The sequence below is a fragment of the Parapontixanthobacter aurantiacus genome (assembly GCF_009827635.1).
GTDB classification, from domain to species: Bacteria; Pseudomonadota; Alphaproteobacteria; order Sphingomonadales; family Sphingomonadaceae; genus Parapontixanthobacter; species Parapontixanthobacter aurantiacus.
This window is the reverse complement of sequence record NZ_WTYW01000001.1, coordinates 1,606,524-1,661,104: the sequence shown is the minus strand read 5'-3', so window position 1 is coordinate 1,661,104 and position 54,581 is coordinate 1,606,524. Positions and strand designations below refer to the sequence as shown.

Here is a 54,581-nt window from a genome sequence, read left to right as displayed (position 1 = left end):
GGGTGAGACTCGTTCGGCGAAGCGATTAATCACAAAGGGGCTCAAGCGTGATCCTACGGAACCATCGCTTCACGTGCTGCTCCAAGGGATAGAAGGCGATGCAAAGGCCGATCTCGGTCCAGCGAGTTTTGGTTATGTCACCCGAAGCGGCGATACCATGATCGAATTGGCCGAGCGCTTCTTAGGGAACCGCTTAAAGTCGTATCAGCTTGCGAAATACAACGGCATTGACGTGCCGTCGGCTCTCCAAGCGGGAACAGAATTGCGGATACCAGGCCAGGCTCGCCAGGTCGAAGCTTCTACGCGCCAGTATCAGCCACGTCGTACAGATCCATCACCGCCCCCTGCGCGAAAGCGAGCAGAGGTGTCCGAGCCCGTCAAAGCGGAGAAGGCTAAGCCCGAGCACAAAGTCGGTGATCCAGCGGCTGCCGGGCGTGCTCGCTCTGCAGGATTAGTCGCACTGAACCAAGGCGAGGTAGCGCGTGCGCTTACTTTGCTTCGTCGGGCGGCAGCTCTTGAGCCCAGCAATGCCGCGATCGCAGCCGACCTCCGCCGAGCTGAGCTGATCGCGGCGACCGTAAGGGCTCGGAAGTAATCGGTTAATAAGACTTCGACGTTAGGAATAGCTGGTGTGATGATGGGGCTACTGAATTTATAGAAAGCACACCGAATGATTAAAGAGCTCGGTCGCTATAGAATAGAGGACAAGCTGGGCGAAGGCGCAATGGCGGATGTCTATCGCGCGCAAGACCCGGAGATCGGACGCACGGTTGCGATCAAGGTCCTCAAAAGAGAATTCGCCAGCGATACGCATATCAACGCTCGCTTCCTGCAGGAGGCTCGGGCGGCGGGTGCTCTAAGCCACTCAAACATCGCTACCATTTACGACGTTGGCGAGGCGAACGGGATCGCTTATATTGCGATGGAGTTGATCGAAGGGCAACCGCTTGATCGATGGATCGCAGTTCATGGACGAATGCCCTATGAAAAGACCCTGCGTTTGGCATTACAGCTGGCGCAAGCCCTCGCTTATGCTCATGCTATGGGGATCGTACATCGGGATGTGAAACCGGCAAATATTTTGCTGTCGCATAACGGGAACACCCTTAAACTTCTCGATTTTGGAGTGGCACGGATCGCTGAGGCAGATCCCTGCGCGCTAGAAAAAACTCAGGTTGGGCAGCTGATCGGTACGCCCCGTTACATGAGCCCTGAACAAGCGCTCGGCCTAACGGTAGATGCTCGATCGGACCTGTTCTCATTGGGTGCGGTTATTTACGAGATGATGACCGGTCGACCGGCCTTCCCCGGAAGCGAACTGGCAGCGCTAGCCATTCAAATTTCACAGGGCAAGGTTGCACCGATTGGTGAGGTAGCTGCCGACTGCCCCAAGGGGCTTCGGAGCATTATTGATAGGCTTCTCGCGAAAAAGCCCGAGAACCGGTTTGCTGATGGCGCCGCGCTTGTAACCGCGCTCGAGCGAGAGTTAGACGACGAACGCGAAGCGGGTTCGACGCCATTGAAATTGTCTCTGCGATTCAGGTTTTCCATCGCCTTGGCATTATTCACTGCCATAGTGCTGGCTGCGAGCGTGTCCGTTATCCTACAACGACAACAACAGACGCTTGAAACTATAGCGGCCGTTTCTGGAAATAGCATTGCAAGGTTTGTTACCGGCAACGCGGCCGTGGAAATTGTCGAGAACGCTGGTCTTCCCCCTGAGCAACAGGATTGGACTGCGCTTCAGGCCTTCGTGACATCCGCCGCACATGACGAAGATATACAAGGAATCGTTATTGCTGACGCGGAGGGCATCGTTCGCGCATCGAACAATCCGCAGCTCATCGATCAGCGCTATCAACCACCATCGGCTGAAACGACCGTCATGGAGCAAAACAACCGCCGCGTAACGAACGCTTTAGATGCAGATAGTGGCGGACTGCGCTTCGTTCATCCCGTCGATTATGCGGGCGTCCGCTTCGGAACATTAGACCTCGTTCTTAAGCGCGATGCCTTAGACGCCGCTCTTGCGGCATCGAAGACCTTGCTTGCGACCCTTTCCACCGCCATCATGGCGGTTGTTCTTCTCATCGGGTATTTTAGCGGTGCCATGGTAGCGCGACCCTTGCGACGCTTATGTAAGGCTCTTGATGAATTAGCGTCGGGCGATCTGACGACGCGCATTTCGCATCGACGGCGAGATGAGGTGGGCGACGCTTTCGATGCTTTAAACCGGGCAGCAGCATCGCTCGATCAATCCGCGGTAACACCGTCAACAACATCAGAAACTTCGGTACTAGCTACGCGAATTGCCGCTTAGGAGCGACGCGATGTACATGCTTCAGCTTTTTCATGCCGATGATGCAGCTCAACCGATCGATGCACGTCTTTTGGCTTCGGGAAATCTCTCGATTGGACGCGATGCCAAAGCGGACTGGAATATTCCTGATCCAGATTGCGAAGTGTCTCGCTACCATTGCCAATTATGCGTCACTGAAGAGGGCGTATCATTATTCGTGACGGGATCAAATGGTGTTTTTGATGATTACGGCGGAACCCGCTATCCGGAAGAGGAAGAGCTACTTCTGTCGCTACCTGCTTCATTGCGACTTGGGAGTTTCCTCATAATTGTAGCCCCAGCACCCCTTGCGAATTCGCCGAATGCTTCAGGGGATCGGACAATGGTTTTGACCCCCCCGTTGGGTCAATCGCTCTCCGTCCCCAGCGAGTGGGAGGAACCTTTAGCGCCTTCCGCGCCTGGAAGCGGCACGTTGCTAGAGGCTTTTTGCGAAGGCGCGCAATTAGATCCATCGTTGCTCTCTAGCGAAGATCCATCTGAGATCATGCGGCGAGCAGGGGGCCTATATCGACAAATGGTGCTGGGCATCGGCGATTTAATGGCTGAACGCGATACTGCCCGGCAGCGTTATCAAATCAACCGTACAACTATTTCTTGCGAAAATAATAATCCATTCAAATGGGCTCCGTCGCAGCGCTTGGCGATTGATCTATTACTCGCCGAAACGACAGGTTTTATGTCCGGCCCAGCTGCGTTGCGGTCGTCGTTCCGCGACGTAAAGTTACATCTGATGGCTACGTTTGCGGGTCTCCAGGGAAGCCTCCGTGCGGCAATCGAACATCTGAATCCAAACTCCCTTGATGGTTCTGATAATTGTCGAAAGCGCTTTTTCGCAACGCGTTCGTCTGCAATATTGGCGGAACTTTGCAAGCGTCACGCTTCGCTTCGCTTGGAGATCGATGAAGGACGTTCGGGCGAGCTGGATCGAGCCTTTGTCCTCGCTTATGATGATGCTGGTGATGCGGCGGTGGCCGAACAATGCGACTAAGCAATTTTCTTCGACAGCGGAAAGTGGCGCGTCCAACATCCGCGTTGAATATTCGCTGTACCAGTCGCAGTCATGTCGGCCGATTACGTGTCGTGAACGAAGACCGTATTCTCGATCGTACCGACGCTAGCATCTGGGCCGTGGCAGATGGAATGGGCGGTCATGCTAACGGTAGTCTTGCTGCAGAAACCGTTATCGCGCATCTTGCACGTTTAGAAACGCGAAGTGAACCCGTAGATGTTTCGCGCACTATTGAGTGCGCGAACACTGCAATACTGCGACAAGCTGGTGGGACTAGCGGAACAACCATTGTCGTTTTGAGGATATCTAATGACAAGGCGCAGATTTGGTGGGCAGGAGATAGTCGCGCCTATTTGATCCGAAATCGTCGTTTGAACCTATTAACGCGAGATCACAGCCTCGTACAAGAATTGGTCGATGTAGGTGAGATCGCTGCTCATAAGGCTGCCCACCATCCGCGAGCCAATATCATCACACGGGCTTTGGGCGTCAGAGACCAAGTTGAATTAGAGAAACGACAGCTTGGCATTTTCCCCGGCGATATTCTGCTTCTCTGCTCGGATGGACTTTCTCGTTCTTTGGCAGCAAATGACATGCAACACGATGAATCGATCGAAGCGCGCGCAGATAGATTATTGGAAAATGCCCTCAAGCGCGACGGGCGGGATAATATTTCTCTCGTATTGGTGGAGGCTTATCCATCTGCTTTTTGTTGAATACACTCATTAAAGTCAGCGGATATATACCAGGTTTAACGTAACCGAAGATGGTCTAGTCCGATATCTATAGATTTAGGTCTAACTCGACTATTTCTTATTGAACTGTAGAAAGTTGCTTTCGAAAACTTTTCGATCGATCGGTTCGCAAAACTCAATACCGGCCTTTTTGGTTTCCACCCAACGTATTTCAGCCCAGCGCAGTTCATCTTGGAGTGCCTCGACAAGTACCTTGACGCCGACCATCTGTTCATTGAATTCCGCGTCATCAATTAGGGCGCCGGTCTCCGAAATGTTTCGGATACGTACTGTCTGAGGCTCCTCATGAACAACTAGCTTTCCCGACCGAAGCAAGCTGGCTCGCCGGCTACGGCTACGCTTTGGGCCGATAGGGCGAACGATTCTTGAACCGGTCGCCAAGGCGGGCAAAAGCTGGTTTATCGGCGCGCCACGTCCATACACGTAGCCTTGAATATGACTGCACCCTAGGCTCCGGATCAGTTCGATTTCATCTTGATGCTCCACACCTTCGGCTGTCGTTTCCATTCCCAAAGTCCGTGAAAGTGAGACAATGGCCTCGATGATAGCGGAATTTCTGCTTTTTGGGTCGATGGCCCCTTTAACGAAGCTCTGGTCGATCTTGATCTTATCGAATGGCGCGTTTTTAAGATAGGCAAGGCTGGAATATCCAGTTCCGAAATCGTCGAGGGCTAGTCGCACGCCAAGCGACTTAAGCGCTGCGAAAGTTTTTCTCGAAGCATCTTCGTCGTTGAGGAAAACACTTTCTGTTATCTCAAGCTCGAGCCGATCGGGCGAAATTTGGCTTTCGGCTAATGCGTTGGTCAGTATCGTTAACAAATCAGGGTTTGAAAACTGGATCGGAGAAACGTTGACAGCGACTCTCAAATCTTCGGGAAAACGGGCCAAATCCATGGTCGCTGTTCGTAGAACCCATTGCCCGATTTGTTGAATTAGCCCGCTCTCCTCGGCTATGGGAATGAACTCACCCGGACTGACGGCCCCTCTGGTAGGATGCTCCCATCGCAAGAGCGCCTCGAAGCCCACAAGCTTTTCTGTAATCGTATTGACGATTGGTTGGTAAATGAGACCGAGTTGGTCGGCATTCAACGCCAGCCTAAGATCATCTTCTAACTCTTTCCGCCATTTAGCCCGCGCAAGCATTTGCTCTTCGTAGAACCTATAAGTTGCCCGTCCACCGTCCTTGGCAGCATACAATGCGATATCGGCATTGCGGATCAACGTTTCGGCTTTCGGATCGGATTCATCAGCGACCGAGATGCCAATGGAACAACTTACGGTAGCTGCGCATCCGTTAAGCAAATAGGGCTCCGAGACTTTTTCTATAATTTTACTAGCCAACTCGCTTAGTATTGTTCGGTCATCACAAGCAGGGACCAGGACTTCGAATTCATCTCCACCTAGGCGGCCAACGATCCCCGCTTGACCGACTGCCTTTAAAAGACGTCGGCTGACTTGGACCAGGAGGGCATCTCCGGCGGGGTGCCCGAGGGTGTCATTGACCGCTTTAAAGCCATCAAGATCGAGAAGCAGGATCGACGGGGTTGATCCTCCATTCGAGCTGGCCTCGAGCAATGCGTTCAGAGTATCCTGCATTCGTTGACGGTTCGCGAGTTCCGTCAGACTATCTGTTAACGCCAGACGCTTGATCGTTGCCTCTTGCTTCCGGCTTTTAGTTAGGTCCGTTCCCGAACCGATAAACCCCCGATACTGTCCGAAATCGTCGACCCACGGTCGGCCGGACATAGACCACCAGCTCTCGCTTAAGCCCTTTTGGCCACGAACAGGATAACCGGCGAACGGAGTGCGAGAAACAAGATGAAACTGTAGGGATCGGGCATGCTCGTATTCGCTTTGATCGAGCTTAAAGACATTTGCTAGAGGCTCGCCGATTGTGCGGATGCCAAAAGCCTCGATCTGCTCAGACACGCTTTCTGATAAATAAGTAAGTCGACCTTCAGAATCGGTTTCCCAAAACCAACGATCCTCGAACTTTTCGGCGTAAGTCATAAGCCGACTTGCGCGTTCAACGTCGTCGCTTGCGCTCGCCGGGCTTTGGCAGGTGCTTTCGCTGTGTTTCCTTGACCAGAATGCAAGGCGAGTTGGGCGAGCGATCATCCATTTCATTTAGATATGATTGTTTACCAAGCCCTTAACCTTCTCTCTACTCAGCGATGATATTTTTTGACCCAGTATTTTCCGTGATCTGCAATGTCTGATCAAGCGACGGTAGAATATTCAGCAGCACACCAAGCGCATAGCATCGTGTTTAATCAGAAACGCACTATCGAACCTGTTGATATTAAGAAAAATAGGAACTTTTATAAGATATAGCCTAACTACTTTTATTAACTCAGTTCACCTTTATTTATCGATCGAAATTTTTGCAGGAAGTTTATCCTTCTTCGCTAACGAGGGAAGGAAAAGTAGTATGATGGCATATCAAATCCCTGTCTGTCTAATAAGAATTCAAATTGGGCCAAGTATAGGCCACCGAGGGAAATCTACCAAGGAGTATTGCGGATTCATATGAATAATAATGGCTTCACACCAATAATATTATAGACAATATATCGATTCGGAGCGTTAGTTAGGGCCAGGGTTAGGAAAGCAGCGCTGTCCAACAAGAATGAGAGAAGCGCACTAGTGAGCCCGAAAATTGGAACTCATTAAATTTAGGATTCTGCTAATGAAAACCAACCAAACCGATGCGGGGTTAAGCAAAGATCTCGCCGCGCTGGAGGATTTGTCGCTAGAGCAGCTTAGGGTGAAATGGGCAACTCTGACTTGTCGGCAAATTCCACGCATTAGCGCCGTAATGTTACGCATGGCGATCGCTCGGGAGTTGCAGATCCATGCCTTTGGGGGACTGTCTCAGCAAGCTGAAGATACACTCGACCGCTTGGCTCAGAGTAAATTGGATAAGCGCAATACTACAGCGGACGTCCAGTTAAGGCGGGAATGGAACGGTAATGCATATATAGTAACGATCGATAATTCCGGAACAATTCATTGGAACGGCCAGCGGTGGCATTCTCTAAGCGCCGTTGCGCGTCAAATAACCGGGACGAGATGGTCGGGTCCGGCTTTCTTTGGCCTAAGGCAGAAGGGAGCGTTGGATGGGCAATGATCCATCCGGCAAGGTTCGCTGCGCGATCTACACTCGAAAATCTTCTGAAGATGGGCTCGCTCAGGATTTCAATTCGCTCGATGCGCAGCGCGAAGCTTGCGCCGCCTATGTAGCCAGCCAAGCGTCGGAAGGCTGGGAGCTGCTATCGGCGCATTACGATGATGGCGGGGTTTCGGGCGGAACGCTTGAACGGCCGAGTTTGCAACGTCTGCTATCCGATGTCGCAAAAAACCGGATTGATATCGTCGTCGTATACAAGGTCGATCGGCTGACCCGATCATTATTAGACTTCGCAAAACTCGTCGAAATTTTTGACGCAGCAAATGTGAGTTTTGTCTCAGTAACACAGGCATTTAACACTACCTCTTCCATGGGAAGATTGACCCTGAATATGCTTTTGTCTTTTGCCCAGTTTGAGCGAGAAATCACAGCCGAAAGGATTAGGGATAAGATAGCAGCAAGTAAGGCCAAAGGAATGTGGATGGGTGGGATAGCGCCTTTGGGGTATGAGCCAGATGGAAATAACAGTCTCCGGATTGTTGAGGGCCACGCAAGACTGATCCGCGATATCTATCGGCGTTATCTTTCGCTTAAAGCTGTGCGACTAGTTTTCGACGAACTTTCCGCCGAAGGCGTCACCGCACCGCTTCGAATTAAAAAGGACGGTGGTACAATCGGTGGCCGAAGTTTTACTCGCGGACAATTGTACCAAATTCTCAAAAATCCGATCTATTGCGGCAAGATACGTCATAAGAAGGCCATCTATGAAGGACGGCATCAGGCAATAATCGATTCTGATGTATGGAATAATGTTCAATCAATACTTGCAGAAAATACACGGGGGCAGAGCGCTAATCGCAAGGCGTCATCGCGCTTTCTAGGGGGATTATTGTTTGATGAGAGCGGCGAACCATGGATCCCAGTTCATACCTCTAAACCCAATAGTAGGAGATATCGTTCTGTTGAAAAGAGATTTTACTACTACGTTAAAAGGTCTGTACATTTTCAAAAAACGGGTCAGCGAAAAAGTGGCAAGATGCCGTCGCGTCTTCCAGCTGATGAACTTGAACAGTTGGTTAAAAAAACTGTCTCCCAGTTCTTGTCAGATCCAATCGCCGTTCTCAGCGAAGTTGGATTGCCGTTAGACTGTACCTCGATCGAGCGAGTTCGACAATCAAGCGAAGTGCTTTGCAACAGTCTTTCAAACCCAGAGCATTACAAGCTTATAAGGCGGGTAATCATCCATCTCGAACATCTTGAGATAATTCTTTCGCTCTCGGTTTTGAGCCTGCTTATTGGACTTGGAACAAATTGTAATGGTCGAACGACGACATCTCTTACAAATGACATGCGTCTTGTCCGTAACAGTAACTCCCTAAGGCTTATCGATAAACGCGGCGAAGTTATGGTCTCCAAAGTCGATCCGGTTCTTCTCAACCTTCTCGCCCAAGCTCGTGTTTGGTGGCGCCAATTAGAGAAGGGACAAATGGATATTGCTACATTAGCGCGGAAAGAAAAGGTTACCGCTTCCTACATCACTAGAGTTGTCCGATTGTCTTTTCTCTCGCCAAAAATCATCGAAAAAATGCTGAAGGGAGAACAGCCGTCGCAAATGAATGGTGTGACCATCCTGGCGAAAGGAGCGATCCCCATGTCATGGAACGATCAGGAGGCAATCCATTCGATAGCGTAGGCGGCATCGTAAAGATGGAAACTATGCTTACCTGAAACAAGCGCGACTAATCGGAGGTAGGAATATATCGGGTCGATCAGACAAAGTCTGGAGCATCCTGTGCGTTTGCGCGGCGGCTCACGAAAATTAACCTCAAATGGGTCGCCGGTTCGGACATAGCATAGCCGGATGTCGTTCGCATGATAAAATCTAAGCTACGATCAACCGGAACGATCCTCACAATTCATAACGTTTTAGAAAAGCAAAAACCCTGCATATCGTGCGGCTTGCTAGGAATTAGTGGCCTATCTGCCGTTACTTTAGACGTCTATCCACCCCCATCGGGCGCGCCCATTCCGTGTTCCTCCGGGGCGCGGGGCGCTCGGCCTCCAGACGACGCGCGAAATACCGCTGAAAATCATCAAGCGCCATACTGGTGCTGTCCACTTGATCATCATGTCGGGTGTTCGGAAAGCCGAGCAATTCGTGCTGATAAACGGCCAACCAATCCGCCTCCCTAGGAAGCAAAACTTGTCCAGTCTCGAACATTACTGCGCGCGATTGCATGCGCGCGATCTTATCATAGCGCGGCTTGTAGACTTTCGGCTTACAAAATTTGGAGGTCCGTCGCAGAGACTGCACCACCGCACGACCAAGATCGCCATCCTCTACGATCGTAAGGTCGGCAGCGAATTGTCGATGCGTTTCTTCTACGAGCTTGATCAGCTCAGGACTTTCTTCTTTCACTCGGATAACGTCGATAAGGTAGACATGGGCTTGGTTGAGTCCCCAGACCGTACCAACCGACCAATCGCTATTTTCGCCGAGCGTTGATGCCGTATCCCAACTTACGAGGGTTCGCTCGTATTCCGCAGGTTCTTCTTCATAATAACGCAACCATTGCCGGCGGATGACCACGCCATCGTCCGGAACGGGGGATTGCTGGTACTGTGCGGAGAAGGCAAGACCGCCCATGATTCCCTTCTGTCGATCAAGCTCTTCCAGTCCCATCCGCGACGGCTGAATAACCTGCCCTTTTTTACGACGGTGTACGTCGCCGCTCGCCAGGCACCAGCGCTCGTTCTCGGGCGCAATCGCGGGTATCACAAGATGCTCGTATTGCTCTTGCGTCATCATATGGCCGGCGAGGTCTTCTTCATGCAAGCGCTGCATAACACAGATAATGACGCTTTTTTTCGGATGATTGAGCCGGGTAGAAATGACATTATCCCAAGACGCCTGAACTTTTTTTCTCTCTACTTCGGAAAAAATCTCCTGACCCTTGTTAGGATCATCGAGAAGGATGTAGTCGCCCCCGCGACCCAGAACACTCCCTTCGACGGAGGTCGCGAGGCGATAACCGCCTTCAGTCGTCTGCCATTCGGTCAAGCGATTATGCGCAACACCTTGGCATTTGGGAAACGAACGCTGAAACCAGGGGGACCGCACGATGCGAGCGAACTGGCTCGCTTGCGCTTTTGCTACATCATGGCTGTAAGTCACGCAAATGATCCGACGAGTTGGATCGTGCCCTAAAATCCAAGCAGCGAACGCGATCGAAACGATGATCGTCTTCATATGGCGCGGCGGTAGATTGATGATTAAACGCTTACATGCGCCTTCCTCTACAGCCTTCAGTCGATCGGCAATGGCTTGGATATGCCAATTTTCTTCATATTCCGTCCCTGGCTCGATCTCGGCCATCACTCGACGCAAGAAGATGAGAAAATCCAAATTGGTCATCGCATCCCAAATCGCTGCGGGAATCGAAACAGCTTCAGACAATTTATTCACGACCTCGGTTTCCCGTGACGCGCCAGGAAAGCGATTACTTCATCTCGCGAAACTACCTCGACCTCGTCTTGAGCACTGGTGGTTTCGGCGGGCAAAAACTTAAGAAGCGCATTGAGCATGCGGGGATCACCCTTAAGCGAATCATTGACCATTCGCTTCGCCAACACTTCGCGCTTGGAAAGCTTGATTGTTACTCCATTTTCTTCGACCTGCATTTCGCTGTCGAGTTCAGCTTCAATCCGTTTTACGAAAGAACGATCTTTCTTCGGGCGGCCTTTAGGATTCCCCGATTGGCCAGGCTTGAAACGAGTTGCCTTAGGAGGATACCCGGGTCCCACTTTCGGTTCAGTCGGCGTTTCGTTAGATTTACCGGGAATCATGATGGTCTTGGACGGTCTAGCCATTACGCCGTCTCCCCGTCTTCGATATGGGTCTCAGGTTTGGGGCTCCCCCATTCATCAATAGGTGCTTCGAGTTCAATGCCGCGCGTTTTCGCAACGTTACTCCATGCTTCACCGTTCGCGGCCAGGACCGCCTTCTTTCCCGTAGCATTCTGCCAACGCAGGATAGTGCGATCACAGTAGATCGGTTCAATTTCGATAAGTCGAGCGCGGCGCCCTACCTTTTCAGCCGCGATAAGAGTGGACCCAGACCCTCCGAATGCGTCGAGAATGACTCCTCCGCGGCGCGAACAATCGCGGATCGCATCTGCAATAAGGTCAATCGGCTTGACCGTCGGATGCATGGCAAGCTCAGCATCGCGATTAGCATGAAAGGTGTTGTTGCCGCGATAGGACCACACATTGGTGCGATAGCGCCCGGTTTCTCCAAGCCCGAACGTGTTGATGTGCTTTCCGCTTCCAACCTTCCAAACAAAAATCAATTCGTGTTGCGAGCGATAAAAGGCCCCCATGCCCCCCTTTCCTTTATCCCAAACGACCACATTCTTAAGTTCGGAATAAGCGGCCTTGCCAGCGGCGAGCATTTCACTCATGTGCCGCCAATCCATGCACTGGTAGTGGATGGCTCCATTTGCGCTGTATTCTGCCATGAGATTGAACGCGCTTTCAAGGAAATTAGCGAATTCCTCAGGGCTCATTTCACCAGAGGCAAAACTGAACTCGTCGTGGATCGTCTTGCCTTTCCCGGAAATCGATTTCATCGGCAAATTGAAGGGCGGATCGCAGAAAACCATCTGCGCCTTTTCACCTCCAGGAAGCAGCACCGAATAGCTCGTACGATCGAGGGCGCTTCCGCAAAGCAAACGATGCTCTCCCAAATGCCACAAATCTCCGGCTTTTGCGACCGGTTGGTGATGCTGAGAATCGAACCGGTCCTCCTCCTCCTCCTCTCGATGTTGCGGTTTGATAAGCAAGTCGTCGATCTCGCTTATCGCGAAACCGGTCAGCTCCAAGTTGATATCGACATTAAGCGAAAGTTCGCCCAGCTCGATGCTGAGAATGTCTTGATCCCACTCACCCAGTTCGCCAATCTTGTTTTCAGCAATCGCAAAGAGGCGCAGCTGTTCCTTGGTTAAATGCGAAGCGCGTATGATAGGAATACGCTCGAGTTGCAGCTCTTTTGCCGCCAGCCAACGTGCGTGGCCGCAAACGATACGATTATCCCGATCTATCAGCACCGGACCGATGAAGCCGAACTCGCTTATCGAGCTGCGGAGCGCGGCCATTTGCCGGGGCGAGTTTTTCCTAAGACGGCGCTGCGGCGGTTTGAGATCGCTGGGCGAAACACTATCGATCTTCAGTGCAAGCTCATTGTGCGGATCATTGGTCAAGACTTGAGATCGACTCGATTGCTCGCTGGGTTCGCAACGGGAAGGTGAACGGGTTCGGTGGCGAACGGTGGCCTTATTCTTCATCATTAATTCCTTCGCCCGGCAACAAGACGCCCCTCTTTCAGAAGGGCTCAATCAAGCTTTCGATTGTCTTGCTGCTTCGAGGGTCGGACATGACCGAAGATGCTGCTGACGCCGTGCGGGACAATATCAACGACGTCGAGGAATATATAAGCGGACCAGTAAGAGTTGGTCAAACTATTTTTTCGATCAAGTCATTGATAAATTTGACGAAAGATGTGCGTGTAGTGTCGAAGCCTTAGTATTGCAGTCCTGTTTCCAGATAATCCCTTCCCTGTTAAAAGCCGTTAGCAGCTAGCGATGCGCCGCCAATCTCAGCAGAGCCGGGGCGGATCCTTCAAACCTAGGAATTTTTTTGACAGGTTTCCCTGTTTAGGGACCGATAACAGGGAGCGCTTCCCTGTTAGGGACGTGCGAAAAGTTCACTTCTAGCCCGGCGAACATTCCAAGAGAATGCACGCAAGGGAGACGGCGAGCTGCCTATCTCATATTCTTCGTGGTACGGCTTTCTCGTTGAAGAAGCGCGGTTTTGCGCCCTAGTACCGAGATATTCTCTGATGGAACCCAACGAGCCAGACTAAGTGGCGGAGCGGGAGGGATTCGAACCCTCGATACGGGGTTACCGTATACACACTTTCCAGGCGTGCGCCTTCGACCACTCGGCCACCGCTCCGCATTCGTCCTGCCTGGCAAGGAGAAGCGCCTGTAGCGGCAGGCACGGGGCAAGGCAAGCGCGGCAAGCCAGACATTTGCGAGCAAACTGCCTGAGCAACATTGCGCAAACCCCGCCGAACCCCTAGCGAAAGGCTGCGATGAAGCGAAGGATCGGCATTGCGCCCACCGCGGCGGAGATGGAAACGCTGGCGCTCGAGGCGCTCGGCAATCTGCCCGAGGAAATGAAGGCGATGCTGCGCGGCGTCATCGTACAGGTGCAGGATTTCGCGGACGAGGAAACGCTCGCCGCCGTCGATCTCGACGAACCGTTCGAACTGACCGGTATCTACGAGGGGCGCCCGCTCACCGAAAAGACGATCGAGGCGAGCGGCGAACTGCCCGACCGCATCCGCCTGTTCCGCCGCCCGATCCTCGACGAGTGGGCAGCGCGCGGCGACGAAACGCTCGAACATCTGGTGGCGCATGTCCTCATTCACGAAGTCGGTCATCATTTCGGTCTGAGCGATGACGATATGCATGCCCTCGAAGATGCGGCGGGCTGAGCGGCTTGTCTTTACGGCGCGTCATGGCAAAGTGAGCGCCATGAAGAAGCCTTATCTCGCAGTCATGGCGCTGGCTGCCTTCGCCATTCCGGCCATCGCGCAGGACGCGCCCGCTCCGTCCCCGAACGAGATCGTCGATCAGGCGAGCACGGACGACTGGGTCGCGATCGCTCCGGAAGACCTGCTGGTCATGACCTTGGCCCCGGCAGCGGACGGTACGGAACGCAAGGTCGTGATCCAGCTAATGCCTGCGCCTTTCAGTCAGGGCTGGGTGGAAAACATTCGCCTGCTGGCGCGAAGCGGCTGGTACGATGACATCAGCGTCAACCGCGTACAAGACAACTACGTCGTCCAGTGGGGCGATCCGAATTACGACAACCCGGAGGCGACCGGCGAGGCGAAGCCACTGCCGGAGGGGCTGCGGATGATGGGGAAAGGGGATTACACGGCGCGCGTGCCGGTTGGCCTGATTTCTCCGGACATAGAAGCTGACTTCAGTCCTACTACCAGAGAAGGTTGGCCGACCCCTATCCTGCGAGACGCCTATGCGAGTTCCGCAACATTCGAGAGCGGCTGGCCGTTTGCCTTTCGTCAGTATCCCGACAAGTCGGACCGATGGCCCGTGCATTGCTACGGCATGGTCGGGGTCGGGCGTGGCTACTCGCCGGACACAGGGTCGGGCGCAGAGCTTTACACCGTGATCGGCCATGCACCGCGCCATCTCGACCGTAACATTGCGCTGGTCGGGCGGGTGATCGAAGGGATCGAGCATCTTTCGAGCCTGCCGCGCGGGACGGGCAATCTTGGCTTCTATGAAAGCGCCGAGGAGCGGGTGCCCATCCAGACCATCCGCGTCGCCAGTGATCTGCCACCGGCCGAACAACCCTCGTTCGAATATCTCTCGACAGAGAGCGAGACCTTCGCTCGATATGCCGAAGCGCGCGCCAATCGACGCGATCCCTTCTTCATCGCGCCGGCAGGTGGCGCCGACATCTGCAATATCCCGGTGCCGGTCAGACGAGACGCTGACTAAAGCCGTTGCATCAGTTCGATGCGGTTGCCGAACGGGTCCTCTATATCGCCCCGTTCGTAACCCTCGAGCGGTTTGCCGGGAGTAAAACCGACGCCTTCCTTGCCCAGGCGCGCGACGAACATCGACAGATCGTCGACCAGCAGCGCGGGATGCGCCTTTCGTGCCGCAACGAATTCATCCTCGACGCCCAGATGAATATGCGCGTCGCCGCCCTCGAACCAGCAGCCTCCGTTCGATTGCAGATGTGCAGGTTTTTCGACCTCCTGCATTCCGAGCAGGTCGCGATAGAACCGGCGCGCGCGTACCTCACCGCCGCGCGGCATGGCGAGTTGTACGTGGTCAAGGCCGACGATGCCCATCAGATCCTCTCCGCTTGGGTGACCGCATCACTAGCCCGTAGCGCGCTGAGGATTCGTGTCAGATGCGCGAGATCCTGCACTTCGAGGTCCACCTCCCAGGAGGCGAAGGGCGCGTCCTCCTGCACGAGCGCGATGCTCTTCACATTCACGTGGTTCTTCGCAAGGATGCCGGTCATTTCGGCCAGCGCGCCCATCCTGTCGTAAAGCGTTATGCGAAGCCGACCGACCGCGCCCGCGCTTCGCGACCCCCAGGACAGGTCGAGCCAGTCGTCGTCGATCCCGTTGGCGAGGGTGATGCAGTCGATCGCGTGAACCTCGACACCGGAATCGCGTTTCCTGATACCTACGATCCGGTCTCCCGGAACGGGGTGGCAGCATTCGGCAAGGTGAAAGCCGACGCCCGCCGTCAGACCGCGAATTGAGATTGCCTTGCCCTGCTGCGCCCAGTCGTCGTTCGGTGCAAGGTCCGCCGTCGAGCCCGGGACGAGCGCTTCCATCACTTCGCGATCGGTGATCTTCGCCGCGCCGATAGCGTACATCAGCGCGTCCTCGTCTTCGAGGCCGAGCCGTTCGACTGCCCCAGCGCGTGCCTTCTTGCCGATTTTCGACGGAATACGCTCGACGATTTCGTCGAACAGCTTGCTGCCGAGCTCGCTTACTTCCTCGCGTTCCTTCGCGCGCACCGCCCGGCGAATGGCCGCACGCGCCTTGCCCGTGACGACAAAGCCGAGCCAGGACAATTGCGGTTCCGCGTCCTCGGCCTTGATGATTTCGACGACATCGCCGTTCTGTAACTGCGTGCGCAAGGGCATGTGGCGGGCGTTGATCTTCGCGCCGACCATTTGCGCCCCCAGATCGGTGTGCACGGCAAAGGCGAAATCGACCGGCGTCGCGCCCTTGGGAAGCTGGAACAGGGCGCCTTTGGGCGTGAAGGCGAAGATTCGGTCCTGATAGATGGCGAGCCGCGTATGCTCCATCAGTTCCTCGGGATCGTGGCTCGCATCGACGATTTCGATGAGATCGCGTAACCAGCCGACCTGTCCGTCGGGCCGGTCGCCCTGCTTGTAGGCCCAGTGCGCCGCCAGCCCGAATTCGTTTCGGCGATGCATCACGCGGGTGCGGATCTGGACCTCCACACGCATTGAGTTCTCGTAAATCAGCGAGGTGTGAAGCGAGCGATAGCCGTTGTTCTTAGGCGTCGAGATGTAGTCCTTGAACCGACCGGGGATGAACTGCCACACGGTATGCAGGACGCCCAGAGCTGCGTAGCAATCGGCCTCGTTTTCGGTGATGACGCGAAACGCCATAATATCGGTGATCTGTTCGAAGGTGACGTGGCGCTCGGCCATCTTCTTCCAGATGGAATAGGGGTGCTTCTCCCGGCCGGAGACTTCGACCTTCAGCCCTGCCTCCGAAAGAGCCTGCTTGATCGCCAGTGCGATCGCATCGACCTGCCCGGTATCGCTTTCACGTATTTGCTGGAGGCGCTGGGTTATCGTTTCGTATGCTTCGGCCTCGATATAGCGGAAGGCGAGCATCTGCATCTCGCGCATATATTCGTACATGCCGACCCGTTCGGCGAGAGGCGCATAGATCTCGATCGTTTCACGCGCGATCCGGGCGCGTTTCTCGGGGCTCTTGATGAAATGCAGCGTGCGCATGTTGTGCAGCCGGTCGGCCAGCTTGACGAGCAGGACGCGGATGTCCTCGCTCATCGCGAGCAGGAACTTGCGCAGGTTCTCCGCCGCGCGCTCGTCCTCTGGCATGGTTTCGATCTTCGAAAGCTTGGTCACCCCGTCGACGAGGCGCGCGACCTCTCCGCCGAAATTCGCCTCGATATCCTCGATAGTGGCGAGCGTATCCTCGACCGTATCGTGAAGCAGGGCAGTGACGATCGTTTCCTGATCGAGCTTCAGGTCGGTCATCAGTCCGGCGACCTCGACCGGATGCGAAAAGTAGGGATCGCCGCTCGCGCGTTTCTGGCTGCCGTGCTTTTGCACGGTATAGACATAGGCGCGGTTCAGCATCGCCTCGTCGGCGTCGGGGTCGTAAGCCTTGACCCGTTCGACCAGTTCGTATTGCCGTAACATCTTCTCTCAAGGTTGATGGCTTTTACGCGAAGGGCAAGGGGTTTGTGCGTTCCGGCAGGCACGACGATAGCAATTTCTTGACATGCCGCACGAAGGGAACGAGGCGCAGCGCGATGAGGGGGCAGGGAACATTCGCGAACCGGCACGGCAAGCTGATCGGCCAGTTGCTGCGCTTCGCCGTTTCGACCGGATTCAGCGCGGCGATGTCGTTCCTCCTGCCGATCGTCCTGCACGAGTTCTTTGCCGTTCCCGAAAGGATCGCAGTCGCGATCGGTTTCGCCACCGCCTATCTCGGCAACATGGTGCTGATGCGGGTGTTCGTCTTCAAGAGCCGCAACGACTGGAGACGCGACATCGCAGCTTATATCGTGACGAACGGCGCGTTTCGCCTTGCCGAATACGGGGCCTTCATCGCGCTGCTGGAGTATAGCGGGCTGACCTACGTGCCAGTCCTGCTCATCGTTCTCGCCGCCTCCGCCACCATCAAGTTCTTCGCCTATCGCTGGCTTTTTGCGGAAAGATAAGGGGTGTCGCGAAGAGGCCCTTTACCATACCGCAACGCTCACGCGGTAGGTGGACGGTCATCGCGGTGCCGCGCGAAGATGGGCGCGCTTCCGAACCCATCTCGCCTCCTTCCCTGCCCAACCCAATTCCATCGAAACGGATTATTCAATGTCTGACAGCGTCGATCTGACAATCATCGTTCCCGCCTATAACGAGGAAGGCTCGATCGAGGATACGGTGAAGGAACTGCATCCCATTGCGCAGGAAGCGCAGGGGCAGTTGATGGTGGTGAACGACGGGTCGAGCGACCGGACGGCAGAGATCCTCGAGCTACTGGTGAAATATTACCCGCGGCTGCGCGTTCTCCATCACGAATACAACCAGGGTTATGGCGCGGCGCTGAAGACCGGATTACAGGCGGCAAAGACCGAACTCATCGCGATTACCGATGCCGACGGAACCTATCCAAATGACCGCCTGCTCGAACTCGCCCGCGCCTGCCGCGACAAGGACATGGTGGTTGGCTCGCGCACCGGACCGGGGGTTGTCTATTCGAAGGTGCGCGCCGTGCCGAAGATCTTCCTGAAGCGCTGGGTGTCCTGGATCGCGGGCCGGACCGTGCCCGACATCAATTCCGGACTGCGGGTGTTCAGGGCGGAGACGGCACGCAAGTTTCTCGGCATCTATCCCAACGGGTTCAGCTTCACCATCACCATCACGCTCGCCATGCTGACGACGCGGCGGCAGGTGCAGTTCATTCCGATCAGCTACGCTGCACGCGTAGGCCAGTCGAAGATCAAACCGGTGCGCGACACGCTGCGCTTTCTTAATATCATCATGCGGACCGGAACCTATTTCGCTCCGATCCGGGCGTTCCTGCCGCTCGTGGCAATCCTGTTTTTGGCGGCGACGGTCAGTTTGGGCTTCGACATATGGAACGGCGACCTGACCGAGAAGACGCTGCTACTCTACCTTTTCAGCTTCAATACGGGGATGTTCACGCTGCTTGCCGACATGATCGACAAGCGCTCCCAGAACTGAAGGTTCAGGCGGTCAGCGCACCGTTGATCGTCGCGTGCTTGCGCTGCCGCGCGGCGACAAGGGTTACCGCAGCGAGGGGCACCAGAATGGCGAGCCGCATCTGATAGCGGTCGGTCGGGCTCGACAACGCGCCGCAGATCACCGCGTTTGCCAACCATCCTCCGAGCAACAGGATCGTCACCTGCCAGGCTCCGCGCGCTATCGTTTCCCGCCCCTGCCAGACCCGATAGCAGATTGCGGCCATTAAGCCGAAGCTTACGAGCACCACTGCCAGCGTGCTCCAGCCAATGAAGGCGACCGGCATCGCCTTCTTCGCTGCGAGAGTCGACCTGATGCCCTCGCCGATTTCTGACGGATATTTCTCGGATATTTCGTTGATATGGAAATCGGGATAATTGAACGCGACCAGATCGTAGCTGCCGATCAGGATTGCCGTGCCCCTGATCGCATCGCCGATGACACCGAACGGGTCGTCGGCCAGCACGTGCAGGAAGAACGGCTTGTCTTCCGCCGACAGACGCTGCTGTTCCGCGAGTTGCGCCGTCCAGAAGACAGCCTTGCCGGGCCGCTCGTCCCAAAGCATTTCGTCGCTTTCCAGCGGAAGCTTGTCGAGATGCGCGCACAACGCCCAGCGGTCCGCATCCTGCGAACAGGTCTTGCGAAGATAGGCGCTGCCCGAACCGTCGGCTACGAGCCGGGCCGAAAGAAACGGGGGCGAGACCGGCTTTCGATCGAGCGCTTTCTCGATACCCCAATCGAACATCGTTCCTGCAAGCACGGCAATGATGAGGACAGGTGCAGCTCGCAGCAGCGGCTTCCATGCGGAGCGCAGGGGCCAGTGGATGATCGCAGCCAGGAGGCCAGTCGTGACCGTCAGCAGAAGCAGCGTGGTATGAAACGTCGCAAGAATGCCCGAGGCTATCAGAAGGACGGCTTTCTCGCCGGTCGACAGTCGCGACCAAAACACGAGCAGGACACTGAGAAGAAGGACTATAATTCCTGAATAAACGTCCGGCATCAGCATCGCGGTGTAATAGGGAAGCGGCGTGACAAGGGCGAGAAGGACGAGGCTGCCGAAGAACAAGCCACGCTTTTCGAGTGCCCCCGTCTCGCGGAACAGCAGATGCAAGGCGAAGACGAGCAATCCGGCAACGATAAGCGACTGCAGGAACACCGCCGCCCACGGCCCGAGAAACCGCATGGGAAGGTATAGCTGGAACCCGTAATAGATCGAACGCCCGGATATGACGGGCTGCGTCGGCACGACGCGCGACTTCGCGGAGCCGGTAGCGGAAGCCTCGTTCTGCGCAGTGGTATCAGCGTCGTCAGCGACAACGGGTTCTGCGGGCTCGATCGCAAGCCGGTCGGACCATTCCGATGGCGAGCCGGTCAGCCACACTGTCGCCGCGTCCGCCCCGCGAATATATGTGCTGGTATCCGGAAACCAGAACGGTCCGCAATTGAGATAAGCCGGCCAGAGCAGGACGATCGACAGCAGCATCGTCGCAAGAGCAAGACCGCGCGGGCTATGGGCGTTTGTCTTGTCCAAGTTCGACCTTTTCGCGCCGCTGACGGCGGCTTCGTAGTTGGCTGCGTTCCGAGCGAATTGCAGTATCTCGCGCCAATTCACGCGCCAAGACGATTAACCATGGCGTTCGCGTTAAGTCCGCTCACCGTGTCATATCTGCACAGTTCGAACGGCGGTCGGAGAGTTCAGCTCAGTTCCAAGTCGCGATCGGGGGCAAGCTCATCAGGATCGCATCGATGTTGCCCCCGGTCTTCAGTCCGAAAAGCGTTCCCCGGTCATAGACGAGATTGAATTCCGCGTAACGACCCCGCCATTCGTACTGCCTTTGCCGATCTTCATCGTCGAAGGCGCTCTCCATCCGACGTCTCACGATCTGCGGGAAGATCTGCAGGAATGTCCGTCCGACATCCCGCGTGAAGGCGAAGTTCCGCTCGAAGGACGGATCGTCGTCACATTCGAGATGATCGTAGAATATTCCTCCCACGCCGCGATGACATTGGCGGTGCGGAATGTAGAAATATTCATCCGCCCATTTCGAGAAACGCTCGTAATAGGTCGGGTTGTGCGCCGCGCATGCCGCGCGAAAGGCCGCATGGAAATCCGCCGTATCCTCGTTGTAGGGTATCGGGGGATTGAGGTCTGCACCTCCGCCGAACCACGCCTTGCCGGTGGTCAGGAACCTCGTGTTCATGTGGACGGCAGGGACGTGCGGGTTCGCCATATGCGCGACAAGACTGATGCCGGTCGCCGTGAAGCCCGGATTTTCTGCGCTCGCCCCGTTAACGCTGGCAGCGAATTCCGGCGCGAAGTTGCCGTGCACGGTCGAAACGTTGACGCCGACCTTCTCGAACACCTTGCCTTTCATGACGCCGCGGACGCCGCCGCCCGGGTTCTCGTTGCCTTCCTCGACCCGCTCCCATGGCGAATAATTAAAACTTGCATCGGAACCGGCCTCTCGCTCGATCGCCTCGAACTCCGCGCAGATGTCGTCGCGCAGTTCCTCGAACGCCTTTTTGGCGCGCTCCGTATGCTTGTCCCAGTCGCTCATCGCTCGATCCCGTTCATGCGATCCGGCCTTGCCATGTACGAAGGCTTGCGGCAAGGGACGTGCATGGTTCCCCTTTCGTTCGCTGGCGAGGAATGGTTTCTGCTGGAAAGCCGCGCGCTTTACTGGCCGCGCCAGCGCGCCCTGCTGCTGGCGGACCTGCACCTCGAAAAGGCGAGCTTCTACGCCAGCCACGGCCAACCCCTTCCGCCCTATGACAGCCGGGAAACCCTAGAACGCGTCGCCGATGCGATTAGGCTGACCGATGCAAAGAGGGTCATTACACTGGGCGACAATTTCCACGATCGACGCGGCGCGCTTCGGCTGGAAGATCATGCGGCGGGAATGCTCGGTGCGTTGACGCGAATGGTCGATTGGACCTGGATCACCGGCAACCATGACGACGGGACCGACACGGTGTCGATGGAAGCATCCTGCGGCGGTACCGTCCTTCCGGAAATGGAACTTGGCGGGGTGGTCCTGCGCCACATCGCAAAGCGGGGCGAGCGGCGTCCGGAGATTTCCGGCCATTTCCACCCGCGGCTCGAACTCAGCATCAACCGCCGGAAGATACGCCGCCCCTGCGTCGTCGTGAGCAAGTGCGAGGGGGAGGAGAACAGTGCATGCCGCCTCGTCGCGCCGGCCTTCGGTGCGCTGACCGCTGGGATGCCGGCTGGCGATCCTGCCATCGTGCGGGCGCTGCAACCTGCGAGCGACATTCGGGCGCTGCTGATCGCAAAGGGGCGTCTGTTGCAATTTCCCCTCTGGCGGGAAAACAATTCGCGCGCCGCTTGAACGCGGGGCTAGCGTAATTGCGCGGCGACCCCTAAATAGGGCGCCAGACAAACGGCAAATTCAGGAGACTGCCCCATAGCTCGTCCACCACGGCGTTCACTTCAGCCGCCCACGAAAAGCGGTCCGCGCTTCGACAACTTCATTCAGTCCGACAAGGTTCGGGTCATCGATGAAAACGGTGAGAACCTTGGTGTGATGTACACGCGCGAGGCGACCGAACAGGCAAACGGTCTGGGCCTCAACCTCGTCGAGGTTTCGCCGAACGCCGATCCGCCCGTGTGCAAGTTCCTTGACGTCGGAAAATACCGCTTCGAAGCGCAAAAGAAGGCGAATGCCGCGCGCAAGAGCCAGAAGACGCAGGACATCAAGGAAGTGAAAATGCGTCCGAACATCGACACGCATGATTATGACGTGAAGATGCGCAACGTGTTCAAGTTCATCGACAACGGCGACAAGGTGAAGGTCACCCTTCGTTTCCGCGGGCGCGAAATGGCGCACCAGGAACTCGGCATGGACCTTTTGAAGCGTGTGCAGGACGATACTGGCGAAGTCGCCAAGGTCGAGGCATTTCCCCGGCTCGAAGGGCGTCAGATGCTGATGGTTCTTTCGCCGAAATAGCCATCCGATAAGAGAGTAAGAATGGGGCGCATGGGCGGGACGACCGCTCCTGCGCCCTTTTTCTTTGTAGAAGCGCGAACCTCTTGATAGCTTTCGTCCCTTAAGGGGAGGGGTACGGATGAAAGCAGCGCAGCTTGGGCTGGCGATCGGCATTTCGGCCTTCGCCGCGACCATCTTTCTGCCCGCTCCTGCCGGAATGTCGCGCGAGGCTTGGATCGTCGCCGGCCTCGTCGTGCTGATGGCGGCGTGGTGGATGACCGAAGCGATCCCCCTCACCGCGACGGCCCTGTTGCCGTTCCTCGTGCTGCCCTTCGCCGGCGTCATGACGGCTGGCGAAACGGCAAGCGCCTATTACTCGCCGATCTTGTTCCTGATACTTGGCGGGGCGTTCATCGCGCTCGCAATCGAGCGGACGGGTCTCCATCGCCGATTGAGCCTTGCCATTCTGAGGCTGGTCGGGCCACGATCCGGTCAGACAGGCTTGCTGCTCGCCTTCATGATAGCAGCGGCAATCCTGTCGATGCTTATTTCGAACACGTCCACTGCGCTCATCATGATGCCGATGGCGCTTGCGGTCCTCGCGGGGGGCGAGGGCGGCGCAGGCGCGGACAAGCCCGGCTCGGACGGACTGTCGGGCGCTCTGCCGATGGGCATTGCCTTTGCAGCGAGCATCGGTGGTCTCGGCACGCTTGTCGGATCGCCGACCAATGCCATCGCCGTGGGCTTGCTGGCGAACATCGTCGGTACCGAGATCAGCTTTGCCACTTGGACGCTGTTCGGCCTGCCGGTCGTCATCGTAGGCGTTCCGCTCGCCGCGTTTCTCATCGCGAAGGTCCAGCGGGTCGCGAGCCACCCCTTCGACCTTGCCGCTGCGTGCAATGCGATCGACGATCATGCCCCTTGGTCAAGCGCGGAAAAGCGGCTCGTGCCGGTGGTGGCGATTACCTTCCTCCTGTGGATGAGCCAGCCCTTGCTCGAACCCTTGTTGCCGGAGGGATCGCTGACCGATGGCACGATTGTGATCGCGGCAGGTCTTGCTCTGTTCGTCCTTCCGGATGGCACGGGCCGCCCGCTGCTGGTGTGGGAGGAAGCCGACCGCGCACCGTGGGGCGTCATCATGATGTTTGGCGGCGGGCTGGCGCTGGCTTCCGGGATGAGCGCGTCGGGACTTGCGGACTGGCTCGGCAACGCTCTACTTCCGCTAGCCAGCGTTCCGCTGCCGATCGTCGCCCTCGCAGTCGTTGCCATGGTCATCCTCATCACGGAGTTCGCCAGCAATGTGGCAACCGCAAGCGGTATCATACCCGTCGTCGGTAGCCTGACCGTCGCGCTTGGCGCCGATCCGATCCTGCTCGCCATGCCGGCGGCACTCGCGGCGAGCTGGGGTTTCATGCTGCCCGCGGGGACCGGGCCGAACGCAATCGCCTGGGCGACAGGCCGTATCCGCATTGGCCGGATGGTCGCGGCGGGCATCATGCTCGACCTCGCCGGCATATTCCTGATCGTCGGAATGGTCTGGGGGATGGCCGCGCTGGCCTAACGGAGCGACGCGCTCGGACCCGCAGCGTATTGAACCAGGCAACCGCGCAGGATAGAGACGGCCCCAGCAATCCTGTGCTCGCCGGTCATGCATACCTGCGGAGGTTAGGCGTGCTGGGGCGTGTCGCGCTGTAGCGAGGCGTCTTTGGCCGACGAGCGCAACATGGCTCCTGCCTTCCTGGGAGCGTTCGACAAGGAAGACACAATCATGACCGATGCCGTCGATTCGACCGAGCAACCCACGCCCCGGCGCAAGCCCAAGCCCGAAGCCACGCAGATAGGCGGGCGCGAACTGAAGCCATCCACGCTGATGATGGGGCATGGTTACGACCCGGCGCTTTCCGAAGGATCGCTAAAACCGCCGATCTTCCTGACGAGCACATTTGCGTTCGAGAACGCAGCGGCGGGCAAGCGCCATTTCGAAGGTATCACCGGGCAGCGCGAAGGCGGCGCTGAGGGGCTGGTCTATTCGCGGTTCAACGGTCCGAACCAGGAAATCCTCGAAGATCGCCTCGCCATCTGGGACGGGGCAGAGGACGCGCTGTGCTTCTCGAGCGGGATGACGGCCATCTGCATTCTGATGATGGCCTATTGCAGCGCGGGCGACGTCATCGTCCATTCCGGTCCGCTTTACGCAGCGAGCGAAGGTTTCGTCGCGAAGGTCATGAGCAAGTTCGGCGTGACCTATGTCGATTTTCCGGCCGGGGCCTCGCGCCAGCAGCTCGACGACGTGCTCGGAGAGGCAAAGAAGCAGGCGGGCGACCAGGGCGGCAAGGTTGCCATGATCTATCTCGAAAGTCCGGGCAATCCGACGAACGCGCTGGTCGATATCGAGGCGGTGAAAGAAGCGCGGGATGCGGCGCTCGACACGTCATGCCCGATTGCCATCGACAATACGTTCCTCGGACCACTCTGGCAGCGACCGCTCGACCATGGTGCCGACATCGTGGCCTATAGCCTTACGAAATATGTCGGAGGCCATTCGGACCTCGTCGCGGGAAGCATCGCCGGGAAGAAAAGCTGGATGGACCCGGTCCGTGCGCTACGCAACACGATGGGCGGCATCGCCGACCCCAATACGGCGTGGATGCTGCTCCGATCGCTCGAAACGGTCGAATTGCGGATGCAGCGGGCCGGAGAGAATGCGGAGAAGGTTTGCGCCTTTCTCGCCGATCATCCGAAGGTCGATGGGCTCGGCTATCTCGGCATGATCCGCGACGACCGCCAAAAGGACATCTTCGATCGGCATTGCCTTGGTGCCGGATCGACCTTCTCCCTGTTCCTGAAGGGTGGCGAGGCGGAATGTTTCCGCTTCCTCGACGCTTTGCGGGTCGCGAAGCTCGCGGTGAGCCTTGGGGGAACCGAGACGCTGGCAAGTCACCCCGCCAGCATGACGCACCTGTCCGTCGCGCATGGCCGGCGGCAGGAGCTCGGCATTACCGACAGCCTCGTGCGCATTTCCATCGGGATCGAGGATCCCGACGATCTTATCGCGGATTTCGATCAGGCTCTGGAACAGGTCTGAGGGGGAAAGGTCTGGCGGAGCGCAACCACGCGCTCCGCCTGCCTCGTTACCGTCAGCTTCCGCTGATGCCGGGAATGTTGAAGATGCCGACGGCGAGTTCCGCCCAAATATACAGAAAGACTATCAACAGGCCGAAGCCGATATAGAGCATCTTGCCGCGTCCAAAGCGCGTGCGAGCGAACAGTTGAAACGTCCCGACGAAAAACGCCAACAGGGAGCCCATGACGATGAAGTCGGTTTCGTCCCAATTGACTTCTCCTGTAATTTGCATTGCGAGGAACGGGATGGAAAGCAGCATGACTATTCCGAGCCATGGTCCCCAGACTTTCCAGCGACTGCCGGGTTTGGGTGATTGCATCGTATCGCTCATTCTATACTCTCCTTGTCGTCGTACCTTGACGGTTCGGCGATACGTCCAGCCTGGATGAGCGGCATGAGCAAAAGGTGAGGAAGCGCTGAAATCCATGGGTGAGTGCCGTTTTCTCTTTGCGAGCTATAGCCTCGATCCGGCGAACCGACAGCTGGAACGCGAGGGCGAACCGATCGAGCTCGGCGGCCGATATTTCGACGCTTTGGTCCTGCTTGTCGGTAATGCTGGTGATCTCGTCACGAAGGACCACTTCATGGACGAAGTCTGGCGCGGGGTGCCCGTGACCGATGAAGCCCTGACACAGGCCATCCGAACGATTCGCAAATGTTTGAATGACGATGCGAGCGCGCCGCGCTTCGTCGAGACGGTGCCGCGATATGGCTATCGCTTTATTGCGCCGGTCGAGCGCGCATCGGGCGAGGCCGGACGCAGCGTAACCGATCCGAAAGTCGATCACCGGAACTCTAACGCTCTGAAAGACCACCTGCTGCTTGCCGGTGCCGGGACGCTTGGCGGGGGACTTGCCGGGTTTGTCGGGGGCGCGATTTACGGCGCGATCGTCGCCAGCGCCGCGGCAACCAATGGCGGCGGCGCCGCGTCCGCCTTCCTCGTCGTGATGTGCCTCACCATTCTCGTCTCGCTTCTCGGAGCGGCAGGCGTTTGCCTCGGAATGGCGGTCGGCCAACTGGCGGGCAGGGGCTGGGCGCTGGTTCTCGGCGCTGCAGCGGGTGGGCTCGTCATTGGTGCGCTCGGCAGGTTGCTCGGCCTCGATGCCTTCACGCTCATTCTTGGGCAGTCGCCGGGGAACATGACCGGCGCATTCGAAGGAGCCGTGCTGGGCGGCGGTGTCGGTGGCGGCGTGTGGCTGGCCCTTAGCTTGCGGGGGCATGCGCTGGCTTATCGGATGGTTGCGGCAGGCCTGGTTGCCGCAACAAGCGGCTTGCTTGTGGCAGTAACCGGCGGGCGCCTGATGGCGGGCAGCCTCGATCTGCTGGCGCGGCAGTTTCCGCAGTCGCGCATCGACCTGTCGGCCTTGGGAACGGCGTTCGGCGGCGATGGCTTCGGGATGCAGGGAAGCTTGGCAAGCGCCGGCATGGAAGGGTTTCTTTTCGGCACCTTCATTGCCGGAGCGATCATCGTCTCGCGCCGCAATCTGCAAATCGAAGACGTGCCCCGCCCGGTAACGCAAGCGCCGTAAGGCGAAAAAGCTGTCTCAGCCTTTCCAGAACCGCCGTTCTTCCGCCGATTTCAGCACATTGTAGGATAGCTGGATCTTCTGAAATTCCTGCGCCGCCTCCGCATCGCCCGGTTTGACGTCGGGATGCACCTCTTTCGCCTTCATGCGGAACGCCTTCTTGATGGCGTCGAACTCGGCATCCGCCTCAAGCCCCAGAATTTCGAGCGCGCGCATTTCGTCGGCCGTGCGGCTGCCATCGCCCGAGCCGGACCAGCCATAATGCTGTGCCTCCGCATAGCCCGCATTCTCGCTTTGCTCCGCCTTGGCACGCGCAGCTTTCTCCGCCTTGTCCAGCCCTTCGAAATAATCCCATTTCGAATTGTATTCAGCGGCATGGCGCTGACAGAAATACCAGCGATCCGGGCTGTTCGGCGCCTTGGGAGCAGGGCAATCGCCCTTCTCCGAGCAGCCGTGGCGATCGCATTCGCGCACGGTCGTCGCTTGGCGATCGGTCGCATCATAGCTTCGCCAACGGGGAAAGCCCCAATCGTTCGAGCGGCGCGATCCGCTCATGCAGGCGGACCCGAACGGAATATCGAAATTGAAGACAAAACGAACATTGCTTCTGTTTCTAGGGGGTAATGCGGCGGGTTCCAAGGGCTTGTACCGCTCAAATGGCTTCGATGCCATGGCGAAGCGGAACTTCTGTTGCAGCGCAACATTACGTTAATCGACCTGCTGCTAACGCGAACCCGACATGAGCCCTCAGCTGAAATTTTCCGCCGCCGTCTGCACCGCCGTCATGGCGTTCTTCGTCGTGAGCGCGGCTGCGAACCATGGGGCTATCGACGCGCCCGAGCTCGCCGTTTCGGTCCCGTTTGGTTGATCTGGCCGCCCGGCAAGTCTGACAGAGTAAAAGAAAAACCCCGGCCTCATCGGACCGGGGTTTCTCATATCATCATTGGTCTTGTCGGATCAGTTGACGACGACCGTTACCGCGCGACGGTTCTGCGCCCATGCGCTTTCATTTGAACCAAGTGCGACCGGCCGCTCCTTGCCGTAGCTGACGGTGCGGATACGGCTTTCCGGAATGCCCAGGCTGACGAGGAAGTTCTTCGCCGCATTGGCGCGTCGCTCGCCCAGCGCGAGGTTGTATTCGCGCGTTCCGCGCTCGTCGGTATGCCCTTCGACGGTGACGGTAATGTTCGGATACTGGTTGAGATAACCGGCCTGCGTGCGCAGCGCGGCGCTGTCTTCGGAATCGATGTCGTACTGATCGGTGTCGAAATAGATAACGTTCTGGCCGTTCACCGCGTTCTCGAAATGCGCCTGGCTGCCGACAGCCGGACCGGTCGGCGTCGGCGTGCCGGTGGTGGGCGAAGTCGGTGTGGGTGTCGGTTCCGGCGGCAGTTCTTCGGGCGCATTGCGCGAACATGCGGCAAGAGCCAGCGAGGAACCGAGCAGCAGCGATGTGACGAAGCGTTTGTTCATGGTGTTAAGTCCTACGGCTTGAGTGAAACCCTGTTGTGAACAATAGTTAGCTAACGCAATTACGGTAAAATCGGTCCCCATGCCGGATCGGACGCATCGACCGGCGTCGGCAGACGACGCAGATTATCACCCGTCAGGTCGACCTGCCACAGGGAAGTGTCGCCCGAGTTTCTTTCGGTGCGGAAAAACTGCAAGATGCGTCCATTGGGTGCCCAGGTCGGTGCCTCATCCTGCCATCCATTGGTCAGATGCCGTAGATTGCGGCCCTGCGGGTTCATGACGCCGATGCGGAAATTGCCGGTGATGTGCGTGAAGGCGATCTGGTCGCCGCGCGGGCTCCATTCCGGTGTTGCCGCGCGTCCGCCGAAAAAGGTGAGGCGACGCTGGTTCGAGCCGTCCGCATCCATCACATAGACTTGCTGGCTACCCGAACGATCGCTTTCGAAAACGATTTGCGAGCCGTCCGGAGAATAGGAACCGCCGATGTCGATGCCTGGCGTATCGGTCAGGCGCGTGACGCGCCCGCCGGTTGCGGGAACGCGATAGATGTCGGTATTCCCGGCAACGGCCATCGAGAACAGGATGTGCTCCCCGTCGGGCGACCAGCGTGGCGCGAGCGTCGGGTTCTTGTTCTCGACGACGAGGCGCTGCTTGCCGGTGCCGATGTCATAGACGTAGATTCGCGGGTTTCCGTCGACATAGGAGAGATAGAGCAGCTGGCTGTAGTCGGGCGAATAACGCGGCGTCAGTGCGGTCGAGCGGCCATTGGTGATGAAGCGATGGTTCGCACCGTCGCTATCCATGATGGCAAGACGCTTGGTGCGGTCGCCCTTCGGACCGGTCTCCGCGATATAGGCGATCTTGCTGTCGAAGAACGGGCTTTCGCCGGTCAGGCGCGAATAGATGAGGTCGGCGCATTTATGCGCCGCGCGGCGCCATTCCGACGGCTGCACGACCCAGCCTTCGCGGACCAGCTGGTCCTGCAGCGCGATGTCGTAGAGGTAGCAGCCGACGGTCAGACGTCCGTCGTCGCGCTTCGTCACGTAACCATGCACGAGCATTTCGGCGCCGCGACTGGTCCAGTTCGACCAGACGGGCGAGGCGATGCTGGCGAAGCGCGGCTGCGGCAGGCGATTGGGTCCGACCGGCTTGAACAGCCCGTTATTCTTGAGATCGGCGGTGATGACTTCGGCGAGCGCCACGCCTAATGCCGCCGTTCCTTCCGCATTGGCAGGCGTCGGCACGTTGTTGTCGGTCGCGAAGCCGGGAATGGCGATCCCGATGTCTTCCCACGCGCTTTCGTCGGTGACGCTGCCCGACAGACCGCCGCTGCGCTCCTGCGTGGGGGCGGGGGTGGGCGTCTCGGTCTGGGAGAATGCAGGCGTCGCAACGAGCGCGCCGATGCAACCGATTGTGTAGAGGAGGTTCTTGAACGTCATTTGCTTCATAGCCTTCTGTCGAAACGCCAATCGCTGATCAGCTTCCATTCGTCGTAGAATTGTTCGGGCAGATTGAAAGGTGCGGCAAGCTGCACCGCCCTGATCGCCTGCTCGGCATGGATGTCCGCCTGAGCGCGATTGGAATCGTTGATGCCGGACTGGCTGACCACCCGCGGCGTCCCGGCGAGCGAACCGTCGCGATTGAGACGCCAGCTCAACACCGTCACCAGCTTGTCGGCATCGACGCCTTGCGGGGCACGCCAATGCGGTCGCAATTGCCGGTTGATGGCTTGTGCAAGCGCCGCCTGCTCGCTCGCACCGAACGTCGCCGCCGGGGCGCGCGTTTCGCTGCTGTCGGGATTGCCGCCGAGCCCGCTTCTGAAGGCGTCGCGGAACGTGCTGCCGCCGCGTTGCGCGGGTTGGGGGCGCGGCTGCGGCTGGGGTTCGGCCCTACGAGGCGTGGGCTGGCTTCGCGGTCTCGGAGTAGGGTCGGGTACGACTGTCCGCTCGACGACTCGCTGAACGGGGGTCACCTGCTCAGGGGTGGGCGGCTCGGGATCGCGCGTCGGCGCGGTTGCCGCCCGGCTTTCGGGAACGGGAACGGGGGCAGTCGCTTCGAGGCCGACATCCTCCGCCAGGCTAACCGTCATGCGCTCCGGAACGTCGCTCAATGGTTCGGGCGCGGGTTGAATCAGCAAGACGGCGACGAGCGCCAGATGCGCGGCGGCCGCAACCGCAAGGCCGATACGCTCTTCACGGCGATAGGTCGCGGACGGAGACGGGGGCAAAGTGGCCATCGTCGACGATTACTATGGCGGCGTGACTGAACCGCTGGTTACCAGCGAGATCGAATTGAGCCCGGCGCGATTGAGTTCGCCCATCACCGCGACGACCCGGCCATAGGGCAATGTCGTATCTGCCCGCAGCGTTACGTCCGGCATGGTGCTGTCGCCCGTGGGCACGATGCCCGCGAGGCGATCGGCGAATGCTCCGCTCGGCACGGCTTCTTCGCCGAGATAGATCGTGCCGTCCGCGGTAATCGTGACCGTCAGCGGCTGTTGTTGCTCGGTCGGCAGGGGGTTGGCACGGCTTTCGGGCAACTCGACCGGGACACCTGCCGTCAGCAGCGGAGCGGTCACCATGAAGATGATAAGGAGGACGAGCATCACGTCGACGAACGGGGTGACGTTGATTTCCGCCATGGGCGCTCGCCGCCCACCCGGCCTTCCGCCTGACCTTCGCCCGCCAGACGCATGGAGTCCCATCGCCATCGTCAGTTCTCCAGTTGCCGACCGAGTGCGGCGTGGATCGAATCGGCAAAGCGACCGAGACGCGCTTCGAAGCGGTTCACGTCGTGGCTGAACCGGTTGTAGGCGATGACCGCGGGAATGGCGGCGAACAGGCCGATAGCCGTCGCAAAGAGCGCCTCTGAAATGCCGGGTGCTACGACGGCGAGCGAACTGTTTTCCTGTGCGCCGATCTGAAAGAAGCTGTTCATGATGCCCCAGACGGTTCCGAACAGGCCGACGAAGGGCGCGACCGAACCGACGGTGGCGAGGAAGTTCAGCCGGTCGGCGAGCGCGTCGGCCTCAATGGCAACCTGGCTGTTCATCGCGATCGAGAGCCGTTCCTTCGTTCCGTCGAGATCGCGCGGACCGGTCGAGCCTCCGGCGGTTCCGCTACCAGTCGATCGACGCCACTCGCGGATGCCCGCATCTGCGACGCGCGCCGAGGGCGTTGCTTTGCTGCGCCGCTCCGACATGAAGCGGTCGACGTCGTCCGCATCCCAGAACTTGTCCTCGAAAACACGGCTGGCCTTGCGCAGTCTGCCCATTCGCATGGTGAAGGAGATGATGATGGTCCAGACCCACAGGCTGGCGAGGAGCAATCCCGCCATCACGAGCTGGACGACGATGTCCGCCTCCAGAAAGAGTTCGAGCGGATCGAGGTGGTCGGCCGTCGGGGCGACGGCTCCGATCAGGGGCAGCAAGACGTTCATTGGGTTACGGTTTCCGGTTGAAAGTTTCCATCGATGAAGCGCGCGAAGGTCGCACGCCATTCGGCGGGTTGACGGCGAGGGCGACCGGTCGGCGACAAGAAGGCGGCGGTAACGTCGGCTTCGGCCAGAACCTCGCCTTCGCGCGTGGCGGTCTGCTGCATCACGCAGCTCGCGGCCCTCACGTCGCTCGCCGTGGTCGCGATCAGAACATCGTCATCGAGCCTGGCGGGGGAGCGATAGCGAATGTGCAGATCGGCAACCGCATAAGCGCCGTCGCCCGCTTCGATCGCTGCGCGCTGATCGATGCCGAGACGCCGCAAGAGGTCGCTGCGCGCCCGCTCGAACCACCTGAGGTAATTGGCGTGATAGGTGATGCCCGACAGATCCGTATCCTCGTAATATACCCGGACGGCATAGAGATGGCGCGAGCCGTCGATGATGCCGTCGGGCAGGGCGGGAGATGTCTTCATAGCGATATACGCGAATTCTTAACCAAACGCGCAATTGGAGGGCAAGCTTCGCCTTGTAAACACATATTCCGTAGCGACAGGACGGTTTTATCGCGCGATCATCGGTCCCAGCGGTTCACCCCCGAACAGGTGAACGTGAAGATGTGGGACTTCCTGACCGGCATGATGGCCGACATTCGCCAGCAGGCGATAGCCGGGCTCTACAAGGTCGCTATCCCGCGCGACCTTGCCGACGGCCCGGACGAACCCCGCAATCTCCTCCGCGCTGGCCTTCGTCGAGAAGTCGTCCCAACTCACGTAAGCGCCCTTGGGCACGATCAGGATGTGTGTCTTCGCCTGAGCGTTGATGTCGTAAAAGGCATAGGACCATTCGTCCTCGTAAACCTTCTTCGACGGAATTTCGCCGCGCAGGATCTTCGCAAAGATATTGTCCGGATCGTAGGGCTTGGTCACGTCGACGGTCATTGCGCGCTCCTGCTGTTCTTTTCCGCGATACCGGAAACGCCCTCGCGGCGGTCGAGTTCGGCCATCACGTCGCTGAGGCTAAGCCCCCTGGCCGACAGCAGGACGGCAAGGTGAAAGATCAGATCCGCGCTTTCGCCGACGAGTTCCTCGTCCGATCCGTCCAGTGCCGCCACCACTGTCTCGACCGCTTCCTCGCCCAATTTGCGCGCCATGAGCGGCAGGCCGCCGGCGTTCAACTTCGCAACGTAGCTGCTATCTGGATCGGCCGACTTTCGCGCGGCGATCGTTGCTTCGAGGCGTTCGAGCGTTTCCATGCGGCGCTTCCTAGCCTGCTACTTCACGGGCAGGCAATCCGGCATTGCGCAAGGCCTGGTGCGCCTCGGCGATGGAATGCTTGCCGAAATGGAAGATGCTCGCCGCGAGAACCGCGCTGGCACGACCCTCTACGACGCCCGCGACGAGATGATCGAGCGTACCGACGCCGCCGCTCGCGACGACGGGAACATCGACATTGCTCGCGATGGTGCGGGTCAGTTCGAGGTCGTAGCCTGCCTGCGTGCCGTCGCCGTCCATGCTGGTGACGAGCAGTTCGCCCGCACCCAGTTCGGCCAGTCGGACGGCATGGGCCACTGCGTCGATGCCGGTTTCGCGCCGCCCGCCATGGGTGAAGATTTCCCAGCGAGCCGGTTCGCCGGGGGCGGAGACCCGCCGCGCATCGACGCTGGCGACCGCGCACTGGCTTCCCATGCGCTGCGCGATGTCTGCCATGATTTCGGGTCGGCGAACGGCGGCGGAATTGACCGCGACCTTGTCCGCGCCAGCCAGCAGGAGCGCGCGCGCATCCTCGACGCTGCCGACGCCCCCGCCGACGGTCAGCGGCATGAAGCACACCTCTGCAGTGCGCTTCACGATATCAAGCAACGTTCCGCGCCCTTCGTGGCTTGCTGAAATGTCGAGGAAGCACAATTCGTCCGCACCTGCCGCGTCGTAAGCCCTCGCCTGTTCGACCGGATCGCCCGCATCCTTAAGATCGACGAAATTGACGCCCTTGACGACGCGCCCATTAGCGACGTCAAGGCAGGGTATGACCCGAACGCGAACGGTCATAAGGCATCCAGCCAGATTGTCAGCATCCAGATGCCATTCGCGATAACAAGGACCGAGACAAACATTGAGAACCAAAAATACGGCTTGTTTGTCGATCGCTAATTTCATGACCAAAATAATGAAAAGCCCGTCCTCGGATGCCTTGGATGAGCATAAAACTCGCGATCAGTATCGTCGCACCGATTATGATCAAACCGAACGACATCACCCCCGCCCCGCCATTGCGATCGCCGTCGCCAAATCCAGCCGCCCTTCATACAGCGCCCGCCCGGTGATGACCCCTTCGATCCCTTCGTCGGCGTGCAGGGAAAGGATGTGGATGTCGTCCAGCCCCATCACCCCGCCGCTGGCGATGACGGGAATGTCGACGCTGCGAGCCAGCTCGACCGTAGCATCGACGTTGCAACCCTTGAGAAGACCGTCGCGCCCGATGTCGGTGAAGAGCAGGGCGGCAACGCCCGCATCCTCGAACCGCCGTGCGAGATCCACGACGGGCACGTCCGACACGTCCGCCCAACCTTCGGTCGCGACCATGCCGTCGCGGGCATCGACGGCAACCACGATGCCGTTCTCCCACTCGCGCGCCATGTCCTTGACGAATTCAGGGTTTTTGAGCGCGGCGGAGCCCATGACGATACGCGCGACACCGGCCTCGAACCAGCCCGCGACCGTCGCCGCATCGCGGATGCCGCCGCCCAGCTGAACATGGCCCGGAAAGGCCGCGACGATTGCCTCGACCGCTTCGCGGTTCTCGGTGCGGCCGGCGAAACTTCCATCTAGGTCGACCACGTGAAGGTGCTCGGCTCCGGCTTCGGCGAACAGCATCGCCTGCGCGGCAGGATCGTCGCCATAGACGGTGGCGCGCGCCATGTCGCCTTCGGCAAGGCGCACGACTTCGCCGCCCTTCAGGTCGATTGCGGGAAAGACTATCATCGCCCCTGCCGTTAATTCGCGGGCGCAGTCAAGGCAACTGGCAAGCGCGTCAGGCGCTGCGATATGTGCGCCTCAGGCGTCGGTGTCGCGCTGCACCAAGACCATTTCCTGCACGACGGTCCGCCGCGGCTGGGTCAGCATGAAGTGGACGCCGACAGCGATGTCTTCCGCGCGCATCATCGTTTCGTCTTGAATACGATCAGCCTGTTCTTCTGGTGAGATGTCCGGCTTTTGGAAATCGGACCCGGTCAGCGCAGGCGTGACGAGGCCGACCTTGATGCCCTTTTGCGAGACTTCGCGCCTTAATGCTTCGGCGAAACCGTGAATGCCGCTCTTCACCCCGGCATAGACGGTGCTGCCCGGTCCAAGCTTGTGCGTCGAATAGGAGCCGGTGAAAAGGATATCGCCGCGATCCTGCAAATGGTCGACCGCCCGGTGCGCGCTCATCACGTAAGCGGTGAAATCGACGGCGAGCGCGTAACGCACCTCGTCCCCATCCATATCCGCCAGCCCCTCTGCCGGAACGGCGGCGTTGATGATCGCGATGTCCCAGTTGCCGAGTGTCTTGCCCGCTTCGGAGAAGAACCGCTCGACCTCGCCCTTTTCGCCAAGGTCGCAGGCAATCCCGTTGCCCTTGCCGACTTCACCGATCCGCTCGAGTGCGTCGGCGAGGTGATCCTCGTTACGCCCGCAGATGAAGACCTCGACGCCTTCGGATGCGAGCAGGACCGCGATCGCGCGCCCTATGCCGGTCGTCCCGCCGGTTACGATCGCCTTGCGACCGGAGAGGCCGGGTCGGGCGGTATGGGCATCGGAAAGGTCGGTCTTTTCGGGTTTGGCCATCATGTCTCGCTGATCTGGTCTCGCAGGGGGCAAGCCCAAGACGCATCGCGAGGGCCGCGGGTTCCGATAAAGTCAGGGTTTCCAGGCGAGAAAGCGCGTAAGCAGGTCGAGCCCGTATTTCTGGCTTTTCTCGGGATGGAATTGCACGCCCAGCGCGGTGTCCTTCTGGATCGCCGCGGTTACCCGCCCGCCATGTGTCGTCACCGCGCAGACGGGGGAGAGATCGTCGTCGCCCGGCTCGAACGCGTAGGAATGCAGGAAATAGGCTTCTCCGCGTTCCACGAGCGAGGCCGGTCCTGTCGGTTCGACCATGTTCCAGCCCATATGCGGGACCTTGACCTCTCGCGATGGTTTGAGGGGCGCAACGGTGCCTTCCACCCAGCCGAGCCCGTCGTGACGCCCATGTTCGAGGCCAAATCGCGCCATCAACTGCATCCCGACGCAGATGCCGAGAAAGGGGCGGCGGCGCTCCAGCACCGCCTCGCGCAATGTTTCGGCCATGTCCGGGATGGCCGTCAAACCGTCCATGCACGCCTTGAACGAACCGACACCCGGCAGGACGAGGCGATTCGCCCGGGCCACGTCCTCGGGCCGGTCGGTCACGACGACCTGCGCTCCGACGGCCTGAAGCGCGTTGTGAACCGAGTGAAGATTGCCCGCGCCGTAATCGATCAGCGCGACTGTTTCAGCCACCAAGCTGCCCCTTGGTGCTGGGGATGGCACTGCCCTTGCGCGGGTCGCGCTCAACCGCCTGCCGCATGGCGCGGGCGAACCCCTTGTAGAGCGCCTCGCAAATATGGTGGTTGTTACTGCCGTAGATCAATTCGCAATGCAGGGTGATACCGGCCGTCTGGGCGACGGAGTGGAACCAGTGCTCGATGAGTTCGGTATCCCACTCGCCCAGCTTTTCCTGCGTGAAACCGGCTTTCCACACGAGATAGGGCCTGCCCGAAATATCGAGCGCGACGCGGGCCAGCGTCTCGTCCATCGGAGAATAGGCCGTGCCGTAGCGCCCGATCCCCGCCTTGTCGCCAAGCGCTTGCGCCAACGCCTGGCCAAGTGCCAACGCGCTGTCCTCGGTCGTGTGATGCTGGTCGATGTGCAGATCGCCATCGACCTTCAAAGTGACGTCGATCAGCGAGTGGCGCGAGAACTGCTCGACCATGTGGTCGAGAAACCCAATGCCCGTCACAATGTCGTAAGTGCCGGACCCGTCGAGGTCGACGGTCACATCGATCGCGGTTTCCGCCGTCTTGCGGGAGATGGTGCCGGTGCGCATGGGCGGCACGCTATAGGCACAATTCGCGCCTTCGCAAGCATTGGAGACTTGACCGCCTGCCGCGATGGCGGCAGTCGTTCATTCCATGAGTGAAGAGACGCCTGACAGCCTCATTCCCTACGACGCCATCGTACAGGAGGCGTTGCGCGCGGTCGTGGGCCGCGTTCTGGGGGAGATCGTCGCCGCGGGCAGCCAGCTGCCTGGAGCGCATCACTTCTACATCACTTTCAAGACGCAGGCGCCCGGCGTCGACATTCCCGATCACCTGCGCGAACGCTTTCCCGACGAGATGACCATCGTGTTGCAGAACAAGTTCTGGGACCTCGACGTCCGCCCGGACGGTTTCAGCGTCGGCCTCAGTTTCAACCAGATTTCCTCGAACCTCTCGATCCCCTATTCCGCGATTACCCAATTCGTTGATCCGGCAGTCGATTTCGGACTGCAGTTCCAGGCGGCGGATGCGGCCGACATCGCGCTTCCCGCCGATGCGCCGGGCAATGAAGGCGCGGAACCGGCGAACGCCTCGTCCATTGGTGAAAGTGAGGACGGCTCCAACGTCGTCACCGTGGATTTTGGAAAGAAAAGCTGACGCGAAGAGGCTGACATCGCTGCCTTTTTGCCGGTCGGCAGGAGAGCAGCAACATGGCAAAGGCAAATCACATCACCGACCGGGGCGGACGCAAGATACGTGACGCTGCCAATTCGGTGGATGACGACAACGACGTTCCCGGTCCAAGCACGAACCCGGCGACCAACCTCTTCATCAGCGACATCCTGCTGCGCAGCGTCGGACGTCTGGCGCGTACGACGATGGAAAAGGGGCTCGTCGGCAAACGCTACGGCTCGCAATTCGCGAAGGACGCGGTCGAGAACCGCTCGCTTCTGCACACGCTGACGGCCTACGGTCTGACGAAGGTCGCGACGCGCTCCGTTCCGGGCGCGGCGGCAGTCGGCGGCGGATTGCTACTGAAGACCTTGTTCGATCGCAGCCGGTCGCGCCGCAAGTCGCGCAGCGACGGCGCAAAAACGCTCCGCAAGCAAGCCGACCCTGACAGCGCGATCTAGCACCACTTGCTATGCGAGACTTGCTTTTGCCGCCCGGTCGGGTGCAAAGGCTCGCATGGACCAACCTCGCACAGACAGGCTTCATCGCCGCGGCCTGATGTTCATCTTGTCCTCGCCTTCCGGCGCGGGCAAGACGACCATTTCGCGGATGCTCCTTGCAGCGGATGAGGAAATCAAGCTGTCCGTCAGCGTGACGACCCGCCCGCCACGCCCCGGAGAAGTGGACGGCGTCCATTACTATTTCGTCGACGATGCAGAGTTCGACAAGCTCGTGGAAGAGGACGACTTCTATGAGTGGGCACACGTCTTCGGCTTTCGCTACGGCACGCCCAAGGGCCATATCCGCGCCGCCTTGAAGGAAGGACAGGATTTCCTTTTCGACATCGACTGGCAGGGCACGCAGCAGCTGTTCCAGAAGGATCAGCAGGACGTGGTGCGCGTGTTCATTCTGCCGCCGAGCATCGACGAATTGCGCCGCCGCCTCGAATCGCGGGCGACCGACGATGTCAGCGTCATCGATGCACGCATGGAACGCGCCCGTTCGGAAATCAGCCACTGGGACGCCTACGACTATGTCGTGATAAACGGCGATGTGGACGAGTGTTTCGCGAAGGTTCGGGAAATCCTTCATGCCGAGCGGATGAAGCGCCAGCGGCAGACGGGCCTCATCGGGTTCGTCCGCGAACTGACGAGCTGACCGGGCGGCAATGTCGGGGATCGCGGAACTGACCGACCGGGAAAGAGAGGTTCTCTCGCTGTTACTGGCCGGTCATACGGCGAAATCCGCGGCAGCCGAACTCGATCTGTCGGTCCATACCGTCAACGATTATCTGCGCGAGGCCCGCAAGAAACTTGGGGTATCGAGCAGCCGCGAGGCCGCACGAATATTGGGGGAGCACGAGGCGCAGGTCCCCCAAAATCTTGGCCCCCAGCAAATGGGGATGGCCGAAGGGCAGCCAGCGCCTCACCTTGCACGCATGAAATCCGGATCGCGAAAGGTCTGGATCATTGGAGGAATTATCATGCTTACCGCACTCGCCATTCTGGCCCTCGTCACGACTACGCAATCAGGCTCCGAAGATGCTGCCGCGGACGATGCCGTTACAGCTGCGCCGATGGCCAAATCCGATACCGGCACGTCGACGGCCAGTCCCGCCGACATTGCCTCGGCCCGCGACTGGCTTGCGCTGGTCGATGCGGGCAATTGGGAAGAAAGCTGGCAGGAAGCCGGTGCCTTCTTCCGCCAAAGCGTGACCGCCGCCGAATGGGCAGCGCAGGTTCGTCCGGTGCGCGAACCGATCGGAGCAGTGCAGAGCCGCGAACTTGCCAATCAGCAAATCGCCGAATCGCTTCCGGGCGCACCGGCAGGCACATATCTCGTCCTGCAGTTCGACACGGATTTCGCCAACAAGCCCGATTCGGTCGAAACCGTCGTCATGGCGGACGAGGGCGGCGAGTGGGGCGTCGTCGGTTATTTCGTTCGCTAACTGACCTCGGTCAGTCTCCGCCGGGATCGACGAAGCTGCTTGCAATATTGGCGTTGACCACGCCGCCATCGATCGGAAGCGTCGTACCCACCACGTAATCGCCGGCGCGGCTCAAAAGGTAGATCGCGCCGGCGGCCATGTCCTCGGTCACGCCGACGCGCCTTGCCGGAATGCCTTTCTTCACGACGTCTTCCTGGTCGCGGGCCGCCTTGTTCATTGCGCTGGGGAAAGCGCCGGGGCCGATGCCGCTGACGATGATGTTGTCGGGCAGCAATTCCGCCGCAAGTCGCCGCGTCATGTGGATGAGGCCTGCCTTCGACGCCTGATAGGGCCACGTCGGCCACGGGTTCGAGCGCATTCCGTCGATCGATGCGATCATCAGAACCTTGGCCGGACGGTCCTCGGTTGCCGCAGCCTTCAAGAGCTTGTGCAGCTTCTGCGTGAGGAAGAAGGGCGTCTTGAGGTTCAGGTCCATCGTGCGGTCCCAGCCTGCCTCGCTGAAATCCTCGAACGGCTCGCCCCAGGCCGCGCCTGCATTGTTGACGAGGATGTCGAGCTTTTCCTCGCGCGCCGACAATTCGTCCGTCAGCGCGGTGATACCGTCCATCTGCGACAGGTCGCCGACGAGACCGATGACCTTCTCGCCCAGTTCCGCCGAGGTCTCGTCCACCTGCTCCTTTTTGCGGGCGACGATGTAGACGCGCGCTGCGCCAGCTGCGAGCAGGCCCTCGACGATCATCTTGCCGATGCCGCGCGAACCGCCCGTGACGAGGGCAACGCGGCCTTCGAGGCTGAATAGGTCTGAAATGTTCATCATGGTCGTTCTCCCGAAATTATTGCGCCCGCTCTGGCGGGGCAGTCAGGCCTGTGAGCGTGGTCGCAAGCCATGGCGGGGTGATCGAAGCCCGGACCACCCCGAGCCCCTCCGTGAAGGGAGGGGCCGATGCTCAACGCGTCTCAATATCCGCTGAGTTCGGCGACGCGCCCGGCATGGTAATAGGCATCGCCGAGATACTCGGAGAGCGCACGGTCGCGCTTCATGTAGAGGCCGATATCGTATTCGTCGGTCATGCCGATGCCGCCATGCATCTGCACGCCTTCGCGTACTGCCAGGCCCGCCGCCTGCGATACCTTCGCCTTCGCGACGCTGCTCATGAGGTCGGCTTTTTCGCTGTCCCCGTCGAGCAATTGCTGCGCCTTGACGACGACCGCACGCGCGATCTCGACCTCGGAGTACAGGTGCGCGGCACGATGCTGCAGCGCCTGGAACTCTCCGATCAGCTTGCCGAACTGCTTACGCTGCTTGAGGTAGTCGACGGTCATGTCCATCGCCCCGCCGGCAACCCCGACGCCTTCCGCGGCGGCGCCCACGCGGCCCGCCTTCAGCATGGCGTTGAGGATTTCGCGGCCTCCGTCGACCTCGCCGATGACCGCATCGCCGTCCAGCTCGACGCCGTCGAACTTGGTGTGCGTCGCCATGGAACTATCGACGAGGCGAACGGCATCGTGGCTCATATTGGCGGCGTCCTTCGGCACGGCGAACAGGGTGATGCCTTCGGGTTCGTCGTCGCTGCCCGAGGTGCGTGCCGCCACGACCAGCATGTCGGAGCTCGCGCCATGCAGGACGAAATCCTTCTGCCCGGTAAGGCGAAAGCCGTTGCCCGACTTTTCCGCACGGGTCCGGATCGTCTCGGGCCGGTGCTTGGGGCCTTCGTCGATCGCGACGGAAAAGACGCTCTTGCCTTCGATGAGGCCCGGCAGATAGCGGCCCTTGATGTCGTCGCCGCCATGCTTCAGCGCGGTCGCTGCGAGCACGGAAGAAGTGAGGAAGGGCGAGGGCGTCAAATTGCGCCCGATCTCCTCGAGCACGATGCCCGCCTCGACATGCCCCATGCCGAGACCGCCATCGTCCTCATCGACGAGGATTCCAGTAAATCCCATTTCGCCGAACTGTTCCCACAGGGCGTGGCCGAAGCCGTCCTTGCAGTCGCGGTCGCGCCAGTGGCGCAGCTGTTTCTTGATCGAGCCTTCCTCGGCCATGAATTGCCGGGCGCTGTCGGCGAGCATCGCCTGATCGTCGTCGTGATAAAGTGGCATTCTTGTTTTCCTCTTCCCGAACCGTCACCCCGATGAAGCTCAGGGTGCGGTGGTCAAGCGTCGTAGCTGGATCCCGTTCTTCGCCGGGATGACGGGGGTTATTCCTTCGAATTCAGGCGCCCGGCAGTTCGAGGATGCGCTTGGCGATGACGTTCAGCATGACCTCGCTCGTGCCGCCCTCGATGCTGTTCGCCTTCGTCCGCAGCCAGCCGCGCGCCGTCTTGCCGCCGCTCGTCTCCTCGCTCTCCCATTCGAGCGCGGTGGAGCCGCCCGCCGACATCATCAATTCGTTGCGGCGCTTGTTGAGTTCCGTGCCGGCATATTTGAGCATGTTGGGCTGAGCAGGGTGGCCCTTGCCGGCCTTCAGTTCGTCCATGAACTTCTCGCTCATCGCGGTGAAGGACAGCGCATCGATGTCGAACAGCGCCATCTGTGCCCTCAGCACCGGATCGAGTTCGCCCTGCCGGCTCGTCGCCGCGCCGAGCGAGGTCGCCCGGTCGCCGCCCCCGGTCGCGGAAATCATCTCGCGCTCGTGGCCGAGGAGGTATTTCGCAACGTCCCAGCCGCGATTGATCTCGCCGACATAGCCCGGCACGTCCTCGCCATAGGATTTGGGTACCTTCACATCGTCCATGAAGGTCTCGCAGAAGGGCGAGTTGCCGCTGATGAGCTTGATCGGCTTGGTGCTGACCCCGTCGGACGCCATGTCGAAGAGCATGAAGGTGATGCCCTTGTACTTGTCGTCCTTGTCGGTCCGCACGAGGCAGAAGATCCAGTCGGCTTCATCGGCGTAGGAGGTCCAGATCTTCTGGCCGTTCACCACCCAGTGGTCGCCCTTGTCCTCGCCGAAGGTCTGCATCGAGACGAGGTCCGACCCGCTGCCCGGCTCGCTATAGCCCTGGCACCAGCGGATTTCGCCGCGCGCGATCTCGTTGAGGAAGCGCTGCTTTTGTCCTTCCGTGCCGAAGTGGAGGAGAGCCGGGCCGAGCATCCAGATGCCGAAGCTCGACAAAGGCGGGCGTGCATTGATCGCCGCCATTTCCTGGCGCAGCACCTTCGCCTCTGCCGGGGAGAGACCCGCACCGCCATACTCCTTGGGCCAGTCGGGCACGGTATAGCCCTTGTCCCGGCACGCCTCGAACCATTGCTTCTGCGCGTCGTTCTTGAAGGTCGCATTGCGGCCTCCCCAATAGACATCGCCTTCGTCACGGACGGGCTGGCGCATTTCGGGCGGGCAATTGGCTTCGAGCCAGTCGCGGGTTTCCTTGCGAAAGCTCTCGAGTTGTTCGGCCATCGGGGCAATCTCCTCTTCGCGTGGGGTCGGTCGCGTTCCTGCATCTGGGGGCGGAACTTGCCCCTTACGTAAGGCCTTTTCGCTGCATACTGCAAGTGCGATTCGCCCGGATCGCCGATCGCTGCGACAGCGTGCACCGTTGCCGTAGCGGCAAGGCCGAACGCGGTTGACGACGGGCGGCAAAGGAATAGAGTTTCCGACCGCACCGCAACGGTCCGGCGAGGAATCATCGCCACCCGGACCGGGCAAAAACGCACTTGGCGCAGCGGGTCCGCTCTGTCAGGAGCGAACCATACTAGAACTTCGAAGAGGATAAGGCAGATGGATTTCGAACCCACCGAACGGCAGGAATATTGGCGCAACCGGGTCCGGGACTTCATCGAGGCCAATGTCCGCCCCAACGTCTCGACCTATGCCGAGCAGGATGCCGAGGGCGACCGCTGGAAAGTCATCCAGATCGTCGAGGACCTGAAGGCGAAGGCGAAGGATGCCGGCATCTGGAACCTCTTCATGCCGCCCCGCAACGAGAGCCACAATCACGTCGAGGAAAGTTTCGAGTTCGAGGGGCCGGGCCTCACCAATCTCGAATATGCGCTGTGTGCCGAGGAGATGGGCCGCGTCGGTTTCGCGAGCGAAGTGTTCAACTGCTCCGCCCCCGACACCGGCAACATGGAAGTGCTGCACCGCTATGGCACTCGCGCGCAGAAGGACAAGTGGCTGACGCCGCTGATGAACGGCGAGATCCGCTCCGCCTTCCTCATGACCGAACCGCAGGTCGCGAGTTCGGATGCGACGAACATCGAATGTTCGATCCGCCGGGACGGCGACGACTACGTCATCAATGGCCGCAAATGGTGGTCGAGCGGGGCGGGCGATCCGCGCTGCAAGGTCGCCATCGTCATGGGCAAGACCGATTTCGAGGCGAACCGTCACCAGCAGCAGTCCATGGTGCTGATGCCGCTCGATGCCGAGGGGGTGAAGGTGCTGCGCCACCTGCCGGTCTTCGGCTATGACGATGCACCGCACGGCCACATGGAAATCGAGCTGAACGACGTGCGCGTGAAGGCAGAGGATGCCATGCTGCTGGGCGAGGGGCGCGGGTTCGAGATCGCGCAGGGCCGCCTCGGACCGGGCCGCATCCACCACTGCATGCGGACGATCGGCGTTGCCGAGGAAGCGCTCGCCAAGATGTGCAAGCGCCTGCAATCGCGCGAAGCCTTCGGCAAGCCAATCTACAAGCATTCTGTGTGGGAAGAGCGCATCGCCCGTGCGCGCATCGACATCGACATGACGCGCCTTCTCTGCCTCAAGGCAGCCGACATGATGGACAAGGTCGGTAACAAGGCAGCGAAGCAGGAAATCGCCATGATCAAGGTGCAGGCGCCCAACATGGCCCTCAGGATCATCGACGACGCCATCCAGGCGCATGGCGGCGGGGGCGTGTCGAACGATTACGGCCTCGCGAAATCCTATGCCTCGATGCGCACCCTGCGTCTCGCCGACGGACCCGACGAGGTGCACGCCCGGTCGATCGCCCGCATGGAAATCGGGCGGCACGAGCCGGACGGACATACCGCCGGACAGCGCAGCAACAATGCCGAAAGCGCGAGCGCGGGCAGCGCGGCGGCCACGGCAGCGGCGCGTTGATCTAGCGCCTTCCTCGTCAGAGGAGGCAGGGTCGGGCGGTCCGGCGTTAACGGACCGCCTTGCTGGCGACGGAGCGCCACGTCAGCTCGTCCGGGGCGATTGAATATCCTTCCTGCACGGGAGGAACGCGACAGAGAAAAAAAGGAAGTTCATGCCAAAAGCAGCCATTCTGGAAAAAGCGGGCGAACCGCTCGTCATCCAAGAAATCGAGGTCGGCGAACCGGCACCGCACGAAGTCCTCATCGACACCAAGGCGTGCGGCCTCTGCCATTCAGACCTGCATTTCATCGATGGCGCCTATCCCCATGCCATGCCGTGTATTCCGGGGCATGAGGCAGCCGGGATCGTGGCCGCCGTCGGCAGCGAGGTGAAGACGGTGAAGCCGGGCGACCACGTCGTCTCCTGCCTCTCGGCCTTCTGCGGACATTGCGAATTCTGCGTCACAGGGCGCATGGCCTTGTGCCTCGGCGGCGATACGCGCCGCGGGAAAGGCGAGCCGCCGCGCCTGACGCGCGACGGAGAAATGGTCAGCCAGATGCTCAACCTCTCCGCCCTGTCCGAGCAGATGCTCATCCACGAACATGCCTGCGTCGCGATCGACAAGGAAATGCCCCTCGACCGCGCCGCCGTCATCGGCTGCGCCGTGACGACCGGGGCCGGCGCGATCTTCAATGCCTGCAAGCTGACGCCCGGCGAAACCGTCGCCGTCATCGGCTGCGGCGGCGTCGGACTTGCAGCGATCAACGCCGCACGCATCGCCGGTGCCGGCAAGGTCATTGCCGCCGATCCCCTGCCCGAAAAGCGCGAACTCGCAAAGGCATTGGGCGCGACGCACACGGTCGATGCCCTCGCCGACGATGCCGCCGAACAGATCGTCAAGCTGACGGGGGCGGGCGTTGATCACGCGATCGAGGCCGTCGGACGTGACGCATCGGCGAAGCTGGCGGTCAAGGTTCTGAAGCGCGGCGGAACCGCGACGATCCTCGGAATGATGCCGCTCGACTGCAAGGTCGGCCTCGGCGCGATGGACCTTTTGTCGGGCAAGAAGCTGCAAGGCGCGATCATGGGAATGAACCACTTCCCGGTCGACCTGCCGCGCCTCGTCGATTTCTACATGCGCGGATTGCTCGACCTCGACACGATCATCGCCGAGCGCATTTCGCTCGACGAGGTCAATGACGGCTTCGACAAGCTGCGCGACGGCCATACCGCTCGCAGCGTGGTGGTGTTCGACTGATGACGGAGAAGCGCGGCACGATCGATTACGAGACGGAAATGGTCGGCACGATCGCGGTGCCGGAAAACGACCGGCTCGACGAGGAAGCGCTGGGCAGCTGGCTGGCCGAAAATGTCGAGGGCTTTGCAGGGCCGATGACGCTCGCCAAGTTCAAGGGCGGGCAGAGCAACCCGACCTATCGGATCGATACGCCGGGCAAGTCCTACGTGCTGCGGCGGCAGCCCTTCGGCAAGCTGCTGCCGTCGGCCCATGCGGTCGATCGCGAATATCGGGCGATGGCCGCGCTTCATCCGACGGGCTTTCCCGTTCCGCGGGCCTATGGTCTGTGCGAGGATACCGAGGTCATCGGGTCGAAGTTCTTCGTCATGGGCCTCGCCGATGGCCGCAATTTGTGGAACGGTTCGCTTCCCGACTACCAGCCCGACGAACGGCGCGCGATCTATCACGCGATGATCGACACGATGGCCGATTTGCACATGAAGGACCCCGATGCGATCGGCCTGTCGGACTTCGGCAAGTCGGAGGATTACTGCGCGCGGCAGATCGCCCGCTGGTCGAAGCAGTATCGCCTCTCGGAAACCGAGACCATTCCCGAGATGGACCGGCTGATCGAGTGGCTGCCCGAGACCGTCCCGCCGCAGCAGGCGAGCGGCATCGTGCATGGCGACTACCGCCTCGACAACATGATCTTCCATGCGGACGAGCCGCGGGTCATCGCGGTGCTCGACTGGGAACTGTCGACCCTCGGCGATCCGGTGGCGGACTTCTCCTACTTCATGCTGAACTGGGTCAACGAGCCCGATGGCCGGGCCGGCATCGGCGGGTTGGATCATGCGGCGCTCGGCATCCCGACGCGGGACGAGGCGATCGAGCGCTACATCGCGCGCACCGGCTACGACGTGCCGCCGATGGAATGGTATTTCGCCTACAACCTCTTCCGCCTGGCGGGCATCATTCAGGGCATCAAGAAGCGGGTGATCGACGGGACGGCCTCGTCAGCGCACGCGAAACAGATGTCGGAGCGGGTGAAGCCGCTCGTGATGACAGCCTATGGTTTCGCGCAGCAGGCCGGACTGAAATAAGCGAGCTTCGTCACCGCTCGTTGAGTGGGCTTCGCCGACCGTAGATGCGCGCTCGACATCATTGAGGGCGCTTTAGGTGCCATTGTGAAATCCACGAAATGGCGGTTTTGCGTGGTTTTCGCTGATTGCGTGAATCCTGCGGGACGCGGATAGCGCGTTTTTTCAGAAGTCCTTGCGCCACTGTAGGGCGAGACCGTAATCCTCGCCTAACTCCTTGATATGTCCGGGTTCCTTGCTGTAAAACAGGCTCGCATTGGCTGCTCCGCCGAACAACCAGCCATTCCACGCAATCTCGCCCGTAAGCTCGCGTCCCGAGGGGGCAAGAGAGAGATTGCGCAACCCGTAAGTGGCTGTTTCCGTTGCGAAATCGAAGCTGACGGGAACGTCGAGCATCAAGCCGCCGCTCTCTACGCGCAGGGGTTGGGATAGGCGAAAGCCGATGCTGTCCGAATTCTGGAAAAGCCCGTATTTCGTAGCGTCAAGCGACCATGCGCGGCTTTCCATGCGCGAGCCCTCAACAACGAGGCCGCCCGATTGCGCGCGCGTAAATCCTTGGCGGAAGGCCGCTCCCAGCCGGATATCGCCTGATGCAACGAAGGCTGCCTCGGCATCGAGGAACAGCGTGTCGCTACCCCTGCCACCGAATGCGTCCGCGAACTTCGCGCCGAGCACCGTTGCCTCTTCGCTCAGCCACGTCGCGCCGATCGAAGCCTGAACGTTGGACCAGCGCCGATCCGCCGCGAACGAGAAGCGCGACATCTCATAGCGTCCGTCAAACGGGTCCCACGCACCGGGTAGAGCCCGCCCTTCTTCGAGGCGCACTTCGCCGTCCTCCGCGCTTACGGTAAAACCCCAGTCACCCATTTTTCGGCGCAGGGCCACCGCTGCGTCGCTCGTCGCGGTAAAACCGCTATCGTCGCCTCCGCCTTTCGCCAGCAGGAAGGCGGGCCGCGAATGGCCCTGCAATTGCGCGATGAGCGTATCGCCCGAACGGGCCATTCCGAAACCGAGTTGCATGTCAGGGGAGACGCGCAACGCCACCGTGGCCGCTAGTATCCGGGATCGCTCTGCATCTTCGGTCGCAATTTCGAGCGGTTCGAGCAGGCTCGACCCGAACTGGGAGTTGCGCTGGTCGATCGTAACCGCGAGGCTCATTTTGCCGTTAGAACCGCCGAGAATATCAGTCCGCTGCTCGATGACGTTGCGCAGTCGCGGTTGCAGCGATGCCCGCCGTCCGCCCGCTGCGAGGTCTATCGCATAGGGCCGATCGTAGCTGTCTGTCACGATCGTCGACAGCGAACCGTTTGCCAGTGCGTCGCCCATAGCTGCAGAGGTCACGCCCGTCAGATCGCCATGAGCAAGCGCTCGCTCGGTTCCTGCGATCGCAGTCGTCCCTTGGGGGGAAAGAGCAGCCCCGATGTCGAGGATCCCGGTCCCGTAGACGCTGTCGATCCCGGTCGCACCGGCATCGCGCGCGGTGTCGAGCAAGAGGGAAACGATCTCCGAGCCTGTGAGATTGGGGAAGGCTTGCGCCAGCAGCGCGACCGCACCCGCGACTTGCGGAGCCGAGAAACTCGTGCCCGAAAACAGGGTGACGAAACGCTGCCCGTTCTCTTCCGTGACGAGCAATTCGCCGTTCTCGTAGACGCAGCAGATGCGCTCGCCGCGTGCGGTCAGAAAGACCGAGGCAAGATTTCCCGCGCGGTTCGAAAAGTCGGAGATTACGCCGTTGTCATCGACCGAACCGACGATGATCAGATTGTCGCCCGCGACATCGGCAATGCCTTGCGGGAAGGGATCGGGTTGATCGGGATCGATGTCCGGGTTGGTTCCGTCGCCATCGTTTCCGGCGGAGACGACGATTACGAGCCCCGCGGCGGCTGCCCGTCCGACCGCAGCGCGCAAGGACGAACTGGGCGAGGATCCTCCGAGCGACAGGTTGATGACCCGCGCACCGTTGGCGATCGCGATGTCTATGCCGCGCGCTATGTCGCTGTCGAAGAAGACGCAGCCGTCGAGCACTTCGTCGCTATCCGCATCGCAGCTGCCCGGGCGGTCCGTCCTGATGGCGAGGATGTCGGCCTCGTAGGCGATCCCCACAATGCCGGTATCGTCCCGCGCCGCAGCGGCCACGAGCGCAATATTCGTTCCGTGGTCGTCCACGGCCTCGGCCGTGTCGTTGCCGGCCACATCACGTGAGGCGGGATTGATCCGCCCGGAGAATTCCGGATTATCCGTATCTATTCCGGTGTCGATGATCGCAATCGTCGCATCGCGCCCGGTAATTCCGTCCGACCATGCTGCCACGGCGTCATGAAAATCCGGCCCGTCCGAACGGCGAAATTCCGCTGTATCGAAATTCGTGTCGGGCGGAGGCGGGGTCGGCGTCGGAGTCGGCGCGGGAGCGGGTGTCGGGGTCGGTACGGGGGACGGACGCGGCGTGCTGCCGACGTTTCCGCCGCCGCCACCGCAGGCGGCGAGCAACATGACCGGAGCGATCAGGCCGGTCCGAAGAAGTAGAGCCATCGGGACGTTCCGACGGATCGTTGGCAATGACTTCATTATGGAAATGACCCTCGATGCCGGGAGATTTCACCACATCTTGTTCGGTATGGGTGAATAACGAATTAAGATTGCGATAACCATTCGCGGTTGCCTAGGGCAAGGGGTTGCGTCACTAGGCGCGTCGTAACACCATCTTTCCACACGCGCCCATTCGAGGAACTGACTGCAAATGACTGTGCAAATCGCCGATCTGATCGAGAAGGCCTGGGACGATCGAGACAGCCTATCGCGTGACGACAGCGAAGTGAACCGTGCCGTCGAACAGGCCCTGGCAATGCTCGACGATGGCAGCGCCCGGGTCGCCGAACCCGACGGCAATGGCGGTTGGACGGTCAATCAATGGCTCAAAAAGGCCGTGCTCTTGTCCTTCAGGCTCAATGACAACCGCGTGATGGAAGGAGGCAGCGCCGGCCATCCCGCGTTCGACAAGGTCGAGAGCAAGTTCGCGGGCTGGGACGAGGCCCGTTTCCGCGAAGCAGGGTTTCGCGTCGTGCCGGGAGCGATCGCGCGGCGGGGTTCCTTCATCGGCAAGGGTACCGTCCTCATGCCGAGCTTCGTCAATATCGGGGCCTATGTAGGCGAGGGTACGATGGTCGATACGTGGGCGTCCATCGGGTCCTGCGCACAGATCGGCAAGGACTGCCATATCTCGGCAGGGACGGGCATCGGCGGCGTGCTCGAACCGATGCAGGCGAACCCTACGATCATCGGCGATAATTGCTTCATCGGGGCTCGCAGCGAGATCGTGGAAGGCGTCATTGTCGGCGAGGGGTGCGTCGTGGCCATGGGAGTGTTCATCACTCAATCGACCAAGATCGTCGATCGCAAGACGGGGAAAGTCACGCGGGGCGAAATCCCGCCCTATTCGGTCGTCGTGCCCGGCACGCTTCCCGATCCGGCGGGCGGTCCTTCGCTCGCCTGCGCGGTCATCGTCAAAACCGTGGACGAACGAACGCGATCTAAAACGGCAATCAACGAAATCTTGCGGGATTGAGCGCACCCCGCGTTCATCGCCGCGGGGAACAAGCTTTATGAAAAACCGTATCTTTGCTAACTTTCAGACTTACGCGACCGGAGGGAATTAATGCGACAGGACGGCGACGAAACACACGTCAGCGACGTTGAGGCGAGCGGAGGCTCCAAGGAAGGCGTCGTGCGCTGGGTTCTTATAATCGGAACGCTGGTGACCATCGTCCTGCTCAGTGCGGTATGGATCATCGGTGCGTCGACACAGGGCGACATCGAGGAAGAGGCTACCGTAAGCGGCGTCATCTCGTCGCAGGAAGAGGATGAGGCGACCGATTCGATCATCCTCGAAACGGACGATCGACCGGGTGCCGATGATACCGCGACGGACAATCCAATCGCGGAACCTGTCGAGTAACTTGCCCGTTCCCTATCCGCTACCAGTCAAGGAGTAACGGATATGAGCAATTCCAACAGTTTCCAGACCGACCAATACGTCAAGTGGAATTGGGGCAATGGCGAGGGCAAGGGCCAGATCAAGGAACGCTTCGAGCGCGAAGTGACCCGCACGCTTCAGGGTGAGGAAATCACCAAGGACGGCGACGAGGACAATCCCGCCTACCTGATAAAGCAGGAAGACGGCGACGAGGTTCTGAAGCGCGGGTCCGAACTGGAGGCGCAGGACTGATGCCCGCCAAGTCGAAGGCACAGCAGAAGGCAGCCGGCGCCGCGCTCTCCGCCAAACGGGGAGATACCAAGGTCTCCGAGCTTCAGGGTGCATCGAAACAGATGTACGATTCGATGTCCGAGGACGAGCTTGAAGATTACGCCAGCACCGATCGCGAAGGTCTTCCCGACAAGGTGGAGGGCGACGACTGATGGACGACGACAAGAAGGACGAAGTTTACGACGACTTCTATGACGCCGTGAACATGCAGCCGAAAGAGCTTAAGGAGTGGCTGGAGACTGAAGAGTCTAAGTCGGTCGGCGACAAGGAGAACGGCGAAAGCACTGGCCACAAGTCTGGCAAACGGATCGTCGAGATCAAGCGGACCAACAAGGATGATCTGTCGGACGACCAGTACGAACATATGCAGAAGGTCGTCGGTTATATCCATCGGCACAAGGCACAGGGGCCGGATGAAGACGTCGAAAATAGCGACTGGCGATACAGCCTGATGAACTGGGGCTACGACCCCTGCAAAAGCGACTAGCGTTGCTCCTCAGAGGGCGGGGCCGCGTGTTTCCAACGGATTGCTCGCCCCCTGCGTTGCCGCGTATCGCTCTGCTTCGCGCATTGCGCGCAGAGCGTTGGTGAAAGCGATCTTTTCCAGGTCGCGCTGCGAATAGCCGCGGCGTGCGAGTTCGACGAACAGCGCGGGATAGCCGGACACGTCCTCCATTCCGACCGGTCCGCTCGGCATCCCGTCGTAGTCGCCGCCGATGCCGATATGGTCGATACCTGCCACTGCGCGAACATGGTCGATGTGATCTGCCATGTCGGCGATCGTGGCTTCGGGTGTTGGGTTGCCGGAAAGCCAAGTGGCCAGAGCCTCCTCTCGTGAAGTAGGCTGGCCCTGGTAAAGTGCGTCGAGGCGCGCTTCCTCCGCTGCCTTGCGGGCGTTCCACTGCCGCAAGTCCTCGTTGAGATAGGCCGGCAAGCCGACGACCATCACGACGCCGCCATTCTGCGGCAACCTTCGCAGAATCGTGTCCGGAACGTTGCGCGGATGCCCATTGATCGCACGCGCGCCGGAATGGCTGAAGATGACCGGAGCCACGGCAACGTCGAGGGCATCGCTCATCGTTTCCTCGCTTACGTGGCTGAGGTCGACGAGCATCCCGATCCGGTTCATTTCGCGCACGACATCCTTGCCGAAGTCACTTAGGCCCCCGTGAACGGGCGTGTCGGTCGCACTGTCCGCCCAGCCCGTGTTTCGCGAGTGCGTCAGCGTCATGTAGCGCACGCCGAGGGCGTACATCTGCCGTAGCACGCCCAGATCGGCACCGATCGAATGGCCGCCTTCCATCCCCATGAGGGACGCGATCCTGCCCGCCCGGACAGCTTCTTCGACATCCTTTGCCGAGGTGGCGAAGGCAAGGTCGTCGGGATAGCGGGCGATCAGACGGCGGGTGACGTCGATTTGCTCCAGCGTCGCCTTGACGGCCTCGGGTTCTTCGAAGCTGACGGGGACGTAGACCGACCAGAATTGCGCTCCGACCTTTCCTTGCCGAAGTCGCGCAAGGTCGGTGTGCATGGCCGCGCGGTCGTTCGCCGGGTCCGCCGTATTGCTCGTATCGGCGAAGTCGAAATCGGCGAGCCGGTTCTCGTATCGTCCGCGCAACTGCCAGGGAACATCGTTGTGCCCGTCGAACACGGGCGCACGTTCGAGCGCTCTCTCGGCAATCCTGCGCGCGGTCTGCTCGTCGACTTCCTGCGCGTGCAGGGCCGTCGGAACGATGGCTGCGAGCAATGCGAAAGAAGCTGCGAGGCGAAGCGGCAGGGCGAGGCTACGTGGCAAGGTAGGAACTCCAAGATCGAACAGGGCGAACGGGCAGGATACGAAGACTTTCCCGCTCGTTTCGTCCTTAGCTACATTCGGGTTTTCGTGAAAGGAGCTATCCATGACTGTACGCGCGAAATGGAACGGTAGGACGATCGCAGAAAGCGACGATACCGTGGTGGTGGAGCAGAACCATTATTTCCCACTCGAGGACGTATCGGCCGAAGTCCTGCAAGACAGCGACACAACGAGCGAATGCCCCTGGAAAGGCACGGCGCGCTATCACGATCTGAAAGTGGACGGTGAAACATTGCACGACGGTGCCTGGTACTATCCCGATCCGAAAGATGCAGCGAGCCAGATCAAGAACCGCATCGCTTTCTGGAAGGGCGTCGAGGTCGAGAAAGAGTGAGCAACGAAGCGCATGCTGCGGTTCACGGGATGCTGGCGAAGCGCGGGAAGAGGAAGACAGTGTGTCCGAGCGAGGTGGCCCGCGAACTTGCCGGACCGTCCGGGGATTGGCAAAAGAGAATGAGCGACGTTCACGCGGCTGTCGATGATCTGCTGAACGAAGGAAAAGTCTTGATCAGCTGGAAGGGTGAGGCGCTGGACGAACGCCGTGGGCCTTACCGCATTTCGCGTCCTGCGAATTGATGGTTCGCGCCGTCCTGCGTGCGCTTCTCGCGCTATTCTATGCGGTCGCCGGCATCCTGCATCTCGTAATGCCGGACCCGTTCCTCTCGATCATGCCGGCAGCCATCCCTTTTGCGCGCGAGGTCGTGCTTCTGACCGGAGTAGCTGAATTAGCCGGAGCTGCGGCGCTCATCCAGCCATGGTCTCACCGTTTGCGGAAGGCTGCCGGTGTCGGTCTGGCGCTCTACGCCCTGTGCGTCTGGCCAGCGAATGTGAACCACATGCTGATCGATTTGGGCAAGCCTTCTGGCGGAGCAGGGCTGGTCTATCATATTCCGCGCATGATCGCGCAGCCCATGCTGATCTGGCTCGCCTTGTGGGTCGGCGAAGCGACCGACTGGCCGTTTCGCCGAACCCGTGAGCCTCGCGCCTAGCTGAGATGCTTCGAAACGGCGGCCGTCATCTTGAACATGGAAATCTGGTCCTTGCCGATGACTTTCCCAAGCTCGTCGTCAGGGTTGATCTGACGCTTGTCCTTGGAATCC

60 protein-coding genes and 1 tRNA gene (2 of these 61 cut by a window edge) are annotated in these 54,581 nt (G+C 59.7%); 31 read left to right on the top strand and 30 right to left on the bottom strand.

The window, feature by feature from the left end; genetic code table 11:
- The 4 genes from GRI38_RS08085 to GRI38_RS08070 all read left to right on the top strand — a co-directional run.
- Nucleotides 1-595, top strand: partial view of a LysM peptidoglycan-binding domain-containing protein gene (locus tag GRI38_RS08085; protein WP_160682327.1) — the 3' portion only. Its footprint begins 152 nt before the window's first position; only the last 595 of its 747 coding nucleotides appear in the window; its start codon lies beyond the left edge, outside the window; its stop codon occupies nt 593-595.
- Between the two features lie 75 nt (nt 596-670).
- On the top strand, nt 671-2,320 hold the full coding sequence (locus tag GRI38_RS08080) for a protein kinase domain-containing protein (RefSeq protein WP_202389859.1): 1,650 nt from the start codon (nt 671-673) through the stop codon (nt 2,318-2,320).
- A 10-nt stretch (nt 2,321-2,330) separates the two neighbouring features.
- A complete protein-coding gene (locus tag GRI38_RS08075) occupies nt 2,331-3,347 on the top strand; it encodes a type VI secretion system-associated FHA domain protein (RefSeq protein ID WP_160682326.1) in 1,017 nt (338 codons plus the stop codon).
- A gap of 92 nt (nt 3,348-3,439) precedes the next feature.
- Nucleotides 3,440-4,084, top strand: coding sequence for a protein phosphatase 2C domain-containing protein (locus tag GRI38_RS08070; protein ID WP_160682325.1), 645 nt, complete (start codon nt 3,440-3,442; stop codon nt 4,082-4,084).
- A 90-nt stretch (nt 4,085-4,174) separates the two neighbouring features.
- Here GRI38_RS08070 and GRI38_RS08065 read toward each other — a convergent pair whose 3' ends face one another.
- Nucleotides 4,175-6,133 carry a putative bifunctional diguanylate cyclase/phosphodiesterase gene (locus GRI38_RS08065; protein WP_160682324.1) on the bottom strand — a complete coding sequence of 653 codons (1,959 nt, stop codon included), beginning with the start codon at nt 6,131-6,133 and terminating at the stop codon, nt 4,175-4,177.
- Nucleotides 6,134-6,812: 679 nt separating this feature from the next.
- Here GRI38_RS08065 and GRI38_RS08060 point away from each other — a divergent pair.
- Nucleotides 6,813-7,253 carry a DUF2924 domain-containing protein gene (locus GRI38_RS08060; protein WP_160682323.1) on the top strand — a complete coding sequence of 147 codons (441 nt, stop codon included), beginning with the start codon at nt 6,813-6,815 and terminating at the stop codon, nt 7,251-7,253.
- On the top strand, nt 7,243-8,946 hold the full coding sequence (locus GRI38_RS08055) for a recombinase family protein (protein WP_160682322.1): 1,704 nt from the start codon (nt 7,243-7,245) through the stop codon (nt 8,944-8,946). Before GRI38_RS08060 ends, GRI38_RS08055 begins: the two co-directional genes overlap by 11 nt.
- A 294-nt stretch (nt 8,947-9,240) precedes the next feature.
- On the opposite strand, the gene terL is transcribed toward GRI38_RS08055, so the two are convergent.
- The 4 genes from terL to GRI38_RS08035 form a co-directional block, all read right to left on the bottom strand.
- Nucleotides 9,241-10,719 carry a phage terminase large subunit gene (gene terL / locus GRI38_RS08050; protein WP_160682321.1) on the bottom strand — a complete coding sequence of 493 codons (1,479 nt, stop codon included), beginning with the start codon at nt 10,717-10,719 and terminating at the stop codon, nt 9,241-9,243.
- Nucleotides 10,716-11,123 carry a DUF5681 domain-containing protein gene (locus GRI38_RS08045; protein ID WP_160682320.1) on the bottom strand — a complete coding sequence of 136 codons (408 nt, stop codon included), beginning with the start codon at nt 11,121-11,123 and terminating at the stop codon, nt 10,716-10,718. The genes terL and GRI38_RS08045 overlap by 4 nt, the downstream gene beginning before the upstream one ends.
- The gene (locus GRI38_RS08040) at nt 11,123-12,598 is read right to left on the bottom strand and encodes a site-specific DNA-methyltransferase (protein ID WP_237487386.1); all 1,476 of its coding nucleotides are present in this window, start codon (nt 12,596-12,598) and stop codon (nt 11,123-11,125) included. Before GRI38_RS08040 ends, GRI38_RS08045 begins: the two co-directional genes overlap by 1 nt.
- Nucleotides 12,599-13,174: 576 nt before the next feature.
- Nucleotides 13,175-13,265, bottom strand: a tRNA-Ser gene (locus GRI38_RS08035).
- 139 nt (nt 13,266-13,404) lie between these two features.
- Between GRI38_RS08035 and GRI38_RS08030 the strand changes: the two genes are divergently transcribed.
- Nucleotides 13,405-13,809, top strand: coding sequence for a metallopeptidase family protein (locus tag GRI38_RS08030; RefSeq protein WP_160682319.1), 405 nt, complete (start codon nt 13,405-13,407; stop codon nt 13,807-13,809).
- A gap of 40 nt (nt 13,810-13,849) precedes the next feature.
- A complete protein-coding gene (locus tag GRI38_RS08025) occupies nt 13,850-14,842 on the top strand; it encodes a peptidylprolyl isomerase (protein ID WP_160682318.1) in 993 nt (330 codons plus the stop codon).
- On the opposite strand, the gene GRI38_RS08020 is transcribed toward GRI38_RS08025, so the two are convergent.
- Nucleotides 14,839-15,201, bottom strand: a complete 363-nt coding sequence (locus GRI38_RS08020) for a VOC family protein (protein WP_160682317.1) — start codon at nt 15,199-15,201, stop codon at nt 14,839-14,841. The two genes, GRI38_RS08025 and GRI38_RS08020, sit on opposite strands and share 4 nt — an antisense overlap.
- The gene (locus GRI38_RS08015; protein ID WP_160682316.1) at nt 15,201-17,291 is read right to left on the bottom strand and encodes a RelA/SpoT family protein; all 2,091 of its coding nucleotides are present in this window, start codon (nt 17,289-17,291) and stop codon (nt 15,201-15,203) included. Before GRI38_RS08015 ends, GRI38_RS08020 begins: the two co-directional genes overlap by 1 nt.
- A 113-nt stretch (nt 17,292-17,404) precedes the next feature.
- Between GRI38_RS08015 and GRI38_RS08010 the strand changes: the two genes are divergently transcribed.
- On the top strand, nt 17,405-17,815 hold the full coding sequence (locus GRI38_RS08010) for a GtrA family protein (protein WP_160682315.1): 411 nt from the start codon (nt 17,405-17,407) through the stop codon (nt 17,813-17,815).
- A gap of 148 nt (nt 17,816-17,963) precedes the next feature.
- On the top strand, nt 17,964-18,836 hold the full coding sequence (locus tag GRI38_RS08005; protein ID WP_160682314.1) for a glycosyltransferase: 873 nt from the start codon (nt 17,964-17,966) through the stop codon (nt 18,834-18,836).
- A gap of 4 nt (nt 18,837-18,840) precedes the next feature.
- Here the strand turns inward: GRI38_RS08005 and GRI38_RS08000 are convergent, their stop codons facing one another.
- Nucleotides 18,841-20,385: a hypothetical protein gene (locus tag GRI38_RS08000; protein ID WP_160682313.1), complete on the bottom strand. Its 1,545-nt coding sequence runs from the start codon at nt 20,383-20,385 to the stop codon at nt 18,841-18,843.
- A 169-nt stretch (nt 20,386-20,554) separates the two neighbouring features.
- Nucleotides 20,555-21,412, bottom strand: coding sequence for an oxygen-dependent coproporphyrinogen oxidase (gene hemF, locus GRI38_RS07995; RefSeq protein ID WP_160682312.1), 858 nt, complete (start codon nt 21,410-21,412; stop codon nt 20,555-20,557).
- A 63-nt stretch (nt 21,413-21,475) separates the two neighbouring features.
- On the opposite strand from hemF, the gene pdeM reads away from it, so the two are divergent.
- The 4 genes from pdeM to GRI38_RS07975 all read left to right on the top strand — a co-directional run bounded on the left by pdeM (nt 21,476) and on the right by GRI38_RS07975 (nt 25,886).
- Nucleotides 21,476-22,204, top strand: coding sequence for a ligase-associated DNA damage response endonuclease PdeM (gene pdeM / locus GRI38_RS07990; RefSeq protein WP_160682311.1), 729 nt, complete (start codon nt 21,476-21,478; stop codon nt 22,202-22,204).
- Between the two features lie 75 nt (nt 22,205-22,279).
- On the top strand, nt 22,280-22,822 hold the full coding sequence (infC, locus tag GRI38_RS07985) for a translation initiation factor IF-3 (protein WP_160682544.1): 543 nt from the start codon (nt 22,280-22,282) through the stop codon (nt 22,820-22,822).
- A gap of 118 nt (nt 22,823-22,940) precedes the next feature.
- On the top strand, nt 22,941-24,362 hold the full coding sequence (locus GRI38_RS07980; RefSeq protein WP_160682310.1) for an SLC13 family permease: 1,422 nt from the start codon (nt 22,941-22,943) through the stop codon (nt 24,360-24,362).
- Between the two features lie 207 nt (nt 24,363-24,569).
- Entirely contained in the window at nt 24,570-25,886 is a 1,317-nt protein-coding gene (locus GRI38_RS07975; protein WP_160682542.1) for a cystathionine gamma-synthase family protein, read from the top strand.
- A 52-nt stretch (nt 25,887-25,938) separates the two neighbouring features.
- On the opposite strand, the gene GRI38_RS07970 is transcribed toward GRI38_RS07975, so the two are convergent.
- Entirely contained in the window at nt 25,939-26,256 is a 318-nt protein-coding gene (locus GRI38_RS07970; protein WP_202389858.1) for a hypothetical protein, read from the bottom strand.
- 94 nt (nt 26,257-26,350) lie between these two features.
- Here GRI38_RS07970 and GRI38_RS07965 point away from each other — a divergent pair, with 94 nt between their 5' ends.
- Complete coding sequence (locus GRI38_RS07965) at nt 26,351-27,454, top strand: winged helix-turn-helix domain-containing protein (RefSeq protein WP_160682309.1); 1,104 nt, start codon at nt 26,351-26,353, stop codon at nt 27,452-27,454.
- A gap of 15 nt (nt 27,455-27,469) precedes the next feature.
- Here the strand turns inward: GRI38_RS07965 and GRI38_RS07960 are convergent, their stop codons facing one another.
- Nucleotides 27,470-28,006, bottom strand: coding sequence for a J domain-containing protein (locus GRI38_RS07960; RefSeq protein WP_160682308.1), 537 nt, complete (start codon nt 28,004-28,006; stop codon nt 27,470-27,472).
- A gap of 184 nt (nt 28,007-28,190) precedes the next feature.
- On the opposite strand from GRI38_RS07960, the gene GRI38_RS14220 reads away from it, so the two are divergent.
- Entirely contained in the window at nt 28,191-28,319 is a 129-nt protein-coding gene (locus tag GRI38_RS14220; protein ID WP_272916423.1) for a hypothetical protein, read from the top strand.
- Between the two features lie 89 nt (nt 28,320-28,408).
- Here GRI38_RS14220 and pal read toward each other — a convergent pair whose 3' ends face one another.
- The 13 genes from pal to hisB form a co-directional block, all read right to left on the bottom strand.
- On the bottom strand, nt 28,409-28,924 hold the full coding sequence (pal, locus tag GRI38_RS07955; protein WP_160682307.1) for a peptidoglycan-associated lipoprotein Pal: 516 nt from the start codon (nt 28,922-28,924) through the stop codon (nt 28,409-28,411).
- Nucleotides 28,925-28,983: 59 nt separating this feature from the next.
- The gene (gene tolB, locus GRI38_RS07950; protein ID WP_419880260.1) at nt 28,984-30,372 is read right to left on the bottom strand and encodes a Tol-Pal system beta propeller repeat protein TolB; all 1,389 of its coding nucleotides are present in this window, start codon (nt 30,370-30,372) and stop codon (nt 28,984-28,986) included.
- A complete protein-coding gene (locus GRI38_RS07945; protein WP_160682305.1) occupies nt 30,369-31,160 on the bottom strand; it encodes an energy transducer TonB in 792 nt (263 codons plus the stop codon). The genes tolB and GRI38_RS07945 overlap by 4 nt, the downstream gene beginning before the upstream one ends.
- Nucleotides 31,161-31,172: 12 nt before the next feature.
- Nucleotides 31,173-31,634 (bottom strand): protein TolR, encoded by a 462-nt coding sequence (gene tolR / locus GRI38_RS07940; RefSeq protein WP_160682304.1) that lies wholly within the window; start codon nt 31,632-31,634, stop codon nt 31,173-31,175.
- A gap of 2 nt (nt 31,635-31,636) precedes the next feature.
- Entirely contained in the window at nt 31,637-32,362 is a 726-nt protein-coding gene (gene tolQ, locus GRI38_RS07935; RefSeq protein ID WP_160682303.1) for a protein TolQ, read from the bottom strand.
- Nucleotides 32,359-32,832: a YbgC/FadM family acyl-CoA thioesterase gene (locus GRI38_RS07930; protein ID WP_160682302.1), complete on the bottom strand. Its 474-nt coding sequence runs from the start codon at nt 32,830-32,832 to the stop codon at nt 32,359-32,361. Before GRI38_RS07930 ends, tolQ begins: the two co-directional genes overlap by 4 nt.
- A gap of 87 nt (nt 32,833-32,919) precedes the next feature.
- Nucleotides 32,920-33,297 (bottom strand): histidine triad nucleotide-binding protein, encoded by a 378-nt coding sequence (locus tag GRI38_RS07925; RefSeq protein WP_160682301.1) that lies wholly within the window; start codon nt 33,295-33,297, stop codon nt 32,920-32,922.
- Entirely contained in the window at nt 33,294-33,611 is a 318-nt protein-coding gene (locus GRI38_RS07920) for a phosphoribosyl-ATP diphosphatase (protein WP_160682300.1), read from the bottom strand. The genes GRI38_RS07925 and GRI38_RS07920 overlap by 4 nt, the downstream gene beginning before the upstream one ends.
- Nucleotides 33,612-33,621: 10 nt before the next feature.
- Complete coding sequence (gene hisF, locus GRI38_RS07915; protein ID WP_160682299.1) at nt 33,622-34,404, bottom strand: imidazole glycerol phosphate synthase subunit HisF; 783 nt, start codon at nt 34,402-34,404, stop codon at nt 33,622-33,624.
- A 204-nt stretch (nt 34,405-34,608) separates the two neighbouring features.
- On the bottom strand, nt 34,609-35,337 hold the full coding sequence (gene hisA, locus GRI38_RS07910) for a 1-(5-phosphoribosyl)-5-[(5-phosphoribosylamino)methylideneamino]imidazole-4-carboxamide isomerase (protein ID WP_160682298.1): 729 nt from the start codon (nt 35,335-35,337) through the stop codon (nt 34,609-34,611).
- A gap of 72 nt (nt 35,338-35,409) precedes the next feature.
- Nucleotides 35,410-36,183: an SDR family oxidoreductase gene (locus tag GRI38_RS07905; protein ID WP_237487385.1), complete on the bottom strand. Its 774-nt coding sequence runs from the start codon at nt 36,181-36,183 to the stop codon at nt 35,410-35,412.
- Between the two features lie 69 nt (nt 36,184-36,252).
- Entirely contained in the window at nt 36,253-36,873 is a 621-nt protein-coding gene (gene hisH / locus GRI38_RS07900) for an imidazole glycerol phosphate synthase subunit HisH (protein ID WP_160682297.1), read from the bottom strand.
- Complete coding sequence (gene hisB / locus GRI38_RS07895) at nt 36,866-37,459, bottom strand: imidazoleglycerol-phosphate dehydratase HisB (RefSeq protein ID WP_160682296.1); 594 nt, start codon at nt 37,457-37,459, stop codon at nt 36,866-36,868. The genes hisH and hisB overlap by 8 nt, the downstream gene beginning before the upstream one ends.
- A gap of 85 nt (nt 37,460-37,544) precedes the next feature.
- Between hisB and GRI38_RS07890 the strand changes: the two genes are divergently transcribed.
- From GRI38_RS07890 to GRI38_RS07875, 4 genes are read left to right on the top strand one after another with little or no spacing between them, the layout of a single operon-like run.
- Nucleotides 37,545-38,048, top strand: a complete 504-nt coding sequence (locus GRI38_RS07890) for an SspB family protein (protein ID WP_160682295.1) — start codon at nt 37,545-37,547, stop codon at nt 38,046-38,048.
- Nucleotides 38,049-38,101: 53 nt separating this feature from the next.
- Nucleotides 38,102-38,524 carry a hypothetical protein gene (locus GRI38_RS07885; RefSeq protein WP_160682294.1) on the top strand — a complete coding sequence of 141 codons (423 nt, stop codon included), beginning with the start codon at nt 38,102-38,104 and terminating at the stop codon, nt 38,522-38,524.
- 55 nt (nt 38,525-38,579) lie between these two features.
- Entirely contained in the window at nt 38,580-39,221 is a 642-nt protein-coding gene (gene gmk / locus GRI38_RS07880; protein ID WP_160682293.1) for a guanylate kinase, read from the top strand.
- 10 nt (nt 39,222-39,231) lie between these two features.
- Complete coding sequence (locus GRI38_RS07875) at nt 39,232-40,011, top strand: helix-turn-helix domain-containing protein (protein WP_160682292.1); 780 nt, start codon at nt 39,232-39,234, stop codon at nt 40,009-40,011.
- Nucleotides 40,012-40,021: 10 nt separating this feature from the next.
- Here GRI38_RS07875 and GRI38_RS07870 read toward each other — a convergent pair whose 3' ends face one another.
- From GRI38_RS07870 to GRI38_RS07860, 3 genes are all read right to left on the bottom strand, one after another.
- Nucleotides 40,022-40,825 (bottom strand): SDR family NAD(P)-dependent oxidoreductase, encoded by an 804-nt coding sequence (locus tag GRI38_RS07870; protein ID WP_160682537.1) that lies wholly within the window; start codon nt 40,823-40,825, stop codon nt 40,022-40,024.
- Between the two features lie 143 nt (nt 40,826-40,968).
- Complete coding sequence (locus GRI38_RS07865) at nt 40,969-42,108, bottom strand: acyl-CoA dehydrogenase family protein (RefSeq protein WP_160682291.1); 1,140 nt, start codon at nt 42,106-42,108, stop codon at nt 40,969-40,971.
- A 112-nt stretch (nt 42,109-42,220) separates the two neighbouring features.
- Nucleotides 42,221-43,402 (bottom strand): acyl-CoA dehydrogenase family protein, encoded by a 1,182-nt coding sequence (locus tag GRI38_RS07860; protein ID WP_160682290.1) that lies wholly within the window; start codon nt 43,400-43,402, stop codon nt 42,221-42,223.
- Nucleotides 43,403-43,723: 321 nt separating this feature from the next.
- Between GRI38_RS07860 and GRI38_RS07855 the strand changes: the two genes are divergently transcribed.
- The 3 genes from GRI38_RS07855 (at nt 43,724) to GRI38_RS07845 (ending at nt 47,368) form a co-directional block, all read left to right on the top strand.
- The gene (locus GRI38_RS07855; RefSeq protein WP_160682289.1) at nt 43,724-45,049 is read left to right on the top strand and encodes an acyl-CoA dehydrogenase family protein; all 1,326 of its coding nucleotides are present in this window, start codon (nt 43,724-43,726) and stop codon (nt 45,047-45,049) included.
- Nucleotides 45,050-45,200: 151 nt separating this feature from the next.
- Nucleotides 45,201-46,286 carry a Zn-dependent alcohol dehydrogenase gene (locus GRI38_RS07850; protein ID WP_160682288.1) on the top strand — a complete coding sequence of 362 codons (1,086 nt, stop codon included), beginning with the start codon at nt 45,201-45,203 and terminating at the stop codon, nt 46,284-46,286.
- The gene (locus GRI38_RS07845; RefSeq protein ID WP_160682287.1) at nt 46,286-47,368 is read left to right on the top strand and encodes a phosphotransferase family protein; all 1,083 of its coding nucleotides are present in this window, start codon (nt 46,286-46,288) and stop codon (nt 47,366-47,368) included. The genes GRI38_RS07850 and GRI38_RS07845 overlap by 1 nt, the downstream gene beginning before the upstream one ends.
- 162 nt (nt 47,369-47,530) lie before the next feature.
- On the opposite strand, the gene GRI38_RS07840 is transcribed toward GRI38_RS07845, so the two are convergent.
- Nucleotides 47,531-49,894 carry a S8 family peptidase gene (locus tag GRI38_RS07840; protein WP_160682286.1) on the bottom strand — a complete coding sequence of 788 codons (2,364 nt, stop codon included), beginning with the start codon at nt 49,892-49,894 and terminating at the stop codon, nt 47,531-47,533.
- Nucleotides 49,895-50,102: 208 nt separating this feature from the next.
- Between GRI38_RS07840 and dapD the strand changes: the two genes are divergently transcribed.
- The 5 genes from dapD (at nt 50,103) to GRI38_RS07815 (ending at nt 52,113) form a co-directional block, all read left to right on the top strand.
- Nucleotides 50,103-50,927, top strand: coding sequence for a 2,3,4,5-tetrahydropyridine-2,6-dicarboxylate N-succinyltransferase (gene dapD, locus GRI38_RS07835; protein WP_160682285.1), 825 nt, complete (start codon nt 50,103-50,105; stop codon nt 50,925-50,927).
- 90 nt (nt 50,928-51,017) lie between these two features.
- The gene (locus GRI38_RS07830; RefSeq protein WP_160682284.1) at nt 51,018-51,317 is read left to right on the top strand and encodes a hypothetical protein; all 300 of its coding nucleotides are present in this window, start codon (nt 51,018-51,020) and stop codon (nt 51,315-51,317) included.
- A 42-nt stretch (nt 51,318-51,359) separates the two neighbouring features.
- Complete coding sequence (locus GRI38_RS07825) at nt 51,360-51,587, top strand: hypervirulence associated TUDOR domain-containing protein (protein ID WP_160682283.1); 228 nt, start codon at nt 51,360-51,362, stop codon at nt 51,585-51,587.
- Nucleotides 51,587-51,778 carry a DUF3008 family protein gene (locus GRI38_RS07820; protein ID WP_160682282.1) on the top strand — a complete coding sequence of 64 codons (192 nt, stop codon included), beginning with the start codon at nt 51,587-51,589 and terminating at the stop codon, nt 51,776-51,778. Before GRI38_RS07825 ends, GRI38_RS07820 begins: the two co-directional genes overlap by 1 nt.
- A complete protein-coding gene (locus GRI38_RS07815; RefSeq protein WP_160682281.1) occupies nt 51,778-52,113 on the top strand; it encodes a DUF3140 domain-containing protein in 336 nt (111 codons plus the stop codon). Before GRI38_RS07820 ends, GRI38_RS07815 begins: the two co-directional genes overlap by 1 nt.
- 9 nt (nt 52,114-52,122) lie before the next feature.
- On the opposite strand, the gene GRI38_RS07810 is transcribed toward GRI38_RS07815, so the two are convergent.
- Nucleotides 52,123-53,526 carry a dipeptidase gene (locus tag GRI38_RS07810; protein ID WP_160682280.1) on the bottom strand — a complete coding sequence of 468 codons (1,404 nt, stop codon included), beginning with the start codon at nt 53,524-53,526 and terminating at the stop codon, nt 52,123-52,125.
- On the opposite strand from GRI38_RS07810, the gene GRI38_RS07805 reads away from it, so the two are divergent.
- The 3 genes from GRI38_RS07805 to GRI38_RS07795 are packed head-to-tail and all read left to right on the top strand — an operon-like array spanning nt 53,525 to nt 54,470.
- On the top strand, nt 53,525-53,815 hold the full coding sequence (locus GRI38_RS07805) for a DUF427 domain-containing protein (RefSeq protein WP_160682279.1): 291 nt from the start codon (nt 53,525-53,527) through the stop codon (nt 53,813-53,815). The two genes, GRI38_RS07810 and GRI38_RS07805, sit on opposite strands and share 2 nt — an antisense overlap.
- The gene (locus tag GRI38_RS07800) at nt 53,812-54,057 is read left to right on the top strand and encodes a DUF3253 domain-containing protein (protein ID WP_337191256.1); all 246 of its coding nucleotides are present in this window, start codon (nt 53,812-53,814) and stop codon (nt 54,055-54,057) included. The genes GRI38_RS07805 and GRI38_RS07800 overlap by 4 nt, the downstream gene beginning before the upstream one ends.
- On the top strand, nt 54,057-54,470 hold the full coding sequence (locus tag GRI38_RS07795; protein WP_160682278.1) for a DoxX family protein: 414 nt from the start codon (nt 54,057-54,059) through the stop codon (nt 54,468-54,470). Before GRI38_RS07800 ends, GRI38_RS07795 begins: the two co-directional genes overlap by 1 nt.
- Here the strand turns inward: GRI38_RS07795 and GRI38_RS07790 are convergent.
- On the bottom strand, nt 54,467-54,581 hold the 3' end of the coding sequence (locus GRI38_RS07790; protein WP_160682277.1) for an SWIB/MDM2 domain-containing protein. The gene runs 137 nt beyond the window's last position; the window shows 115 of its 252 coding nt (coding positions 138-252); its start codon lies off the right edge, out of view — the gene reads right to left on this strand; its stop codon occupies nt 54,467-54,469. The two genes, GRI38_RS07795 and GRI38_RS07790, sit on opposite strands and share 4 nt — an antisense overlap.

Coding starts and splice junctions, on each gene's coding strand:
- pdeM (WP_160682311.1), top strand. CDS start 21,476: ATGGTTCCCCTTTCGTTCGCTGGCGAGGAATGGTTTCTGCTGGAAAGC.
- hemF (WP_160682312.1), bottom strand. CDS start 21,412: ATGAGCGACTGGGACAAGCATACGGAGCGCGCCAAAAAGGCGTTCGAG.
- GRI38_RS07845 (WP_160682287.1), top strand. CDS start 46,286: ATGACGGAGAAGCGCGGCACGATCGATTACGAGACGGAAATGGTCGGC.
- gmk (WP_160682293.1), top strand. CDS start 38,580: ATGGACCAACCTCGCACAGACAGGCTTCATCGCCGCGGCCTGATGTTC.
- GRI38_RS07925 (WP_160682301.1), bottom strand. CDS start 33,297: ATGACCGTCGACGTGACCAAGCCCTACGATCCGGACAATATCTTTGCG.
- GRI38_RS08080 (WP_202389859.1), top strand. CDS start 671: ATGATTAAAGAGCTCGGTCGCTATAGAATAGAGGACAAGCTGGGCGAA.
- GRI38_RS08060 (WP_160682323.1), top strand. CDS start 6,813: ATGAAAACCAACCAAACCGATGCGGGGTTAAGCAAAGATCTCGCCGCG.
- GRI38_RS07965 (WP_160682309.1), top strand. CDS start 26,351: ATGGGTGAGTGCCGTTTTCTCTTTGCGAGCTATAGCCTCGATCCGGCG.
- GRI38_RS07930 (WP_160682302.1), bottom strand. CDS start 32,832: ATGAAGACATCTCCCGCCCTGCCCGACGGCATCATCGACGGCTCGCGC.
- GRI38_RS07890 (WP_160682295.1), top strand. CDS start 37,545: ATGAGTGAAGAGACGCCTGACAGCCTCATTCCCTACGACGCCATCGTA.
- GRI38_RS07865 (WP_160682291.1), bottom strand. CDS start 42,108: ATGCCACTTTATCACGACGACGATCAGGCGATGCTCGCCGACAGCGCC.
- GRI38_RS07960 (WP_160682308.1), bottom strand. CDS start 28,006: ATGAGCGGATCGCGCCGCTCGAACGATTGGGGCTTTCCCCGTTGGCGA.
- hisA (WP_160682298.1), bottom strand. CDS start 35,337: ATGATAGTCTTTCCCGCAATCGACCTGAAGGGCGGCGAAGTCGTGCGC.
- GRI38_RS07805 (WP_160682279.1), top strand. CDS start 53,525: ATGACTGTACGCGCGAAATGGAACGGTAGGACGATCGCAGAAAGCGAC.
- GRI38_RS14220 (WP_272916423.1), top strand. CDS start 28,191: ATGAGCCCTCAGCTGAAATTTTCCGCCGCCGTCTGCACCGCCGTCATG.
- pal (WP_160682307.1), bottom strand. CDS start 28,924: ATGAACAAACGCTTCGTCACATCGCTGCTGCTCGGTTCCTCGCTGGCT.
- GRI38_RS07945 (WP_160682305.1), bottom strand. CDS start 31,160: ATGGCCACTTTGCCCCCGTCTCCGTCCGCGACCTATCGCCGTGAAGAG.
- GRI38_RS07885 (WP_160682294.1), top strand. CDS start 38,102: ATGGCAAAGGCAAATCACATCACCGACCGGGGCGGACGCAAGATACGT.
- GRI38_RS07870 (WP_160682537.1), bottom strand. CDS start 40,825: ATGAACATTTCAGACCTATTCAGCCTCGAAGGCCGCGTTGCCCTCGTC.
- GRI38_RS07860 (WP_160682290.1), bottom strand. CDS start 43,402: ATGGCCGAACAACTCGAGAGCTTTCGCAAGGAAACCCGCGACTGGCTC.
- dapD (WP_160682285.1), top strand. CDS start 50,103: ATGACTGTGCAAATCGCCGATCTGATCGAGAAGGCCTGGGACGATCGA.
- GRI38_RS07905 (WP_237487385.1), bottom strand. CDS start 36,183: ATGATGGCCAAACCCGAAAAGACCGACCTTTCCGATGCCCATACCGCC.
- GRI38_RS07920 (WP_160682300.1), bottom strand. CDS start 33,611: ATGGAAACGCTCGAACGCCTCGAAGCAACGATCGCCGCGCGAAAGTCG.
- GRI38_RS08055 (WP_160682322.1), top strand. CDS start 7,243: ATGGGCAATGATCCATCCGGCAAGGTTCGCTGCGCGATCTACACTCGA.
- GRI38_RS07820 (WP_160682282.1), top strand. CDS start 51,587: ATGCCCGCCAAGTCGAAGGCACAGCAGAAGGCAGCCGGCGCCGCGCTC.
- tolR (WP_160682304.1), bottom strand. CDS start 31,634: ATGGCGATGGGACTCCATGCGTCTGGCGGGCGAAGGTCAGGCGGAAGG.
- GRI38_RS08020 (WP_160682317.1), bottom strand. CDS start 15,201: ATGGGCATCGTCGGCCTTGACCACGTACAACTCGCCATGCCGCGCGGC.
- GRI38_RS07830 (WP_160682284.1), top strand. CDS start 51,018: ATGCGACAGGACGGCGACGAAACACACGTCAGCGACGTTGAGGCGAGC.
- GRI38_RS08005 (WP_160682314.1), top strand. CDS start 17,964: ATGTCTGACAGCGTCGATCTGACAATCATCGTTCCCGCCTATAACGAG.
- GRI38_RS07795 (WP_160682278.1), top strand. CDS start 54,057: ATGGTTCGCGCCGTCCTGCGTGCGCTTCTCGCGCTATTCTATGCGGTC.
- GRI38_RS08015 (WP_160682316.1), bottom strand. CDS start 17,291: ATGTTACGGCAATACGAACTGGTCGAACGGGTCAAGGCTTACGACCCC.
- GRI38_RS07855 (WP_160682289.1), top strand. CDS start 43,724: ATGGATTTCGAACCCACCGAACGGCAGGAATATTGGCGCAACCGGGTC.
- GRI38_RS08075 (WP_160682326.1), top strand. CDS start 2,331: ATGTACATGCTTCAGCTTTTTCATGCCGATGATGCAGCTCAACCGATC.
- hisB (WP_160682296.1), bottom strand. CDS start 37,459: ATGCGCACCGGCACCATCTCCCGCAAGACGGCGGAAACCGCGATCGAT.
- GRI38_RS07975 (WP_160682542.1), top strand. CDS start 24,570: ATGACCGATGCCGTCGATTCGACCGAGCAACCCACGCCCCGGCGCAAG.
- GRI38_RS08065 (WP_160682324.1), bottom strand. CDS start 6,133: ATGACTTACGCCGAAAAGTTCGAGGATCGTTGGTTTTGGGAAACCGAT.
- GRI38_RS08045 (WP_160682320.1), bottom strand. CDS start 11,123: ATGGCTAGACCGTCCAAGACCATCATGATTCCCGGTAAATCTAACGAA.
- GRI38_RS07970 (WP_202389858.1), bottom strand. CDS start 26,256: ATGAGCGATACGATGCAATCACCCAAACCCGGCAGTCGCTGGAAAGTC.
- GRI38_RS07810 (WP_160682280.1), bottom strand. CDS start 53,526: ATGGATAGCTCCTTTCACGAAAACCCGAATGTAGCTAAGGACGAAACG.
- hisF (WP_160682299.1), bottom strand. CDS start 34,404: ATGACCGTTCGCGTTCGGGTCATACCCTGCCTTGACGTCGCTAATGGG.
- GRI38_RS07850 (WP_160682288.1), top strand. CDS start 45,201: ATGCCAAAAGCAGCCATTCTGGAAAAAGCGGGCGAACCGCTCGTCATC.
- GRI38_RS07815 (WP_160682281.1), top strand. CDS start 51,778: ATGGACGACGACAAGAAGGACGAAGTTTACGACGACTTCTATGACGCC.
- GRI38_RS07980 (WP_160682310.1), top strand. CDS start 22,941: ATGAAAGCAGCGCAGCTTGGGCTGGCGATCGGCATTTCGGCCTTCGCC.
- GRI38_RS08030 (WP_160682319.1), top strand. CDS start 13,405: ATGAAGCGAAGGATCGGCATTGCGCCCACCGCGGCGGAGATGGAAACG.
- tolQ (WP_160682303.1), bottom strand. CDS start 32,362: ATGAACGTCTTGCTGCCCCTGATCGGAGCCGTCGCCCCGACGGCCGAC.
- GRI38_RS07825 (WP_160682283.1), top strand. CDS start 51,360: ATGAGCAATTCCAACAGTTTCCAGACCGACCAATACGTCAAGTGGAAT.
- GRI38_RS07875 (WP_160682292.1), top strand. CDS start 39,232: ATGTCGGGGATCGCGGAACTGACCGACCGGGAAAGAGAGGTTCTCTCG.
- GRI38_RS07840 (WP_160682286.1), bottom strand. CDS start 49,894: ATGGCTCTACTTCTTCGGACCGGCCTGATCGCTCCGGTCATGTTGCTC.
- GRI38_RS08040 (WP_237487386.1), bottom strand. CDS start 12,598: ATGATGAAGAATAAGGCCACCGTTCGCCACCGAACCCGTTCACCTTCC.
- GRI38_RS08025 (WP_160682318.1), top strand. CDS start 13,850: ATGAAGAAGCCTTATCTCGCAGTCATGGCGCTGGCTGCCTTCGCCATT.
- GRI38_RS08010 (WP_160682315.1), top strand. CDS start 17,405: ATGAGGGGGCAGGGAACATTCGCGAACCGGCACGGCAAGCTGATCGGC.
- tolB (WP_419880260.1), bottom strand. CDS start 30,372: ATGAAGCAAATGACGTTCAAGAACCTCCTCTACACAATCGGTTGCATC.